This window comes from Psychrobacter pulmonis (genome assembly GCF_904846465.1).
GTDB classification, from domain to species: Bacteria; Pseudomonadota; Gammaproteobacteria; order Pseudomonadales; family Moraxellaceae; genus Psychrobacter; species Psychrobacter faecalis.
This window is the reverse complement of record NZ_CAJHAT010000001.1, coordinates 692,054-749,724: the sequence shown is the minus strand read 5'-3', so window position 1 is coordinate 749,724 and position 57,671 is coordinate 692,054. Positions and strand designations below refer to the sequence as shown.

The following is a 57,671-nucleotide window of genomic DNA, read 5'->3' as shown; positions in this document are numbered from 1 at the left end:
CTGCCAGCCATCTCCAACGGACGACACCGCCAATAATAACGATAATAAAGCCCAAGACAGTAGCTATTTGCAAAATATAACGCCTGAGCGTGCTCAAACGATTGAAGCGCTAGCGGGCGTGCCTATGCAGCAGCTTGCCAGATTTGATGCGCAAGAAATCAAACAAGGTGGCGATACAGGCATTAGTATCACCACGAGCGAAAGCTACTCTAAACCTTCTTCAAATATTACCGCTTCGCGTAAGGGGTCTTTCTTTATCGGCAATGCGTTTTTTAGGCAACCTTGGGTGGTCGCGCCGGCGAGTACCGATAGCCGTGATGGGCTTGGTGCATTATTTAACGTCGCTGCCTGTCAATCTTGCCATATCAAAGACGGTCGCGGTCATGCGCCGATGAGAAGTGATGACGATGCCGACAGCTTGCTGATTCGACTTGCGATGCCGGCGACTACCGATGTGCAGCGTCAAAAACTAAAAGATTCTTTGATTGAAAAAGTCGTCCATCCTATGTATGGCGGTCAGCTGCAAGATCGCGGTGTGCAAGGTGTTCCTGCTGAAGCTCGAATCGTAGTACAGTGGACTGATAAACCTGTTACCTTTGCTGATGGTCATGTCGAGACCTTGCGTGCGCCAACCTTTAATCTGACCAAACCCGGTTATGGTCCATTTGATGATGCGCTGATGGTATCGCCGCGGGTAGCCTTACCGATGATTGGGCTTGGACTACTCGAACAGATTCCAGACGACGACATTAAAAAGCAAGCAATCAATGCAAATGAAGCTAATAGCGATATTAGCGGTAAATTTAATATGGTCATGGACCCGCAAACGGGTAAAGTGGCATTAGGACGCTTTGGCTGGAAAGCGGGTCAGACCAAGCTGATTACTCAAAACCAAAGTGCGTTTAATGAAGATATGGGGCTGACTTCGAATATCCGTCCGCATGAATCGTGTATGCCAGCGCAGACCGCTTGTGTGAATGCCGCAACAGGGGCTGATGAGCAAGGTAATGGTAAGCCGCCTGTCGAAGTCAATGATGAGGTAGCAAAATTCGTCGAATTTTATACCCGTAATCTGGCGGTGCCGCATCGCCGCAATGCCGAAGACAAGCTGGTATTGGCAGGTAAAAAACGCTTTTATGATATGGGCTGTCAAAGCTGCCATACGCCGCGTTATCAGTTGCCAAAAACCGACGATGACCATCTTGAGCAGCACGGCCAAGTGATTTATCCTTATACCGATTTATTGTTGCATGACATGGGCGATGGCTTAGCTGATCGCACCATTGCGGGTAAGCTACCATCGAAAGATTTACAGGTTGAGTTTTTAGCCAACTCTTATGAGTGGCGTACGCCTGCTTTGTGGGGCATTGGTCTTGCGCAAACCGTCGATCCACAAGCGACGTTTTTACATGATGGGCGCGCGCGTACTTTGATGGAAGCGGTACTTTGGCATGGCGGCGAAGCGGAAAAGCAGAAGCAAAAAGTACTTAAGCTTGATAAACAAGGACGCAGTGAGTTGAATGCGTTCTTAAAGTCATTATAAAAATAAGCGTATGAGCGTTAAAAGCGATGGTTATTCAACGTAAGAAATACCAAATTAAATAATTACTTATAACAATATTCATCCAAATACTGAGAAATCTATGAAAATAAACCCTGCTTTAGCAATGGCATTATCAGCGCTAAGTGCTGGTATTCTAATTAGCTGTGTCAAACCTGCGGAAGAAAATAAAGTACCAGAGGTAGATAGCCAAGTCGCGCAAGAGGGTGCTACTTCTAAGGCTGCTGCTGAAAAAGACAGTAATGACGCTAAGGTTGCGGCAGTAGATATTAGTCCTGATACCGAAAAAACCTATCTGACCCACGTGGCAAATGACATTGTCATTCCAGCCTATGCAGATGCCGCGAAGCAGAGTGATTTATTGCATGATTTGGCAAAGAATTCTTGTCAGCAAGCGCCCGTGAGTGGTGATGCGCTAAAAGAATTGCGCGATCAATGGTTGGTGCTTGCACAAGCTTGGGCAAGCGCTGAGATGGTTAACTTTGGACCAGCGACGGCGAGCATGAGTAATTTATATATCAATTACTATCCTGATGAGCGCGGACTGGTACATAGCGGGGTCGCTGACTTGATTGCTGCCAATCCCAAGCTTACCGCCGAGCAGTTGGCGAATGAGAGCGCCATCGTTCAAGGCGTGCCAGGATTAGAAGAAGTGCTTTATGCCAATGATAGTTTGGATGCTGGGCAGTGCGCTTATGTGATGAGCGCGAGCAATGCTTTGAGCACACGTCTAAAAGATATCGAGAAAAACTGGCAGCAAAATGCCACTGATTTACTAGCAATTGATAAAACCGCCGAGAGCGATCAAGGTTTAAACCAATGGTTTAACTCGTTACTATCATTGGTTGAGACGATGAAATCTAACGCTATCGACCAGCCATTGGGTTTAACTGCTAAAGCAAAAGGTCATTTGCCAGCTGCAACCGCTGGACAAAGCCGCGCGATTATCACTGCGAAATTGGCAACCTTAAATCAAGCAATGACTGACCCTGTTTTGACTGCTATTCTTGGTGGCAATAATGAAAATGCAGTGGCGGATAGTCTATCGACCGCGCTTGCCGATACCACGACATTATTGGCACAAATGCCGGAGGATTTAGCGACTGCTGATAAAGCGACGCAGCAGGAACTACTTGATCATCTCACGAGCATTACGCGCATTATTAAGCGTCAATTGATTCCAACCCTTGGTCTGCGCGTTGGCTTTAACAGCACCGATGGCGATTAAAAAATGTACTCTCTCGATACTAAAACTGCAGGTAAATCACAAGAGCAGCCTAATAATGAGCTGCTAGTAACATCTGCATTGACCACGCTTTCTGCTGTCATGGGTACAGCCGCGCTTGTCGGTATCCATCATAGTTTTCGTAAGCACAAGCAACCAGATGCCAGCTTATGGGATTATGTGGCAGGTATGGGCGCGCAGTTGCAGTTGATAAACTTGACGCCTAAACGCGAGCTCGTGCAATTTCGCCACGCTTGTCAGCAAGCGGCAGTTGCATGGCAGCAAGCTTATCATTCACACAGAGGTGACGAGCAAAACACCAAGTCTTATAGCGTAAGCGACTTTAGCACAGCACATACGACCACAATACTACCGCGACCAGTCTGCTGGGTTAGCGGCGTGGCGTCTATGCCGAAAAACATCGCCTTAGCAAATAATGATAGCGCTGATGCCAGTCATAATGAGCACGACTTCGGCGTGGTTGGTATCGACGCCGATAGACAAATCGTTTGGCAAACGACTATGCCTGAACGCGTGCATGATATTGTCGTTCAACCTATTTCTGATAAGCAAAAGTTTTCTGCTAAGAATAACCAAGCACGCGATGTGGTGGTGATGGGTCGGCGCCCGAGCGAAAAGTTTTGGGTACTAGACACGGCAACTGGGCAAGTAAAGTTTGCTATTAAAGCGTCTACGCATCGTCATTTTTATGGCCATGCTTGTTATAGCTTAGATGGTAAACTGCTCTACGTGACCGAGAATGACACGTTAAGTTTAGACGGTAAAGTTGGCATTTATGATGCCTGTGATCATTATCAAAAGATAGCAGAGTATGACTCGCATGGTATCGGCCCGCATGAGCTGATTATGCATCCTGATGGCGAAACGTTGGTGATTGCCAATGGCGGTATCAAAACCGAGCAAGCGTCGCGTGAAGAGCTTAATTTAGACAGTATGCGACCGTCATTGGCTTACCTCAATCGTCATACTGGCGCGTTACTTGAGCAGATTATGCCTGAGCATAATCAGATGAGCGTGCGTCATCTCGCCATGCATGACGATGGTACGGTGATGATAGGTATTCAGTTTCAAGGCGAAAAGCATATCAATGTGCCGTTAGTATTGACCCATCAACGCGGTGAGCCTGATTTTAAACCTCTTATTATGCCTAATAATCAATGGCAGCGCTTTCATCAATATATCGCCAGTGTGGCGGTTGATAGTGAGCGTAACCTATTATGTGTGACCACGCCAATTGGCGGTTGTGCGGCGATTTATGACTTAAATACTCGTACATTGATTGATGATATTAGCTTACCAGATTGTGCCGGTGCAGCCGTATTAGCAAATCAGCATATTGATAAAGCAGGCGATAACAATGCCAATGTTAAGGCTAAGGCTAAGGCGCACTCAGGTTTTATCGTTAGTGATGGACAAGGTCAGTTAACCGCGTTAACTGTTAATCATTTAGCAACTGCTGAACTTGCTAGAGTAGATAATGTTGAGCGTATTTTTATCAACAGCAAATATCATCTGATGTCGTTTGACAATCACTTGCAAGCGCTGTGAGCATGAATGTGCCGTCACATTATGATTCGCCCTTATTAAATAGCGCTATACGTTGTTTGGCGCAAGCGGATATTGAGCTACACATCAGCAAAAAGCGCGTTAAAAATATCAATTTTCGCTTAAAACCGCATAAATTAATGGTCTCTGTACCCATATCTCTTAGCTCAGCGCAAACTGTTCAGGCGATAGAGAAACGCGTGCCTTGGGCAATCGCCAATCATGCGCACGTATTAGAACGCTATAAACGTCAGCAAATCCCATCACAGCAATCTATAAAAGAGACTTCAACTGCCGATCGCACACTGCTATTGTGGGGCGTAGAGCAATCATTCACCTTAAACCACGATAAAAAAATTGCCTACTATCGGCAACATCTCTCTGAAGTAATGCCTGCATTATTTAATAAATGGCAACCGATTGTCGGCGCTTATGCTAATGAAATACGTCTAAAGAAAATGCATACGCGCTGGGGCAGTTGCAATACCCGCGCCCGGCGAATTTGGTTGTCCGTCTATCTGCCAGCCTATCCTATCGAATGCACCGAATACGTCATCGTCCATGAGCTGTGTCATCTGCATCATGCCAATCATAGCCGTGCTTTTTGGCAAACGGTGGCAACGGCGATGCCCGATTATCGATACTGGCATAATATGTTGGCGGGTAAAACAGGGCAGCTAGACTAAAGTAGGAGCTACTGCTAAATAACCAGATGTCATGCCTTAATCTGCTAAGATAAGGTTTTTTTATCGAAACAAGGATGTGCTATGGAAAATGTCAATCAAGCGCAGTTTTGGCAGCAGCGTTATGAAGAGGACAGTATCGGCTGGGATATGGGGCAAGTGTCACCACCGCTCAAAGCTTATATTGACCAGTTGCCTGAATCTGCTAAAGAGCAAGCGATTTTAGTACCGGGCGCGGGCAATGCTTATGAGGTCGGTTACCTGCATGAGCAAGGGTTTACCAATGTCACCTTGGTTGATTTTGCCTCTACGCCGATTGAGGCTTTCGCAGAGCGCTATCCCAACTTTCCAGCAGAGCATTTGGTCGGTGCTGATTTTTTTGCGTTATCGCCAGCGCAATATCAGTTTGATTGGGTGCTTGAGCAGACGTTTTTTTGTGCCATAAATCCTGCGCGCCGTGATGAATATGTCAAGCAAATGGCCGCATTATTGAAACCGAATGGCAAGCTGGTTGGGCTGCTGTTTGATAAGGATTTTGGACGAGAGGAACCACCATTTGGCGGCACAAAAGCTGAATACCAGCAGCGTTTTGCACCCTATTTCGATATTGAGATTATGGAGACAAGCTATAACTCGCATCCCGCGCGGCAGGGCAGTGAGCTGTTTATTAAGATGCGTGTAAAATCTTAATCTCACGCTTGATGTTTTGCCGAGCCTGCTTTTCTAACCTGTCATAATAATAATCGGTTAGGTAAAGCTTCAGGTGCGCCAATAATCCTGTTAATACTGCTCTACGTCCAACGCTATAATCTGCGTTTGAGACATGCGCATATTCTTGCCGAACCGCTTGGGCATACTGCTCATACTCAAGCCAAGATGCTCCCAAAATACTCAAATCCATATCTAGTAAATAAGCGGCATCAAAGTTCTTTTGGGCGCTTGAGCACTCAGCGAGTCTATGATTGGCCGTCATTATAATGAGCGCATAAATATGTTGGCACTGCGCTGCCGATAAATAAGGGCGTAGCGTCTCTACGGCATATTCTGCACTTTTAAGCTCATTATCTGAGCGCGTTGGCGCATATATCACGTCGTGATAAAATAGTGCCAATGCGATAATATGCGGCTCATTTAAAACATGCTTAATCTGCTCAAACTGCCTAAATAACTGCTCAATATGCTGCAAGCTATGATAAGCACGTTGGTTTTCGCTATAACGTATAGCGATATCTTGCCAAAGATTGTTAACCTTTTCTGATTCTACAGCGCTATTAATAGCTGTAAAATGCTGCGCAAAAACCTTACCAAGCTCAGTCTCTATGTGCGCAAAAGCCTTTATCATTTAATTTCCTTATTCCTCATCCTTTTTAGCCAACTTCCATTCACCACCGGTCATTTATTTTTTATGATCTGCCTCTTCAAATGCTTGTTTAAATAATTGCCCAAGCAAATTAACATCATCAACGCGGGCATAGTTTAAGCGGGTGACAAAAGCGATATGACGATGTGGCCCTTTTTCTGCTAATGGCACTGCGACCGCATTTTGGTTTTGCAAATGCAGCTGATCGAGCGCCATCTCTGGCACCAAGGTCGTGCCCATATTGGCAAGCGCCATTTGTATTAGGGTGTTTAAGCTGGCATCAGAAAAGCTTGATTTCATTTGCGCGCGGTCGAAATGACAGACGGTTAAAGTTTGATCGGTCAGACAATGGCCTTCGCCAAGTAACATCAGATTGGCCGTTGCTAGCTCATCGGCATTAATTTTTTCAAGCTTGGCATGGACGTCATCCCGTGGAAAGACAGCAAAGAAATCTTCCGCCCAAAACTCAAAGGTATGCAAACCATCGACCGCATAAGGCAATGCAATAATGGCGGTATCAATATGACCATAGCGCACTTGCTCAAGCAAACGTTCGGTTTGCTGCTCGATAACGGTCATGCGAAATTCAGGGTAGTGTTTGCGCAGCGCAGGTAGGACTTTTGGCAGCAGATAAGGGGCAATCGTCGGAATGATACCAACCGTCATCGGGTACGCAAGCGGTGATTGATGGCTGTGCGCACGCGTAGTCAAATCATTGACTTCAGAAAATATACGCTGCGCCCGCGTCAAGATATCTTCACCGATAGGCGTAATCAAAACTTGCTTATTATTACGCTCAAAAATCTGCGTATCTAATTGTTTTTCTAACTCGGCGATACCTAAACTCAGTGCTGATTGTGAAATATTACAGTCTTCTGCTGCCCGTTTAAAATGACGATGTTTGGCAACTGCTAAGGCAAACTCAAGTTGACGTAAAGTAATCATAAAACCTCTCTATTAATGGGTTTTGGACGCCATTTGTTTTGGGCGTTTATCTTGTGTACTATAGCAATTTAATGCCGATGTTCGTATAAAAAAAGCCGTTAGAATAGTTTAACAAGTTTAATAAAACAAAACATCACATTAAAAACTTTTAACTGGATTAACCATAGAATTCGCGTATAGTTTGTCTTGTAACCCAGTTAATGAGTGGGTTAATCAAAACCTACAGCCATAAACACAATTAACTTAACAACAATCAATCAAAAAAGGAGCCAATCATGGCGTCAATTATCAATCAAGAAATTCCAGAGTTTTCAGCAGAAGCGTTTGTAAATGGTGAGTTCAAAACCATCACTTCAGAAGACGTAAAAGGCAGTTGGGCCATCTTCCTATTTTACCCAGCTGACTTTACCTTTGTTTGCCCAACTGAACTTGAAGACATGGCAGCCCATTACGAAGAGCTTAAAGGCCTAGGCGTAGAAGTGTACTCAGTATCAACTGACACACATTTCACTCACAAAGCATGGCATGATTCTTCAGACGCTATCGGCAAAGTCACTTATCCAATGATCGGTGACCCAACTGGCCGTATCACTCGTGGCTTTAATGTCATGATCGAAGAAGCCGGTTTGGCAGAGCGTGGTACTTTCTTAGTAGACCCAGACGGTAAAATCCAAGTCGCTGAAATCCATGCAGGTGGTATTGGCCGTAGTGCAAAAGACATGCTACGTAAAGTAAAAGCGGCACAGTACGTTCGTGATAACGACGGCGAAGTTTGCCCAGCAGCTTGGGAACAAGGTCAAGACACCCTTAAACCAAGCCTAGATCTAGTTGGTAAAATCTAAGGATATACTTAGATAACTGACTATTTAGACTAGCGAAAAGATAAGTATAAAATTTAATAGTAAGTTTTCGTTTTTAAAAGAAAACGCTATTAAATAATGACTTAAGAACGCCCCATTGGCTTTGATTGATGGGGCGTTTTTTTGTCTATTTTTTATAGGCAGATATTTAGAGATAGATAGTGTTAGGACAAGATTACAGGCTGTCTACAGATTGTCACCTAAGTTCATTCGATTTTTATCACAGAATGCTTATGATTTAAAGATATCTACTTCAACATCCATTTAAGTAGCATTATAAGCGTCATTAGTAAAAACGATACATCAATAATTTGATTACTTGCGATCAGGTTGAATGTTCTTTGCTTGCTGCCATCACAATAGAGGCGACGAAACACTCATCCCAGTCGCACAGAAATGGTTTTACATTTAACCTATTATATAAATCGGTAATGAAAAGAGGATATTATGAGTAACGATAAATCATCTGCTAAAGAATTTCCGAAACAAGAACAATCGCTACCAGGCTCGCAGCAAGAGCAGCACCCAAGCCCTAAGGTGCTGCCAAAAGAATATCCAAATGGCAAGCTTGCTGGGAAAGTTGCTATTATCACTGGCGCTGATAGCGGGATTGGGCAAGCAGTAGCAATATTATTTGCCAAAGAAGGCGCGGACGTAGTGGTCAGCTACCTATGTGAAGATGACGATGCCAAGATGACCAAAAAGCACGTAGAATCTTACCAGCAGCGCTGCTTACTGGTGGCGTCAGATTTATCAGAAGAAGCTAACTGTCAAAAGCTAATCGATACTGCCATCGCTGAGTTCGGCAAAATTGATATTTTAGTCAATAACGCTGGGATGCAGGTTGAGCAAGAATCGCTCACCGATATCAGTAGTGCGCAATTTGATAAAACCATTCATACCAATTTTTATCCGCACTTTTGGTTGAGTAAATTTGCCTTACCACATATGCCAGGGGGTAGCTCGATTATCAATACCACCTCTATCACCGCTTATCGCGGCAGTGACCATCTGATTGATTATGCCGCCACTAAGGGCGCGATTTTATCTTTCACCCGTGCTTTAGCCAATAATTTAATGAGTCAGGATAAAGGTATCCGCGTCAATGGCGTCGCACCCGGTCCTATTTGGACGCCGCTTATTGTGGCGTCATTTACCCCTGATGAGATAGAGAAGTTCGGTCAAAGCACGCCGATGGGCCGCGCCGGTCAGCCAAACGAGGTCGCGCCTGCTTATTTATACTTGGCCAGTGACGACGCAAGCTACGTTACAGGACAGGTTATCCATGTAAATGGCGGCGAGATTGTCGGTGGATAAAGTGAGTAGATGAGTGCTTCATTAAGTACATAGTTAATTTAGCCAATGCTCATCGAGCGTTTATTGACTTATATTGATTTAAGTCCAATAAAAGTCGCGGCAAAAAATAGCGGCTTGGTTCGATAAGCAAGTAAGCATCGCACCAAGCCGCTATTGAATCAGTTAGCGTTATAAACTAAAGCGTTTACACCGCAGAATTGAGTTTATTTTTATCGATTATTTTATAAATCTCATCTTTTAAGTGCAGCTTGCGCTTTTTCATTTTTTCTATTTCTTCGTCACAGCTGGCGTGCGTCACCAAATCCTTATCTAGCTGGTTGATTTGCTGATCAAGCTTGGTATGCTCATCAAAAATGGTCGCAAAGTAGCTGTCTTTTTGCTTAAGTTCGCAAATAATATCTCTGTTGTCTTGCCATGTATCAGTCTTTCTCATGTTGTCATCCTTGTTATGAAGCGCAGGCTTAGTAAAGCCATAGCGCATTTTAGTTAAGAGTGCTCTGATGAATTTATATGATTGTGAGACTTCAGTCTTACCAAGCCAAATCGCAATTCAGCTCAGTTTTGAACAGGCTTGTGCGCAGCAGAAAGGGCGTTTGTTAACGACAACTAGCAGTCAATCTGCCGACCGGTAAATAAGAGTGTTTCTTATTCGCCTCATCTGATTGTAGCGAAAAAATTTACCCGATACCATGACTGTCATGGATTTTCTTTGATTGGTGGTTTTAAAATTAAATAGTAATATCTATATATGATTTGTTTTATTAAACATAAAGTTTGAGTTTATCGGCTTGCGTGGTACGTCCAAAGCCTTGATAATAGACGTATCAAAGGTGGTAAGCCAAGTATTTATGGCTTTTTAAATCAGATACTTAGCTTGTCACCAAACCCTATTCAAATGTGCAGCGATATAGCTGACGTTACATATCTGATAATAATGAGGAACAAACATGATAGATCAAGGTTTATTAGACGCAGTCAAAAGCTATAGTGAAAACATGACCCGCCCCATTACCTTTGTATTGGGTAGCGGCGAACATAGCAAACGTGCTGAGCTGATTGATTTTTTGACTAAAATCGCTGGCACCACAGATAAGATCAATTTTGATGCAACAGCAACTGATAACAGCTTACCAAGTCCGATTAGCTTTAAAGTCGTCAGTCATATTGATAATGCATTGACCGATACGGGGATCGTTTTTAGCGGTATTCCGGGTGGCCATGAGTTTACCTCGTTGATTTTGGCGATTTTGCAAGCGGGCGGTCATACCTTAAAACTGGATGAAGGGATTCAAAAGCTGATTAAGCGCTTTAATAAGCCGCTACAGTTTCAGACTTATGTCTCTCTGTCTTGCCACAGCTGTCCGGATGTGGTGCAAGCGCTGAACCAATTTGCGCTGCTCAACGATGACATCAGTAATGAGATGATTGATGGTGCCTTGTTTCAAGAGCAAGTCGAAGCCAATAATATCCAAGGTGTACCAGCGGTATTTTTAAATGGTAAACCTTTTGCTAATGGTAAAATCGATACGGCTAAATTGATTGAGAAGTTACAAGAGCAGTTCCCTGATTTATTGAGCGAAGTGGCTGATGACGCTGAGCAGTTAGAGCAGCAAGACGTAACGATTATCGGTGCAGGCCCTGCTGGTGTGGCGGCGGCGATTTATACCGCGCGTAAAGGCCTAAAAGTTACTATGGTCGCCGACCGAATCGGTGGACAAGTGAAAGACACGCAAGATATCGAGAACTTAATTTCTGTGCCTTTAACAACCGGTAGTGAGCTGTCAGCGAACTTTGAAAAACATTTGCACGAATATGACATTACGCTCAAAGAGCATGTCAGCGTCAAAGAAATCAGTGAAACTGAAGAAGAAAACTACCGTATTCATCTCAATACTGGTGAGACGTTTGAGACGCGCAGTATCATCTTAGCGACCGGAGCCCAGTGGCGTAAGCTTGGTGTTCCCGGTGAAGATGAAAACGTGGGTCAAGGCGTAGCCTACTGTGCGCACTGTGATGGTCCATTCTTTAAAGGTAGGGATATTGCGGTCGTTGGCGGAGGTAACTCAGGTATCGAGGCAGCGCTAGACTTGGCAGGTATTGTTAAACACGTGACCGTCCTTGAATTTGCCGATGATTTAAAGGCGGACCAAGTACTGATTAATAAAGCCAAAGAGAAGAGTAATATTGATATTATTACTAGTGCTGCAACGCAAGAGATTAAAGCGCAAGATGGTAAAGTGACTTCGCTTGTTTATCAAGATCGTAGCAGCAGCGAAACCAAAGAGCTAGATACGTCAGCGGTGTTTGTGCAAATTGGTTTGGTACCAAATACTGAGTTTGTCAAAGGCTTTGTTGATTTAAACCGCTTTGGCGAGATTGAGATTGACGAGCGCTGTCGCACCGACCGCAAAGGTATCTTTGCTTGTGGTGACGTGACCACTGTACCATTTAAGCAAATTAACATTGCCATGGGCGAAGGTTCAAAAGCCGCATTATCAGCGTTTGAATACTTGGTGATGCAGTAAAGTTTTGCTTTAGCTTTTATTAAAGTTTTAAACCCCTAAAATCTACTAAGGTTTTAGGGGTTTTGTTTTTTTAAGCAACTACAATTTTATTCAGGACATCATTAATCGTCTAACAAATCCATACGCTTTGCTGCTTCATAGATACCCGTTGAGCGGTTACCGGTACGGCAAAAAATCAGTATAGGCTGCTCAGCTTGGTTAAAAAAGTCAGCAAATTCTTCAACATGGTTTTGATTGAGCTCGCTACCGGCGAAAGACACTTCTTTATAAGCAAGACCTGCTTTTTTAGCGGCAGCTTCAATCTCAGCACTGGTTGGTTGGTTTGGTTCTTCACCATCTGGACGATTGTTAATAATGGTCTTAAAACCATTTTCAGCAATCATAGGTACTTGATCAGGGGTGATTTGTCCGGTAAAACTTACTTCATGGCTCATAAGAGCTCCTTTTTATTTTTTAGCGTAAAAACGAAAATTTTGCGCTTGGATTAAAATATTTCAATAAAGCCTATCTGCTTTCTATAGTAAACCTTGCATCAGTGCACTTTGATAGAGCAATTTGGCGCGTGCACCCGTACCGCAAAACATCAGGATGGGTTTTGGCATGCTGCGATAAAAGGCGGCAAACTGCTCGACAGTCGCCATGCTTAAACGCTCATCATCGAACGGTAAATGCTGATAGTTAAGGTTGGCCTTTGCCGTTGCACTGGTAAAGTCACAGCTATTAGGCTGCGTCTCTGTCTCAGCATCAGGTCGAATATTGAGCACAGAGCGGTAGCCAAGCTCAGCAATCTTGACGCATTGGCTTGGGTAAATTTGCTTATAAATGGTTAAATCATCGGTCATAAGTTTTTCGGTCGCGTATATTAAATGGCGTAAGGTTTTGTCTATTTCTAGATTCTGTAAATTTTAATGGCTTATTACAATCTAGCATAACAAAGTGGTCATCATAGCTATATTTTGTCACTGATGTTTTCTCAAAAGCACTTTCTGTCAGGATTAAATTTAAGCGAAAAATTGATTAGCTATAAGCTAATTATCTTTTAGCGCATTGACCGCATCCATGGTGCTTAAATAAACCTGCCCTGATAGATGGGTTATGACTGGTGTATGCTCGATAATATCCATCACCGGTCCCTTAATAAAGCTAAAGCTTAAGTGCTTTTTTTGATTCAATAGCTCTTGATTGAGGCTGATAAGCATCTCTTGTCCGGTCAAGTCAATATGATTGACCGCTGACATAATCAGGATAACCTCATGCGCATCGGGGTACTGCCGCGTCGCTTGTATGACGCTGCGATGCACGGATTCACTATTGCCAAAAAACAAGCTCTCATCGATACGCAGCATCAATAAATTGCTAAAGGTCACCACATCATGACGATTGATATTACGAAAATGTCCTGTACCCGCTAGCTGACCGACGACTGCGACATGCGGTTTGCTTGATTGCCAAATAAGGCTAGCAAACGACACCATCAAACCGATGACTAAGCCAGTATTTAACCCAAATATCAGCACCCCGATAAATGCCGCCAAAAAGCTCGCCGCATCTAAGCGGTCGCGTTGCCATGCTGACCTTAAAGTCGCCATATCAATGAGACCGATAATTGACGTCATAATAGTCGCGCCCAAGAGGGCGTAGGGCAGAGGCGCTAATAAATGACCAAAAGCGATTAACGCCGCAATCATAACCAACACAGTGACCAGACTTGCGACTGGCGTTTTGGCGCCTGAGTCGGCATTAATCGCCGTACGTGAAAAGCCGCCAGCAATGGTAAAGCTCTGAAAAAAGCCTCCAGCCATATTGGCCAGACCCAGTCCGGTTAACTCACGATTGGCATCAAAGGTTTCACCGCGCAGGCGTGCATAGTTGCTGGCTACTGAGCTGCTTGAAACAAAGATAATCAACGCCATTAAACCGGCGCTCGGTAATAGATTGAGCGCTTCATGAAAATCTGGCAAGTACGGCAGGGTAAAGCTAGGCAGCCCTTGCGGAATAGTACCAATTGTCGCTACGCCGTGCGTTGTCCAATGCAAACTCATACTTAATATAATGGCAAGAGCAAGCAAAATAAGCGGAAATAGACGCTCAGCCCATTTTGCATAAGAGGCTGACAACCAAGAGCGCCAGACCCATTTACTCGCATAGCGATTAGCAAATAATAGCGTAAATGCAATCACGCCGATGATCAAGGTTAGCGGATGCAGCTGGTGGCCATACATCTGCATACTCGATAAATAACCGATAAGGCCATTACCTGCAATAGGAATCCCCGTCAGATACTTAAGCTGACTGACAAAAATCAATACCGCCGCGCCACTGATAAAGCCTGCCGATACGCCGCGACTGATAAACTGCATAATCCAGCCAAGCTTCAGCCTTCCCGCCAGCCATAACATCGTGCCAACCATCAAAGACAGTAAACTGGCCATTAATATATATTGCTGCGTGCCATCATTGGCATAAGGGTGCAAACTACTGGCTGTCATAATCGCTGTAATGGCGACAGGCCCTACGGCTTGGACATTGCTCGAGCCTATCCAAGCATATACCAGCACGGGTACAATGGCCGCATAGAGTCCATAGACCGGCGGCAACCCTGCTAGCACCGCATAGCCTAGGCTTTGCGGAATGACAAGCACGCCAACGACTAAGCCCGCGATGATGTCAGTCGGCAGGGCAGACAGCTGATACTGACGTAACCAAGTAGGAATCAGACGAGCAGCGATAGAAGGCATGGCGATATGTCATCACGATAAGAAAGTTAAAAATAGTTAAAAACCAAACGCGCAGTTAGGCGTCTGTTTTGGCACAAAAGCGCTCATATAATAACTGCAATACCGATAATGCGTCCTCACTTGCGATACTATAGTAGATTTGCTTACCTTCACGGCGAGTAGTGACCAGCTCGTCTTTACGCAAGATACCTAGCTGCTGCGATAAACTTGGCTGACCGACACCGACCAAGCCCTCAAGCTCACTGACACAGTATTCGCCTTGGGTCAACTGACATAAAAGTAATAAGCGATCAGGATGTGAGAGCGATTTTAATAACTGGCTGGCTTGCATGGAAGCTTGTTGCATTTGCTCAGCAAGGTCTTTGGGCGCAAAGTCTGCGACGCTGGCAGATGTAGGCGTGCTAGTGGTATTGGTAGTTGTGCTCAATGCTGAAGTTGAAGTAGTCAGAGCGAGCTCCTTATAAAAGATATAAATGGAAAAAGCAGAGTTTCTAGATAAGTTATGGATATATATAGTTAATTATCAATGATATTGCGATTTATAGCAAGTTATCATTATTTACATTATATAAATTGATAAAATGTATAATGATTGCTATAGTGCTGGTAGTGATAGGCAGAAGCATAGGAAATACAAGTCGCACTAGGGATAGATACTATAGATCAGCAGCAAATACCATAAATAAATGCCCATTATACGGAACAATATCTTAAAAACTAAAACATTCCTATACAAGTAAAGAGGTAGCCATGCAAGTTCATTCTTTCTTACATAGCGACACAGAGACTTACACTCACGTACTCGCGGATGTGCAACAGCAAGTGTGTGCCATCATCGATCCTGTACTGGATTTTGATGCCAAATCCGGACATACGGATACCGCGAGTGTAGATGAAGTGATAGCGTTCGTTCGAGAGCAGGGCTGGACGCTGGTTTATATTATAGAAACCCATGCTCATGCCGACCATATATCAGCTGCTATCCATGTAAAAGATGAGCTTGGCGGTAAACTGGTCATCGGGCAATATATCACCGAAGTGCAAAAAATATTTAAGCAAATGTTTAACTTTGATAGCAGTTTTCGTACCGATGCCAGTCAGTTTGATATCTTGACCGATGAAGGCGAGACCTTGAAGCTTGGCGGTATTACGATTACTGCTATGTATGTGCCTGGTCACACCCGCGCGGATATGGCGTATCTTGCCAATGATGATGAAAAAACCGTGGTCTTTGTCGGTGATACGCTATTTGCTCCCGATGTTGGTACAGCGCGCTGTGACTTCCCCGGAGGCGACGCCAAAACCCTGTATCAGTCTATCCAAAAATTGCTCGCACTGCCTGACGAAACCATCATATATCTGTGCCATGATTATCCGAGTCAAGGTCGCAAGCATTGTCCAACCACGACGGTAGCTGCGCAAAAGCTCGGTAATATCCATGTCAAAGAGGGCATCAATGAAGCCGAGTTTGTCGAGATGCGCGAGCGCCGCGATGCCACGCTAGAGATGCCGCGCTTGATTATCCCGTCAGTACAACTCAATATCGATGCCGGTCATTTTCCAGAACCCGAAGACAATGGCACCCGTTATCTAAAAGTGCCACTTAATGCGCTTTAAGCGTCAATTATATTTAGATAAACAAAAAAAACTGGCAAGAAGTAGATAAATACAATTAAGCAAAAAGTTACGCAAGCACAATACGTGCAACGGTTATCTTGATGCTAGTCTATTTATAAGAGCGTTACTAAGACGCCCGCCGCTGTTATTTCTAAAGGAGTTGTATCATGAGTGAGCAAAACTCTCATCTAGTCTGTCCGCATTGCAGTGTCACCAATCGGGTACCTGCAGCGCGCCTTAATGCCGCACCAAACTGTGGCAAATGTGGTCAGCCATTATTAACGGCCACTCCACATGAACTCAATGCGCAAACGGTTAGCAAAGTTATTCAAAAAAATGAGGTATTGACCATCGTTGATTTTTGGGCGAGCTGGTGTCAGCCGTGTCTAATGATGGCTCCGCAGTTTAAAGCCGCAGCCAGTCAGCTACCACAAGTGGTGTTTGCTAAAATACAAACCGATAAATATGAGCAAGCGGCGGCACCTTATAATATCCGTAGCTTGCCGACGATGGTGGCCTTCAAAAACGGCAAAGAAATTGCGCGCCAGTCTGGAGCCTTACCAAGCGCTCAAATCGTACAGTGGGTAAGAAGCTTAAATTCTTAATCTCAGACTGAGTTACTGCTCGTCATGATTACAAACCAAAAAGCCAATATGCTTATCGCGTATTGGCTTTTTTTGTAAGAGACTTTCAAAGCTATGAAACAGGTATGAATGATTACTCACCATAAATCTTAATACCATTGGCAAAGCTACAGCGCTGTATACGAGCCGATTGGATAATGGCATCACGCTCACCATAAAGTCGCGATAATTTGGCATCACGGGCTTTGGTATTATTACTTTTACCCACGCCAAAGCTGATATTAGGTGAGATACCCCAACGTCCAGCGGAAACCCCAACGCCGACACCTGAGGCGGCTATGGTAGATTGCTCATTGCGCGCTGCATTGACATAGCGATTAACACGGCTATATTCTTGGCTTAGTGCTTGGCAGTCATAACTTTGGTAGGTGCTTGGTGGTACGTATTGCGGAGTAATATTACCTGTTGAGGCGCAGCCTGAGAGAGCAAAAACGCCAGCTGTGGCGAGTAGTGTTGCTGCAGTAAGAGTTTTCATAATGGCTCCATAAGGCGACGTTGGGAGGTTGATATCTATTTAAGATAGCAAAAAAATAGCGATTAAGATATTGAAAAAATATGTCTTTTAGTCCCGACTAAAACAAATTACCCGGCTTGGTAAAGGCGAGTACCAAGATACCAACATAGGCAATACCCGCGATAAGAATGCCGGTTTTTCTTTGACTAGGCGTGGCTTTATCATTAAAGGCTTTAATACTGGCACTGAGTGCGGCAACCAATAAGATAACTTTAGCAAATACCCACTGTACTGGCGCATTGACACTCATAAGTTGTACCAGCATGCCAGCCCCTGAGATAATAATGACGGCATAGAGAATATGGGTCGATATTTTTACCGCAAATGGTGGCTTTTTGTTTGCGCTTAGTACCACATAGCTTTGGTATAAAAACAGCGCAATCAACAAGACGGCCATGAGCATATGTAGATGTTTCATTGGATAGGGTTTCCTTTAAAGGTGCCGTTTGCCAGCTTATCTATGTTATTTGGGAATAGCGTTAAGACTAATTTTTGAGACTAACTTTTATTTCGCCCTGCGCATAATGGGCTGTCAGGGCTTTGGCCTTGCCATTCTGTTGGCGTATAAGCATGGATAGCCAAAGCGTGGATTTGACCACCTTGTGAGGTCAAAAGTGGATTTGCTAGATTGTACACGAGCTGATGACGCGCCACCAAGCGTTTGCCTTCAAAGGCATCGCTGACAATCGTCAGTTTAAAGTGACTTTCTTTGCCGTCAAAATAACCGGCATGGTTCATTGATTCATTCACCAGTTCAATATGCTGTGCTTGCAGGGCTTGTAGTTCATTATTTAGGGCGTCTGCAGTCGGCGTATTTGTTGTCATAGTTATCCTCGTCATTTTAATACTTGGCCTTTTAATTGGCTGATGGTACTTATTATAGCAGACCCTGATATTTATACTGCAAGGCTCTACAAAGCCATCTATATCAGTAAAGAGCGGATTATTGATACGCATAAAAAAGCAGAGCGCAACCTTATTACGCTCTGCTTTTATCGTCCATTATTGTCGTCTATTGCTATTTACTATGAATACCATTTGCCATTAAATTTTAACGACGTGCTTTTTGATATAACGGCATTACCTTAGGCATCAATGATTGCAATTGCGCAATTCGGTTGCTGCTGGTTGGGTGAGTACTCAAAAATTGTGGTGGCTCACCTTGACTGGCGCGTTGCATTTTTTGCCACAAGGTAATCGCGGCTTGCGGGTTGTAACCTGCACGTGCCATCAGCTCAAGACCGATTTGGTCAGCTTCTGCTTCTTGCGTGCGGCTGTGCGGACGGCTTAAACCTAAGTCTCCTGCAACGTTAGCAAGCTCAGCCTGACCTTGCGATAGACCAAAAATACTGGCTGCGACACCGATACCCGTTTGCGTGGCATATTGACGCGATAAGCGCTCGCGTGAATGCTCACGTAGGGCATGAGACATCTCATGACCCATAATAGCGGCGATTTCGTCATCGCTAAGATTTAAGCGATCAATGATACCGGTGTAAAACATAATCTTACCACCTGGCATCACAAAGGCGTTCAAATCGTTAGACTTAATGGTGTGAACTTCCCACTTCCATTTCGCTGCGTCAGGACGATAAACGCCCACTTGGCCAATCAAACGGTTAGAGATATTTTTTAAACGATTGAGCTGGGCCTTATTGGTATCAAGCAAACCGCGTGCGCGTGCTTCTTGAATATTCTTATTGTAGCTTTGCGCTGATAGTTGCTGTACTTGCTCGCTAGAAACCAAAAGCAACTGCTGACGGTCAACGCCGACAGCGCCGGTACTGGTGGTACTTGAGCAACCAGTCAGGGTCAATGCCGACAAAGATGCCGCCATGATGGTGGTGGTAAATAGCTTCTTCATAAAACGTCCTCGCTGTAAATATATAAAAAAATTAAACAATATTGAAATTAAAAGGGTCGCGGTAAAGATGGTTTTTTATTAAAAAAGGTTAACTGATTAAAAACTTGTCATGCCTGCTGATCTACCGAAACGATAAAGCTCTACCGCAACTATCTATCGTTAGGCATAAGTATAATAATGTTGGCAAGTGAAAACCTAGACAGAAAAAGTAACAATAGGCAGTAGGATTGTAAATACGTTAAGTGCAAGTTTGCTACGCGTTTATAGTAGGCGTCATAAAATTTGCTACGATTTCTAAATATTTTAAATTTATAGCGTTATTATTAGGAATGAAAATAGTAATTGAAATCAATAATATATATGTTTTCTTGCCTTGAAAACCACTCAAAGCTTCAGTTACAGGCTAAAAAATTGAAAAAAGCTATTGACACCTACAGAATATTTGCTAAAATAGCCAGCCTATCGAGACGTAGTCGTTGTTAACAATATTACGATTTGATATTTAGCGGGATTAGCTCAGTGGTAGAGCACAACCTTGCCAAGGTTGGGGTCGAGAGTTCGAATCTCTTATCCCGCTCCAAATATAGCTTGCAAAAGCACTAAAGCCTTACTTCTTATAAGAAGTAAGGCTTTTTTTTATATTTTAAATTTAGCACTTAACATTTAAAAGGCACGTTTGCAGCGCTATTAAAAGCTTATAGATATACTAAAAACCCCTGCCTTATAAAACGATGGGATAGCCTTGCTGCTTAAAGTGCTCAAGCTTATTCTGATACGCCGCTCTTTTGATCGGACAGGCTTTTGGATGTTCTAAAGTCTTTTTTTTGACTGATGCCTAGGCGCTTTAGGGCATGATGAATGCCTGTTTTACTACAGTTCAAACGACGTGCTCGCTCGTACTGATAATCATCAGGATGTTCTTTGACATCATTGAGTAGCACGTCATCTGGTATTTTATAGGGTTTGGTTTGCCTGGTTGTTTTACTATGAACACGTCTCTTCCAGTTTTGTATGGTGGTTGGGCTGAGGTTATAGAATTTAGCTGCCTCGGCAAAGGTCATACCCTCGTCTAAGCTTTTTAGTACTTGTTTGCGGAAATCTAGTGAGTAAGTCATGGTCTTTATAATAACAATTGAATTTGTTAATTAGTTTATAACATTTTTAAGTAGGATTGACTATAAATCCATGTCGCATCTCCTTATGACTGATGGATAACTTAAAATCATACTAGCAGTGTAGTTTTAGAATTTATAGCGACTTAAAAAAACTGCTCAGTGTGCCAAATTGGTTTTATTAGAATTTATCCCAATAAGGGTCATCACCAAAACGCTCGGCAATAAAATCAATGAGATAGCGACAGCGCTGCGACAAAAAGCGATTTTTCGGGTAGACCGCATAAGCGTTTAAAGTGGGCAGTTGGTACTGCTGCATAATGGGCACCAGCTTACCACTGGCTAGGGTTTTATAAGTGATGAAATTGGGCAAAAAAGCAATACCGTGTCCCTTTACCGCCATATCGCGCAAAAAATCGCCGTTATTGACTTTTATTTTTGAATTGATAGCGACTTGATGTTTTTTGCCTTGCTCGTCTATCAGCTCTATCGTGCTAGATTTACTCAGACCGTATTGTAAAAACGCATGCTTGGCCAAATCTTCTATGGTTTTTGGCGTGCCTATTCTAGTCAGATATTCAGGACTTGCACATAAGGTATAACGAATCAGCGCCAGACGTTTGGCTTGATAACTTGAATCTTGCAGCTCTCTAATCCGAATCGCTAATTCAAAGCCTTCTTCGACCAAATCGGTATGGCGGTCAGAAAAGTTTAATTCAAAGTTCAGATTGGGGTGCTGATTGGCATATTCATCGATGACATCGTTTAAGTGCATCAAGCCAAATGACAAAGGTGCAGTCATTTTTAAGGTGCCCTCGATACGTGTCGGCGCGCCACTGGTTTCCTCGTTTAGCGCGTCCACTTCGCTGAGGATATTACTTACCTTTTGGTAATATTGCTCGCCAGCTTGGGTTAAGTTTGATTGGCGCGTGGTACGGCTAATCAGTTGACTGCCCAAACGCGTCTCTAAATCCTTGAGTCGGCGGCTTACTGCTGATTTAGCAATATTAAGTTGCTCGGCAGCCTTAGTAATGCTACCCGCCTCGACAATACGCACAAACATCGCCATATCTTCTAGTTGTCCCATCTTAGCTACCTCCTTACTGTTATTTGGCTGTTATTATTTAGCGGTTAATCATATAAAAAATAAAAGACCGAGTTAAAAACCCAGTCTTTTTATCAATAACGCCAAATAGTTTAGACTGTGTTCCGTATAAAATACGGTTCAAAGTCGTCAAGCCGTCTTATTTAAGATCGGCTTTTTTACTGCCTTCTACTTGAACGACCAGTTTAATGTCTTTCATCATACCGCCATCGGTAAAGGTATTGATACCCCATTTGGTTCTATCAATCGTGGTTTCAAAATCACCACCGCACGCTTCAGCTTTTAATAAAGGACTGTCATAACAGTTAAATTTAGTGGCCGTTAAAGTGATTGGATGCGTCTGACCTAGCAGGGTTAAATCGCCTTTGACCGCTTTGACTTTATCGCCGTCAAACTCCCATTTAGTCGATTTAAAATAAGCGGTTGGGTGTTCTTTTACATTGAAAAAATCGGCAGATTTAAGGTGACCATCAAACGCTTTAATACCTGTGCTCAAGCTGCCCATCGGGATGGTAATACCGACAAAGCCTTTTTTCTCTTTAGGCGCGTACTCAAGCGTACCCGATAGATTATAAAAGCCGCCAGCGTTGGTCGTGGTACCAAAGTGATCGACGAAGAAACGTACGGCGGTATGTTTGGAGTCAAGATCATAAGTTGCAGCGTGACTTAGTGTGCTAAGCAAACCAAGCGTACCGATAGCAGCAAAAGTAATTGCGCGGTTTGTTTTTTTAATAGAATTTATAGTGATCATAAATCATCCTTTTTAGGTAAGTAAGTAGAAGCTAGCGTTAAGTATGTCTTACATAATAACATAATGAGTGTAGCAAAAAATTAGGATATTAAACGCTAAATGGCATCGAAAAATGTTTCTTTCTGTGGCGCTTATCTCTAGCGTCTAATAGTATGGCTAAAATGCTAACTGTCTTAATAGTGAGCATAAATAGCACGTAACGCTATTGTCGTTTTTAATATTGTACCAGTAGAATTGCTATTTGACTGTTCTCTAAAAGAGAACTTATATTTGCGATTATCTTGGTTTATCTGCTATTAAGCAACGACTACAATAATGCCATCATTTAATCGAACAAAAGTCTTTTGGGTAAAATTTTTATAATGATGACTTTTATGTTATTGGAGAATACTTATGGATAAGCTGTAAGAGCTGAGCGCCCCAATTGGTCGCTTATTGTTATCGATGATCTTTATCTTTTCTGGCTTTACTAAAATTACTGGCTACGCGGCCACCCAAGGTTACATGGAATCGATGGGCGTACCTGGTATGCTATTGCCTTTGGTCATTGCTGTTGAGCTGCTTGGCGGTATCGCAATTTTATTAGGCTTCAAAGCGCGCTTGGTGGCGATTTTAATGGCTGGTTTTAGCATTGTGTCGGCGCTACTTTTCCATCAATTTTGGATTGATGAATCACAAATGAACCCGTTTATGAAAAATATTGCCATGGCAGGCGGTTTCTTGATGATTTTTGCTCATGGACCAGGCTCATATTCAATTGATAACAGTCATACGCGCAGAATCTAGTAGAGTAAATGGTTTAAACAATATCATCTTATGATCATAATCAAGGAGCCCCTATGAGCGCATCCATAAATATCGCATTAATTATCGGTAGTTTGCGAAAAGAATCCATCAATCGTAAATTTGCAAGCCAGTCGTCGTGTGCCTAATCCTATCTCTGCAGAGGCTGCCAAGCCGCCCAGTTTTTGGCAGCGACACCAAACGCCCGTATTATTAACCGTGGTCGGCGGTGCGATTGATACCATTGGTTTTATCACCTTGTTTGGTTTTTTTACTGCCCATGTCACGGGTAACTTGGTGATGGCTGGTAGTGGCTTGGTGAAAGGTGAGGCGGGTTTATGGATTAAACTTGCCGCTTTACCGTTGTTCATTTTAACGGTTATGGTCACCAAGATATTTATTGACCATAGTCAGAATAAACAACTGACCTTGAGCTATTTATTTTTAGCAGAAGCGGCTTTTTTGACCGCATTTATGGTGGCTGGGCTTTATTATCAGCCGTTTGTTGATGCCGGCGATATTACCGTAGCAATAACGGGTGGACTCGGTCTCATTGCACTGGCGATTCGTAATACCGCTAGCAAGACAGTGATTAAGCACATGAGCCCGACGGTATTGATGACTGGAAATACCACGCAACTGGGTATCAATTTGACTGATTATCTCCTTAACCGAAACGCCGATAATGGCAAAAAACTGGCACACAGCTCAGTATTGGTGTTTAGCTTTTTAGTTGGCGCGTTAGTCGGTGCGCTGCTATATACGCAGCTGAGTTTTTGGGCTGTAGGTTTGTTTGTATTGCCCGTGCTGTATTTATCAGTGATGGCACGCGATAAAGAATTCTTAGCGCATATCGCTTAAGGAATACTACCAATAATAAATCTCACCTAAACCATTGCCAATAAAAAACGCCCTAGCTTTATTGATAGGGCGTTTTTTTGCTTGCTGGTTAAGCACTTATGTATCGCTATTCAAGGCGTAGCGTTATGAAATACTGAATTGTCTTGGTACTCTGGATGCTTGTCAATATAAGACTTTACATAAGAACAAGTTGGTTTCACTCGCAGGTTTTTCGCCACTGCATCATCCAAAATATATTTGACCAGATAGCTTGCAATGCCTTGACCACCTAACTCTGCTGGCACTTCGGTATGTTTGTATTCAATACCTTTTTCGCCGGCGCGCGTGGTGAAAAATTCATAATCCTCTAAAGCGATTTTGTCATCGATATGAATCTCAAAACGCTTCTTCTCGGAATTATTAATAACTTCATAATGTAATGGTTGTTTATTCCCCACATCTGTCTTTGCCATATCTGACATGGTTAAATTTCCTTATATCGTATGATTAACATTTTCTAGACTTAATTTACACCTGCTCGCGTTACTTTTTTCATCACACTTTTATCGTAACTTTGGTCATAGTAACAGCTCATGCTAGTTGTACTGTTATGAGTATACAGAGTTCTGTTATAAATATATTACCTTAACTTTATGATGATATTGTTCTAAAAATAAGAATAGTCAATTGCGAATATCGTTGTTTATCTGTTAGTAGACAACAATTATAATAGTTTCATTGTTTAAACGAGTTAATGAATGTCAAATTCTAAAACCGTTTAACTTACTAATAATTAAGGATACATTATGAGAACCATCTATCATGCAGCGGATTCTCGTGGCGATGCCAACCATGGTTGGTTAAAAAGCAAGCATACCTTTAGCTTTGCCAATTATCACAATCCAGAACGTATGGGCTTTGGGGCGCTACGTGTTATTAATGATGATTTTGTCATCGCAGGTCAGGGTTTTGGTAAACATTCACATCGCGATATGGAAATTATCAGCATTCCTTTATCAGGCAAGCTCGGTCACGGCGATAACATCGGTAATAATGGCATCATTGAAACCGGTGAAATCCAAGTCATGTCGGCGGGCACGGGTATCACCCACAGTGAAATGAACGCCGATGACCATGAAGCGGTGAGTTTTTTACAGATTTGGGTCATTCCAAACAAAATGAACGCTGAGCCTCGTTATCAGCAAATCCGTATGGATGAATTGATGAAGCCAAATGCGTTTAACCAAATTTTATCGCCTAATAGCGATGATGCAGGCGTGTGGATTCATCAAGATGCTTGGTTTAGCATGGGTGATTTTGATAAAGGCGTGACAGAGACATATCAGCTTAAAAATCCTAACAATGGCGTCTATATTTTTGTCATTAGCGGTAAAGTCGTTATAAACGGTAACACTTTGGATACCCGCGATGGTCTAGGTGTTTGGGATACCAAGAACTTTACGATGGATGTCCTCGATGGTGCTAAAGTATTACTAATGGAAGTACCTATAAACTTTTAAGACTAAATGAGCTTTTAATGCCAAATAATAGACATTAATTTTTATCTTTTGGTCACACTAGATTCTATATCACATCATAAGAGGTAAATTATGAGTATTGAAACCCTAGAGCCGCGCTTAGCAGATGTGGGCGGCATTCCCATTGCTCGTCTGTTACCCAATAAAGGTAAGCAGCCAATTGGTGCTTGGTGCTTTCTAGACCATGCAGGTCCTGCTGAATTTAGCGAAGATGAAAGCGGTATGCAAGTCGGTCGTCATCCGCACACCAACCTGCAAACCTTTAGCTGGATGCTAAATGGTGAAGTACTGCACAAAGACAGCTTGGGTAATAAGCAAGTGATTACCAAAAACCAAGTCAACGTCATGACAGCAGGTACTGGCCTTACCCAAGGTATCAGTCATACAGAGCAGAGCGTTTTTCCTGATACCGGTGGTTCGGCAGATGCCGCTCGTGGTCTAAGTATGGTACAACTGTGGATTGCGCTACCGACCGATCAACAAATCGAACGCAGTTTCCACCATTATCCAGAGCTACCGACATGGCGTGAAGATAACGTCGAGATGGTATTGACGACGGGCAGCTATGACAGCGTCACAGGTAAGCGCTATGAAGCGCCAACCATTCAGTACTCAAAAATGGTCGGTATCGACGTTTACTTTTTAGAGGATGGTGAAGTTACGCTTAACCTAGAACCGGGTTTTGAATATGGTATCTTGGTGACAGAAGGACAGATTGAGTCTGAAGGCAAAATTTGTGAGCAAGATCAATTGTTCCGCTTCCACGATAGCGACGTTGCCAATAATAAAAGCATCAAGCTAGTCGCCAAAAAAGGCACCCGTGTGATGTTTATCGGCGGTGAGCCATTAAACAATCAAGTGCTGCTGTGGTGGAACTTTGTCGCCGACAACAAAGAAGAGATTGAGCAATCTATCATCGACTGGAACAACGGTCATGAGCGTTTTGGTAATATCGACTCAGACATGAAACGCTTGCCAGCACCAGAATTACCGCAAGGCTTTAAAGGTTAGTTTGTTTAGTTTATTTTGGTTTTCATAAACTATTAATAAGATATAATTACAAAAAGGAAGTATTGATTAAGGTCAATCTTTCTTATAATACAGCAGATTTGTTGATAGTACGGTTGCTTGGTATTACCCATTAATCGTACTCGTATTCATTAGCTTCTAATCACTAATATTCCTAATAAATAATATGGAGAAAACTATGTCAGACCTAAAAACATTAGAGAAATTGGCAGAAAAACGTCGTTCAGTTTATGCTTTGAGCGATCAATTACCCGTTTCAAATGATGAAATCGTCAAGTTGGTTGAACATGCGGTTTTACATACGCCATCGTCATTTAACTCGCAATCAACGCGTATCGCTGTTTTGTTTGGTGACGACCATAACAAGCTTTGGCAATTAACCGAAGATACCCTACACGATATCGTCGATAACGAAGAGCAATTTGCGGCGACCAAGCAAAAAATGGATGGCTTTAAAGCAGGTGCTGGTACTATCTTGTTTTTTGAAGATCATAGCGTCGTCAGAGACATGCAAGCTGCTGCGCCTTTGTATGCAGACAAATTTCCAATTTGGGCGCACCAAACCAATGCGATGCACCAGTACATTATTTGGACGGCGTTAGCCAGTATTGATGTCGGCGCCAACTTACAGCATTACAATCCTATTATCGACAAAAAAGTCGCTGAAGAGTGGAATATCGATGAGCATTGGGAGATGAACGCGCAATTGGTATTTGGCGCTATCGAACAACCCGCAGGCGACAAGGAATTTAAGCCTCTCGAAGAGCGTATGAAAGTATTTGGTAAATAAGCTATTTTTTAAAATAGCTAGCAATTAGAAAGAGCGCCACTCAATGGATTATTGGGTGGCGCTCTTTTGTTTGTATTAAACGGGAAAGTTAAAATAGTAACAGTATTAAATACCGTTTATTGAGCTTTTTTACGGCGCATCAAGCTATTAGCTACCCATGCTGGACCAATCAGCAAGAACTGCAAATCTTCAAAGAAAGACGGTTTTTTGCCTTCAATTTTATGGCCAACAAATTGTCCAACCCAAGCAACCACAAAGATAGCTGCCCAAACCTTAAAGCCCCACGGCAGTAGCGTCATCACTGATAAGCAAATGAGAATAAATATGCCCATTGCCAAAAACAGCGGCGTCGATAAACGCATATAAAATATTAAAACTAAGGCGCTCATCACCAAGGTGAACCAGACCGATAGCGACATGCCCATGCCTAAGATACTGACAAAAATGGTTGGAACACAGAGCCAATGGATTTTTTTATTGACTAGGTTTTGATGGCTGACAGAATATTCACTGAGCCATTGCTCAAGTGTGCGTTTTGACATACGGCCTTGACGGGTACGAGACATACTAACCTCCTTGTTAGCAAATAAATTTATTCTTACCAGTTGTAGCACTAATTGGCACAACCTGCCATTTTATCTGGTAAACCGCACAGTCAAAACATACTATCTTATTAACCTCATTCGTCTGTTTTTCAACTTTTTATGTTTTACCAAAATTATCCCTTAACGTACTGGTTGGGTTGACTCTCTAGAGTCTTGCTCGCTGCGATACCATTCATACAGTCCGACAAATGAATTAACTTGGTAAACCATGGTTTGAATGGCAAAGATATAATTGCCCGACATTAGGTTAACGGTTAGCCAAACGAAATTGGATAAAATCCATAACCACCAGTTAAATGAATAACGCAGAATCATCGCTGCCTGCGCAGTGATAGACAGCACAAAAGCGATAACATTAATCCAAAAGAAAGAGATAAAGCCCAAAAACTTACTATTATCATCTTCAACGACGGCGTAACCATAGCTGGCAAGTAAGTTATTTACTGTAGGAAACAGCGCCAAACCGATGACCATAAAAGCGATGGTTAATAGCCAAATCCAGCGACTGGCAGATTTGGGCACCATATCGCCGTCTGCATCGGTGTGCTTTGACCAATAAAAAATGCCATAAACGTGACTAAAAAAGTTAAATAGCGGCGCTAGCATCAAACCAACTGCGCCCGCGGTTGCTTGTACCACAAACTCCCCAGCGGTTGCCGCCATCCCAAAGCCATTACCCAAGATGTTTTTGCGAAACGATAACGACACCACGCACACCAAACCAATAAAGGAGACCGCTAAGTAAAACCAATCAAGGGTATTGTGTTCGGTGGTCAGCCAAAAGCCTGCTGACAAGGCGATAACGCCGCAAATAAACCATAGGACAATCCATTGTAGCGCCCATTTTCCGGTAATATTGTCTAGTAGTTGAATACGCATAATGTCTTTTTCCCCAAAGTATGAAAACTATCATCGATTTTTCTTATTTTAGAATTTTTTTTTAACAGCATTTTTTTATGGTTTTTTTAAATTTATTATTTACCATAGATAAGCTTATCAATAATTAATAAAGCTTGCTGATAGCGGGCATCGTAATCGGCTTTATCAATCATATATGGCTTAATACTATGACGGGCGAAAATATCCAATAAGCGCTGCTCAAAGCGTCCGCGAGCCTCAGGCGTGCCCAATGAGCGCATACCATCGTCAACCCATGGCGTATTGTTATCAAGCATAATGGTATGGTCTAAGCGAAACTCATCGATACACGCGGCTACAAAGGGATGGGTACGACCTTCGTACTCTTCACAAAAAGCTTGGGTGGTCACAAAATCCGTATCTATAATGGTGACAGGCGCCGTTGACATAGCGGTAGCTTCACGAATAGCCTGAGCGTGATTGAGGGCAATCGGTCCATAATCGCTATACTGAAGCCCAATCTCGCTACCACCCAAATCCGTGCCGACATACAGCCGTCCCATCTCAAGGGCAAAGCTGGCCCCATAGTAGTTGGCAAGTTTATGTACCAATGTCGTCTTGCCAGAGCTTTCCCCGCCCACAATCGCTACCGTTTTGGTATAGTCGCCGCGCACTTGTGGATGCAGCGCCGACCAGTGCGCGACTGGATTGCGTGCAATCGCGTAAGAATCAAATTCAGGCTGCAGTGGCGTGGTGACCACCTGCATAATTAGCTGCCCAGAAACGTCCGTCTGCGCTAGCGGATGGTTTTCTGCGACAAACAATACCGTGTCTGCTGGCAGCGTTAACGCCTCTATTAAGCGCTGCAATTTGGCATTACTGGTAGCAATGTCAATGGTGACGTCAGCAAAATTCTCATGCAGCGGCAGCTCAATCTCATCAGTGGTATAAATATGGATAAAGGGCAAATCTGCACACGCCATCTGTAACCAGCGCGCCTTATCTTGCAAGGTAATATTAAAATCTGGATGCGGGTCAGGGTGCGCCGTAATAACGATATGCAGGGTTTTCGCTTGTCCTGCTGCGTCTAATATACTGCGCATTTGTCCTAAATGGAGCGGTTCAAAATGTCCAATCATTAGTCCTGATTCGTACATAGCTTTCCTTATGTGCTGTTTTTATTTTAGTTATGATTCATCGTGGCAATTCATATTTCCTAAGCCTTGATGATTTAATAGCATGGTATAAAGGTTTGGATAGATTTACAGGTAGGTTATTGTAAATAGGCATTATTTTATAAAGGACTTTTAATATTAAATTATCAATAGATAATAAAGTTTTTCCACCTAAACAGATTTAAAGTGATTGCTTGAACTTTTTAGAGTTGTAACAGAATATGTAATATAAGCGAAACAAAGTGAATAATGAAACATTTTGAAATAGTTATTTAAAATCAGGAGTTTAGGCGCAATTATGAGAGCTTAGAGTAAGCTTAAGTAGCATAAACTCACAAAGCACGTCTATATCATCAACAGATAAAAAGTCAATAGTTGCTATACTCATTCATAAGTTCAAAAGAGCTATGAATTTTTATAACGTTTTAAAATAAATGATAAGAATAACGTTAAATAATACATTCAAAATAAGTAGAAATAATAAGAGAGGTATTTGATTTGGCTAAGTTAGCAAAATTACATCGCTCAAGAAATAATCGTATGATCGCAGGTGTGATGGGCGGTATTGCAGAATATGTCGGCTGGTCGCCAACATGGGTTAGATTGTTATTTGTGATTGTCTCCACCATGAGCGCCGCTGTTCCAGGCATCTTAATTTATATTATCTTATGGATAATCATGCCTAAAGCAAATAATCAGTCTTATCAGTAAAAGCAAAGTTATAAAGTTAAGATGAATATTGATTGTTAATATTAATGTTATCTAAATCTAAAGTCATCTAAATAAAGACAACATTAAGAACGTAAAATACAAGGCTAGAATAAAAATAATAGCCCATGAAAAAACAAAAAGCCTGACTCATCAGGATGCCTGCGACACACTTTTCCTCCTGCCCGAATGCTCACGCATTTGGGTATTTTTTTATCTTGTTTTTATATCTATCGGCTTAACAATGCTTATAGGTAGATTTTGACGATGAACATAGCCAATAACTGGATATTTGAGCGATTTAGACAAATTTAATTGTGCTAAATATAGATAAAATGGTCAATTTTTAGTAAGGTGAGCAGGCAAATAGCGTCGTTGCCAAATAGGCCATACGCGCGCTATCAATATCTTATTTTATAATACCCATTCCACCGCGGCGTTATGACATGCCCCAAACTATGACAATCCAAACTATGACATCTCAAGCGACAACTTCGATGACACAAGAAAAACACGCTCAGCCGATGACTTTTCAAGATTTAATTCTCACCTTACAGAACTACTGGGCGGATAAGGGCTGTGTGGTCTTGCAGCCTTATGATATGGAAGTCGGCGCTGGTACCTTTCATACCGCGACATTTTTGCGCTCGCTAGGTCCTGAACGTTGGAATGCGGCTTATGTGCAGCCATCGCGCCGTCCAACCGATGGCCGCTACGGTGATAACCCGAACCGTTTGCAGCATTATTATCAATTTCAGGTGGTTTTAAAGCCCAATCCACCCAATATCCAAGAGCTGTATTTGGATTCACTACGCGCTATCGGTATTGATCCATTGGTACATGATGTGCGTTTTGTCGAAGACAACTGGGAGTCGCCAACGCTTGGAGCGTGGGGGCTTGGTTGGGAGATTTGGCTCAACGGTATGGAAGTGACGCAGTTTACGTATTTCCAGCAAGTGGGCGGTATCGAGTGTTTCCCTGTTACAGGCGAGATTACTTATGGTCTTGAGCGCTTGGCGATGTATGTACAAGGCGTCGATAGCGTCTATGATTTGGTCTGGGCAGATGGCGAATTTGGCCGCGTAACCTATGGCGATGTTTTCCATCAAAACGAAGTTGAGCAATCAACCTATAACTTTGAGCATGCTGATGTGCCAATGATGGGTCAGATGTTTGATTTTTATGAGCAGCAGGCCGATAAGTTGGTTGCTGAAGGGTTGCCATTACCTGCCTATGAGATGGTGCTAAAAGCCTCGCATGCCTTTAACTTGCTTGATGCGCGCGGTGCGATTTCAGTGACAGAGCGTCAACGTTTTATTCTACGTGTACGTACGCTGGCGCGTAAAGTTGCCTTTGGTTACGTCGAAGCACGCGCCAAATTGGGCTTCCCATTGGCAGATGAAGCGCATCGTCAAGCGGCGCTCGATAAGTATTTGCCAAAAGAAGATGTGCTAACTGAAAATACAGATGATAATCAAACTACTAACAATAATAAATAGGAGCATCCCATGAGTACTATTTTATTTGAACTGGGGTGTGAAGAGCTACCTCCAAAAAGCCTAAAACCTTTACGTGATGCGCTACAAGCCAGTGTCACCGAGCAGTTAAATGAAGCTGAAATTGGCTTCGATAGTATTAAAGTCTTTGCTGCGCCGCGTCGTTTGGCGATTCAAATTGAGGGTATCAGTGATAAGCAGCCTGATCGTAGCGAGCAAAAACGTGGTCCGGCGATTAAAGCGGCGTTTGATAGCGATGGTAATCCAACGCGCGCAGCGATGGGTTTTGCTAAGGGTTTAGGTATCGACGCCAGCGAGCTGATCACTATTAACACCGATAAAGGTGATTATGTCGGCTATGAGCAGATTATTCAGGGTCAAGCGACGATTGAGTTACTACCTACTATTTTCCAAACCGCGCTTGATAATTTGCCGATTGCTAAGCGTATGCGTTCTGGCGCGAGCCGCAATGAGTTTGTACGTCCGGTACAATGGGCGGTATTGATGCAAGATGATGCGGTCATTGATGCGACTATCCAAGGACATCAAACAGGCAAGCAAACGCGCGGTCATCGCTTCCACAGTCCTGACTATCACGAGATTACGCACGCCAATGATTATGAGCAATTGCTCGATGGTTTAAAAGTCGTGGCGGATTTTGATAAGCGTCAAACGTTGATTAAAAACCAAGTCAAAACGCTAGCCGATGAAGTTAATGCCGATCCTATCGTGCCGCAAGATTTGTTAGATGAAGTGACCGCATTGGTTGATTTCCCGATTGCGCTGCGAGCAAACTTTGAAGCGCGCTTTTTACAAGTGCCGCAAGAGGCGCTTATCTCGACCATGCAAGCGGATCAAAAGTATTTTTGCTTGACCGATAAGGAAGGCAAATTGCAGCCTTACTTTATTTTTATCACCAATATTGAGTCAAAAGATCCGAATCAAATCATCGAAGGTAATGAGAAAGTCGTGCGTCCGCGTTTAGCTGATGCCGAGTTTTTCTTCTTGCAAGACCAAAAGCAGCCTTTATTTGCTTTGACTGAAAGCCTAAAAACGCGTGTCTTCCAAGATAAGCTCGGTACGATTTGGGAAAAGTCTGAACGTATTGCTAAGCTTGCTGCTTTTATTGCGACATTGATGCAGCAGCAAGGTCGCGATATTAATGTTGATGAAACGGTACGAGCCGCAATATTATCCAAAGCGGATTTGGCCAGCTCATTGGTCGGTGAATATCCTGAGCTACAAGGTATCGCGGGTACGTATTATGCGCGCTTAAATAATGAACCTGAAGCCGTCGCGGCCAGCCTGCAAGAGCAATATTTGCCTAAGTTCAGCGGTGATGTATTACCGCAGACACCGATTGGTATTTGCTTAGCGTTGGCTGATCGTTTAGATACGTTGGTTGGTATTTTCGCCATTGACCAAGCACCGACTGGCTCAAAAGACCCATTTAGCTTACGTCGTTCAGCCATTGGAATTTTGCGTATTTTGATTGAAAAGCAATTACCAATTAATTTGGTGGCGCTCGTTGAGCAAGCGATTAAAGGTTATAGCACCACTGAAGGCAGTAAAATTGCTAAAATGGGCGATACCTTTACCCAAGTGATGGCGTTCTTAAACTCGCGCTATCGGGCGATGTATACCGAGCAGGGCGTCAGCGTCGATACCATTCAGGCAGTACAGGCAATCAATCCGCATATGCCGCTTGATTTTGATCAGCGTATTCGCGCTGTGCAAACCTTTAGTGAATTGCCACAAGCCGAAGAGCTTGCCGATTCAAACAAACGTGTTGCCAACATTTTAGCGAAATCAGAAGTAAGTGTCGCTGACACTGTGGATGAAGCGCTATTATCTGAAGCTGCTGAGCAAACGTTATATCAAGCGGTTCAGCAAGCGCAGATGGCGGTCAAACCTTTGCTAGAAACCGCTGACTATACGCAAGTATTGCAAACGCTGGTCAGTTTAGATGCGCCATTGACCCAGTTTTTCGCTGACGTCATGGTCAATAGTGAAGATGCGGCGCTGAAAAACAATCGCTTAGCACTGCTCAAGCAAGTGCGCGCCTTATTCTTAACCGTGGCTGACATCAGTGAGCTGCAGCTGTAGTTTGTTCATTATAGTTCGACAGTGATAGACCTCTGTTAGTTTAAGCATCTATGAGGTTAATTTATTAACGACTTAAAAAACTGGCTGTATATGGCCAGTTTTTTATACGTTTATTCTACAGCGTTGGGTTTATAATGTCTTAGAACGTATCCAAAGGAGCATTGCCGTGTTGGCCGTTATCATTGTAATTCTTATTATCTGGGCTGTGATGTGGGGCTTTTATAAGTTTATGTACCCGCGTGCGCCAAAAAGCATGATGCCAAAAAAGGGCGATGTGACCACGCCGCGCCAGTGTGATTTTTGTGGCAACAGTTTGGCTGAGTATCGCGGTGTGCTGGAATCTACACCTACTTTAAATAGTAATAATGATATGGCCGCTAATAAAGCATTGTTCTTTTGCAATTATGAGCATCAAGCAGACTTTCATGCTGGTAAGACTTATCAAGCAGATGCCTAACTTGTAAGCCATAAGTTGTTAATCACAAGTCGATAAGCTTTTATCACCATTTAAAAAAGCGCTTAGCTCTGATGAGTTAAGCGCTTATCTTTTTAGAATACCTATTTAATATTGAGGCAAATTTATAAAATGGAATGCGCATCTTTCATAATTTTGTTGAGCAGTGCTTCAGACTGTTTGCTTTGTTGGAGACGATCTTCTTCGTTTCTTTCATGAGTTTGGATTTTTTCATATAAATTTAAGCAGGTTAATACCAGTAGGTTTTCTTGGCTAAGACTTGGTGCATCTCTTCTTAACTTTAGAGCAAAGTCGTTGATATAGGAAACTGCTGCACGCAATTCTTCTTGCTCGTGTACAGGACAAAAAATAGGGTAGGTTACGCCAGCAATCGCCACATCGACCTTTTTAATTTGTGGTTCAGGAGCGCTTGCAGGTTTAGCAGCGCTATTTACCGTATTACTATTTGTCTTATTGTTATTTGCATTATTGTTTACATTGCTATTTGCATTGTTATTTTGCGGGTTCGAATTATTTGGCATGGCTTTTTGTGGTTGCGTGGTTTGTGTTTGATTGTCTTTTGCTGGAATGGCTGTTGATTGAGTGTTTTTGGATTGAATGTTATGGGTCTGACTGCTTTGCAGTTGACGCTCTACAGGGTTTGCGCGGTCATCGGTCATGATAAATCCTACAATATGTGTCATTAAAGTGAATAAATAGCTGTCACTGCTCTAAATAGGGTGCTGATAAACCTAATAAACTTAAATGCTGAATAGATAAAGTTAATCAGCAAAATTGCTCAAGTTAAGCATAATGAATATCAACGTCTGCTTAACTTTCGGCTTGGTCAATGCGTGTCAAACGTTGTAAGACCACTTGGGTACGCTCAGCGGCCAATTCATTTTTTTTCTTCAAGTCACTATTTTGCTGCTTAATATCGCTATACTGCTGTTTTAATTCATTATTACGCTGCTGCAAGGCATGGTTTTGATGCTGTAATTGCTCGATTTGCTTGTGCAATTTGTCTTGTTCTTCACCAATCATATGATGGGCTTCGGCAAGGCTTTGATAGCGTTTATCAAGATCGTTTAATTGTTTTTTGGCACCGTCACGCTCGCTATAGCTGCTATCAAGCTTGGTTTTAAGAGCGGTAAGCTCTTTTGGGTCAGTCACTGGTTGTTGTTTGAGGCTGCTAAGTTCAGCACTGACAAGCTGATACTGTTTTTTGATGTCGAGTACCATTTTTTCTAATATTCTAAGTTGGTCATACATAGTCAGTTTTTATCCTTAACAAGTAAGCGTAAATGAATTTTGTTCTCTGCGTTTAATAATGCCATAGGTGACCGCATAATATCTATATCAACAAAGTAATTGTATGGCGCTTTGCTTTGTGACTTTTATAACTTGCCGCTTTATGAGTAATATTGGGCGGCGTCTGTTGGTATTTACCATTATTAATCAATCACTAGGACATCTATTATGAATGACAATATCTCTGGCTGGAATACTTGGCTGGCTGCGTTTGATGACTGGACGGACGTTTCTATCAGCGAGGTACACGGCTTGATGACGGGGCTGATGACCGCCTGTAATGCACCTGACGAGCCAGTTTGGGCAAAGGTGTTTGAGGAGTTGAGCTTTGCGCCGTTACCTGATGCCGCATTAACTTTGCTCACCGAAGAGGCAGAAGACATTGTTTTTCAGTTAAAAGACAAAGACGATGCTTATGCGTATATGCCACTGGTGCCAGATGATGAACATGACCTGTACGAGCGCGTGATGGCGCTGAAACAGTGGGCAAATGGCTTTATGACCGGTTTTGGTATTACCGATTGTGGTCTAAGCGCTGAAGAAAATGAGATGCTGTCGGATTTGGCAAAAATTGGTGCGATTCGATTAGAAGATGATGAAGACTTTGAAGGTGGCGAAGAATCTTATCTGCATATTTTTGAATTTGCACGCATGGTACCGGTCAGTTTTGCTACGCGTCAACGCAAGCCGGTGAAAGATATCGCTCTGATTGCTGGACTGGCTATCGATGCCAAAACCACCAAAGAGCTACAAGCAGAAGGTAAGTTACCAAAACCGATGCCGCCGGTCGTTGATGTGATGAATCAGAAACGCCCATCATAATTAACATGATAGGATAAAGGGCATGAGAAATAGCTGAGATTGATGCCAGAGAAATGGTACTTGGCTATTGGATAGCTGTCCAAAATAATAAAAGGGATATGATGATGACTACTGATAATGAGATGGTTTATTTACGCCGCTGCGTAGAGCTTGCTGCTGAAGCGTTAGAGGCGGGCGATGCGCCGTTTGGTAGCGTGTTGGTCGATGGCAATGGCAAAGTATTACAAGAAGATCGTAATCGTGCCAATACGGTTGATGCGACTTACCATCCTGAAATTGCCGTCACTAAATGGGCCGCGCAAAATATGACCCCTGAGGCGCGGGCAAAAGCCGTGGTATATACCTCGGGTGAGCATTGCGCCATGTGCTCCGCGGCACATGCGTGGGCGGGGCTTGGTCGTATTGTCTATATCAGCTCATCAAAACAGCTCGGTAAATGGATGGACGAGATGGGTGTGAGCTCAACATCGCCCATCCATTCATTAAGTATCCAAGAAGTCGCGCCGAATGTGCCCATCGAAGGTCCGATTGCCGGTTTAGATGAAGAAATCAGAGCCCTACAGCAGCGTTCATTTCAAAAAAATAAGTAAAAAACTTAAATAAAAAATCTGCTTAAAAAGGCTAGGGCGTGTCTTCATTATTACGCTTATTAAAAAAGCTGTGCCTTTTTATCTTAGTACGATAAGGAAGTCTTATGACGCTAAAAAATTACGATAACGTTGCAGAACGAGAAACGTCCAATACTCATTATTCTACTGGCAATTATCCAAATGACAGTATTGACTGGCTGACAAGATTAATTGCGTTTGATACGGTCAGTCGCCATTCAAACTTAGCGTTGATTGACGATGTGAAAGCGTATTGCGAGCAATTAGGCCTGACGGTAGATTTAACCTTTAATGATGCTAAAAATAAAGCCAATTTATTCGTTACGGTGCCAGCAAGAAAAGATGCCGATGAAATCAATCATGGTCTGGTGTTATCAGGTCATACCGATGTCGTGCCTGTCGATGGGCAAGACTGGACGTCGGAGCCGTTTACCGCGACCATTCGTGGTGACAAGCTATACGGTCGCGGTGCTTGCGATATGAAGGGTTTTATTGCTTGTGCGCTAACACTATTGCCGCAAGCGGTAAAACTCTCTAACGCAGGCCAGCTGCGTCGCCCATTGCATTTGGCATTGTCGTTTGATGAAGAGGTCGGCTGTTTGGGCGCACCGCTGCTATTAGCGGATTTGAAAGCGCGCGGTATTACGCCTGATTACTGTATCGTTGGCGAGCCGACCAATATGGCGATGGTGGTAGCGCATAAAGGCATCGCGGTTTACCGTTGCCGCGTCCATGGCAAGTCAGCGCATTCATCATTGACTGCCCAAGGTGTTAACGCTATTAGCTATGCCAGTCGTTTGATTGGTTATGTTGATACTTTAGCAGAAGAAATCAGCCAGCGCGACGATAACGACGCCATGTTTGATGTGCCTTATTCGACATTATCTGTTGGCACCATACAAGGCGGTACCGCGACCAATATCGTCCCCAATCTGTGTGAATTTACCTTTGATTATCGTAATCTGCCGCATATGACACAAGACGATATCCTCGCACCGATTGCGGCAAAAGTTGCAGAGCTCAGCGCTCAAATGCAAGCACGTGCTACCGATACCGGCATTGAGCTGCTACAAGAAGAGAGTGTGCCAGCGATGACTGATAGCGACAGCACTGAGCTACAAGCATTAATTGTCGCTCTGACCGGTGACGATACACGTCATAAAGTCGCTTATGCAACTGAAGGTGGTCAGTTTACTAATAGCGGCATCCCAACGATTATTTGCGGTCCTGGTAGCATTGAGCAGGCGCATAAAGCCGATGAATATGTCGCGCTAAGTGAAATGGCACGTTGTGATGAGTTTTTACAGAAGCTGCTAAACAGTTGCGCTATCAGCTGATAAAATAGTCAATAAGCAATTTTATGGCAATATAGATGCGCATGACATACACCGTCTTTATGGCGGTGTTTATTTTTTCAACATGACGCATGCTTTTCAACATGGCGCATGTATTATTTAAATTTTTATAAAGAAGTAGGGGTTCGTTGATGTCTTGGCATCTGTTTGCGGTATTTTTTGCAAGTACGTTTTTTATCTCAGCGACTCCCGGTCCAAACATGCTATTGGCCTTTCAGTACGGCCTTAATTATGGCGTCAAGCGTACATTATGGACGCTAGCAGGTTTAAGCCTTGGGCTGTTTATTTTGCTGCTGTCAACGCTCCTTGGACTTGATGTTATCAGCCGTCAATCGCCATGGTTATTAACAGTGATTAAGACCGTTGGTGCGATTTACCTTATTTATTTGGGTGTTGCATCGTGGCGGGATAGTGGCAGTAGCAGCTTGATGAGTGATGCCAGCGAGCTGAGTACAGAAGTTAATAAAGAGCTAAATACGACTACAGAAATGGCAGATAAGCCTATGCCACGCTCGCTTTCGAGCGCTGCTGTCAAAGCACCGCCTAGCGATTGGTTATTGTTTCGAACGGGCATGTGGGTATCACTGTCTAATCCAAAGGCGATTTTATTCTTTGCCGCCTTTTTTCCCAAGTTTATCAATTTTAGCGCGCCGCTGTGGCCGCAGTATATTATGCTGACTTGTGGGCTGTTTTTGAGCGAGACGATTTGGCAGCTGATTTATACCATTGGCGGTAAAAAGCTGGCTGGTTGGCTTGATGTTGGTGAGCGTTTGGCATGGCTCAATCGCGGTTGCGGGGTTATATTTATTTTAATTGCCGCGGCGTTATTGGCTGAGGTTGTTAAAGGCTTTGTCAGTTAAACCATTATCAATAAACTATAGTTTATAGTAAGATACGCTTCATTTAATTTTTTATAGTCAAGTGCGCTAAACATATTTCTTTCAAATCTAATATTTATTAGCAAATTGCGTTTTAAATATATCTTGTTTCGTTGTTTTTACTGCACTAGTTTTTCAAATTACTCCTACCTAAAAGGGAACTTGCCATATCACGTTTGATGCCAATAATGTCATCAACTAAACGTACTAGTAGGGACCAAGAACTCTACAGGTTTGGATTATCTTAAATTTATTGCGATTTAATCATATTATGACTTCTACATCCAAATTAAAGACCTATGGATATTTTATCCTTATCAATTCTTTTCTCGCTATTCTAATTTCTTTACGATACTTAAAATTCTTGCCTGAAGTGCCAAGTGACATATTAGGATTTTTATTTTTGGTGCTTTCGACATTCTCACACATGGCTTTTTTAACAGCTATTGTCAGTCTTGTTTTGCTTCCCTTTTTCTTTTTACCTTATGACTGGATACGACGGATAAGCGTCGCTGCTTTAGCGTCATTGATATTAGTGCTTTTATTTATCGATACTTTTGTATTTGCAAATTATCGCTTTCATATAAATGTTGCTATGGTAGATCTGTTGCTTGCTGGACAAATTGTTAGCTTTTCTTTCTTTACGTTGTTAATGGTTATAGGCGTGGTAACGGTAGTTTTCGCTATAGAGTTAGGTATTTTATATGGGCTTGAAGGCAGAAAAATTAAATTGCCATCAAAGATAGGGCGTATTTTTAGTATAGCAGTAGTGCTAACTTTATTAATGAGTAATGGCATCCATGTTTGGGCTGCAGCGCACGCTTATCAATCAGTGACTCAGCTAAAACGTTATCTGCCCTTGTTCTATCCATTGACATCTAATACTTTAATGCAAAAATATGGCTGGATTGATGAAGAGGCATTAGAAAAGCAAAAATTGATGACGATGCAAAAACAAGGGGATTTCAAATATCCATTACAACCCCTGCAGACGCAAGCTATAGAGAATCCACCAAATATTGTATTTCTAGTGATAGATTCTTGGCGCGAAGATACTTTTAATGCCGAAAATACACCAAATATTTGGAATTTCGCCCAGAGCGGCACAATATTTCAAGAACATCTGTCAACTGGAAATGCAACTCGAGCTGGAATTTTTGGTTTTTTTTATGGCATTCCTTCCACATACTGGCATAGCGCCATAAATAATAAAACAAGTCCTGTTTTTATCGATCGTATGCAAGAATTAGACTACCAACTGGGTATTTTTGCATCCGCCCAACTCTACAATCCAGAATTTGATCAAACTGTTTTTTTGAAAGTCCCTGATCTTAGAAAAGAGACTAAGGGAAAAACAATGGTCGAGCGCGACCAAAATATTACTAAAGAATGGGTAGGCTGGTTTGCAAAAAGAGACCGATCAAAACCGTCATTTTCATTTTTATTTTACGACTCACCGCATGGGTATGAATTTCCTAAAGACTATCCTCATCGCTATGAGCCAATGTTGTCCGAAGTTAATTACTTAAAGTTAAATAATAAAACCGATCCGCAACCATTAATGAATCGTTATAAAACCAGTGTACATTTCGTTGATAGTTTGGCTAAACAAGTACTGGATGAATTGAATGCTTCAGGAGAAATAGAGAACACAATCGTAGTCATTACGGGCGATCATGGTGAAGAGCTAAATGATAATAAACAGAACTATTGGGGACATAATGGTAACTTCTCAAACCCTCAAGTACACGTTCCTTTTGTAATGGTTGGTAAAAATATACCTAAAAACCTTAGCGGTTGGAATAAGTACTTTACAAGCCATGAAGATGTTGTACCGACATTAATGCAAAACTATCTTGGGGTAGAAAACCCACTACAAGAATATTCTATGGGAGTAGACTTATTAGGCAAACCGATTGACCGTGATTGGTTGCTTGTGTCTAGTTATAGCAAATATGCGATAGTGACCCATCAAGATATTATGGAAGTAGGCTCTGTCGGACAGTTTTCATATGTTGATAAAAAGTACCAGCCATTAAAAGAACAACCAAATTACGAACTATTACAACAGGCTATGGAGCAAATTAGTCGCTTTAGTAAATAAGCTAAGCAAATAGAAATTACTTACTTTATTTTCTTTGATTAAAAAAGCCGCTCTCTACTTAAATAGAGAGCGGCTTTTTCATTTATACAGCTTTTTATAAAGGGTTAAGCCAATACTTCAACCAGCTCGCCTTTTACCATATGCGGACTGACAAAATCCGTCACACGTACACTGACGATTTTACCCAGTAGTTCATCTACTTTATCAACGTCAAAAGGGAACATCACGGTACGGGTATTATCCGCTGTACCGATTAAGCAATCAGGATGACGATTGGCCACTTGCTCGACCAAGACGCGAGTGGTAGTGCCGACCATTTCATGGGTTTTGGCAAGGGTTGAATCGATAATAACCTGTTGAAATTCTGCCAAGCGTGCTTTTTTGGTTGCGAAACTCACATCGTCAGGCAATTCTGCGGCTGGTGTGCCCGGACGCTTAGAATAGATAAAGCTATAAGAGTGATCGAAGTTCAATTCTTTTGCCAAGTTTAAGGTATCTTGAAAGTCCTCATCAGTCTCGCCAGGGAAGCCAATGATAAAGTCACTCGATAGGTGAATGTCAGGGCGTATGGCTTTGAGCTTATTAATCTGATTGATATAAACATCGATGGTATGGTTGCGTTTCATCGCCGCCAAAATAGCATTTGAGCCACTTTGAACCGGTAGATGCAGGTGTGATACCAGCTCTGGCAACTTGGCATAAGCATCGATAATATCATCGGTGAACTCTAGCGGATGGCTGGTGGTATAGCGAATGCGCTCGACACCATCGACGTGCGATACGTAATGCAAGAGCTCGGCGAAACGGCAAATACTGCCGTCGTCTTTTTCGCCGCGATAGCCATTGACGTTTTGACCCAGTAAATTAATTTCACGAACACCTTGGGCAGCAAGGCTATCAATCTCTGCCAAGACATCATCGAGCGGACGCGACAATTCTTCTCCGCGCGTATAAGGCACCACGCAAAATGAGCAATATTTTGAGCAGCCTTCCATGATGGATACAAAGGCCTTAAACCCTTCTACTCTTGGCTCTGGTAAAAAATCAAACTTTTCGATACTTGGGAATGACACATCCACCGTACCGATACGGTTTTTAGGCGAGATAGAGCGCTGCTCATGCGACTGGTCATACAGCTCTGGCAGACGGTGTAAGGTTTGTGGCCCAAAGACCATATCAACGTAAGGCGCGCGTTTTTGGATATTGTCGCCTTCTTGCGAGGCCACGCAGCCGCCAACACCGATAACCAAATCAGGGCGTTTTTCTTTTAATTTGCGCCAGCGACCCAATTCTGAAAACACCTTTTCTTGCGCTTTTTCGCGAATCGAGCAGGTATTCATTAATAGCACATCGGCTTCGTCGATATTGTGGGTAACTTCCATCCCGTGTGAATCGCCCAATACATCAAGCATTTTGCCAGAATCATAGACGTTCATCTGACAGCCTTGAGTGGTAACAAAGACTTTTTTCGGCGCGCCACTTTCATTGACACTGACTGGGGTTTGGGCAGTAGACCCTTGAACAGAGTTTGACGCTTCGAGTGCCGTAACGGCAGGCGCAGTAACCCTGCTCTCAACAGCAGCGTCATCGATGCGGGGATTAAATACAGTAACACTCATAAGCGAAGTCCATGATTGACTAAAAATATAGCGGGGTAGGCGATTAACCGGTGGCGTATTTTATCATAATCTGCCATCAATGTGAAAAGTTAGCATGGCCTTAAACTGTTGACGGCATTTGATTATTTATAATAGTATCAATTGCTTATCTATTACCATAGCTCAGATAATGGCTTTTAGCACAATTAAGCCTAGTAAAAGTGCCGTAACACCTTTGTGTTACGCATGGCTATCCAATTTATTAACGAAAAGTAAAGCTGATGGTTGAATGTGCAACGAGTATAGTATGATGCAGACAACCATATCCGCACTATTGTTTAAATGAGCGTTCTAAGCAGGGTGAAAAATACCATTTCAAGCCTAGATTTAAGCTGTTTATTTAGCCAAATTATTTAGACTTATTATAAAGAGAGTCCGTATGTCAAAGCCGCAAGTTGCCCCGAGTATCAAGGATAAAGATGCCAATTATCAAAATCATATGCCTAAAAATCATAAAACAACGATGCTAAAAACCAGTGTGCTGAGTGTGGCAACGGCGATGGGCGCGCTGGCATTGTCACAAGGAGCTTATGCTGAGCTTACTTGGGGCAATAATACCAGTAGTAATGTCAATAGTTATCAGCCACAAGGTAGCTACCAACCGGACAACTATCAACCGCAAAGCTATCAACCTGATAACTATAAAGCGCCAAGCTCGCAGCCAAACAGCAATTATCAAGCAAACAGCGGTTACCAAGCGGATAGTGGCGCAAGCTCATTTACAGCAGCAGCTATCGCCGCAGATCGCGGTGATGTCAACGCCCTTTATAATTATGAGCAGGAGATGAATGGCGGTTTGTTTGCCATGTATCCGCCTTATTGGCGTATGAATTTGGACCTAAACTCACAAAGCCCAGCGGCGGTTACACAGTTTGTCCGCCAGTATCCAGAGACGGTAATGGCAGAAAAGCTGGTTGCCGATTTTGCAGAAACCAAAGCGGGTTCCAATGATTATGCCGCCGTACGCCAAGTGGCAAATCTCATTACCAATGCCGATGACAGTGAAAAGTGCGCCGTTGCCCTTGGGTTTAATAACGGCGGCGATAGCATGCGCGCGATGGCGGCCAAGTCCGATGTCTGGCTGACCACCAAAAAACAGCCAGCGCTGTGTGATCAATTGGCGTTAGAGATGAATAATAATGCGCTGATTAGCAATCAAGATAGGGTATCGCGTCTCAAACGTATGCTGCGTAAAGGTAAGACTGGCGATATTATGGCTTTGTCATCAAAGTTGGGTACACCGATTCCTTACTCGTCGTTAAGTGAAATTCAGCTCAATCCCTCAGCATTTTTTAGCCGTTTTGCTCGCGAGCCAAACAGCCAGATGAATCAATATCTGTATTTGTATGCCATGGGGCGCTTGGCAGAAAAGTCCTACCGTGAGGCAGCGCTACAATTAGATTTTGATGTGAAACAAGACAATCAGCGCGCAGCGAAGTTATTAAACGATGACACCCGTCGCTATGCTTATCGCATTCTTGGCGTTCAGCGTATGAACCACAATACTGACGATGGTTTTAATGTGGAAGCGGTCGATTGGTTCCGTAATAGCTTAGATAATGATTTTAGCTTTGAAGAAGCCGAATATTATGCCATGGCGGCGATTCGTTTTAGTCGTTGGGATGATGTGGTCGAAGCCATCTCAAAAATGGACGCTGAAACGCAAAAAACCAATCAATGGCAATATTGGTTGGCGCGTGCTTATGAGCAATCAAGTGATGCCAACAAACGCAACACTGCCAAAAAAATGTATCAAAATCTTGCGAAAAGCAATGAATACTATGGTTTGATGGCCAAGGATAAAGTCGGTCAACGTTTTGATGCCAGCCGCTTAGGTGGCAGTAATTTGCCTAACGTTAGTAGCGCCGACCGTGCTCGCGTCATGCAAAACCCGCACTTTGCACGGGCCTTTGCTCTATATAACGCCGATGCTAGCCGCGCTTATGCCAATCGCGAGTGGAACTGGGCAGTGAAAAAAGCGCGTGACAATCGCGATAATAATTTGATTATTGCGGCCGCGCGTCAAGCCTATGATATCGGTTGGCTCGATCGAGCAATTTATGCCATTGATAATACTGATACGGTAAATAACTTGGCTCTATCACATCCGATGCCGCACCAATCGGCGGTCATGCGCCATAGTCAATCGGCTGGTATCGATCCGGCATGGGCGTATGGCATCATGCGTCAAGAGAGTCGTTTTGTCTCGTCGGCGCGCTCAAACGTTGGCGCGAGCGGGCTAATGCAAGTCATGCCTGATACCGCTAAATATATCGCACGTAATTTGGGCGAAACTTATAGCGCCAGCCGTGCCAATAGTGGTGATACCAATATTCGTTATGGCACCTGGTATATGGGCGATATCTTTGGTAAATTGAATAGCCAGCCAGTTTTGGCCACAGCGGGTTACAATGCTGGACCCAACAATGCCAAACGTTGGCAGCCAGTTTATGGCTCACTTGCGGCCGACCAATATGTCGAGTCGATTGCCTTTCCTGAAACGCGCAATTACGTCAAGCATGTAATGGAAAACGCCACCATCTATAGCAGTTTGCTGGGTCGCGGTCAGCCTATTAGTCAGCGCATGGGAACCATTCCCGCCGCCTTCTAATTCTCTTTGTTTTCTAAAAAAGCCATTAATCGCTCGCTGTTAATGGCTTTTTTTTATATCGTTCATTTAAAAGCAGTATACAATCTATAGTCAAAATATCCTAAAAACGCGACGGTATTGCTGATATCAATTTTTTGTAGCCTCTGTCTGCGTAGACACAGCAAGCAAGAAAAATTGATATCAGCAGTGCGTGATGTATTGATATGACTTTTCACTCACTACATTACACGATGCATCAGCCATGTTTACGTTTCTGCTATAGATTAAAAAAAGCAATTTGCTACCATTGTTTGAGTTTCCGTCTGAATTTCCTGTTGGCTCACTCCCAGCCTGCGGACTTACTCCCAGAAGGCTAAATACTTTCAAGCGACCTAATGTGATCAGTGTCTTAGTTTGGATTGTGGAAATTAATGAATCCTAAAAGCTCCTATTCGTCATTGCTAGATGCTCTAACTTCTTATGATTAAAAAATATTTCAAGTTGCCCATATCGTCGCAAGCTAAGCGTCAATTAACTCTTCAGACAAAGGTGGGCTCGATGTCAAAGACAGCGCTATCAGAGCATTTTCATAAATATTGGTTACGTACAAAGTATGACAATAAAGGTAATGCTGCACTTGGTATAAGCGCTTTGCTATTGTTGCAGGGTGCAATAACGCTGCCAGCCCAAGCGGCGAATGCCAGTAAACCGGGTCAGCGGGTGTTGATGATTGAGATGACGCCAGCGTTATGTAGCTTACAGCCAACGCGCGCGCGTATGCGTCAGTGCTTAGAAGGCTATTCGCTTACCGTTTCAGGTCTCGATATGGGCTATGGCGAGCGCTGCGGCCGCGGCAGTGAGCCACGCTTGACGCCCTTACAGTTAAAAGTTGTCAACCGTATCATGCCTGATACCACGGTGCGCACCCAAGCATGGCAACGCTATGGCGCTTGTAGCCCTCTCAGCGCCAGTAGTTATTTTCGCCAAATTACCAATTATGCCGGCGACTTAAAGCTACCGAATGAGTTAAATACAGGCAACAGCTATACGGTGTTAAAATCGCGTTTTGTCGGTCAGATGACCCGCTTGAATAATGGTATGTCAGCGAATAGCGTTGATTTGATTTGTCAGGTAGGCACGCGGCGGCAAATGGTATTGACTGATGTGCATGTGTGTTATGAGGGCAGCTCATTCGGCACTTGTAGCAATATCGTCGACAACTGCGGTAGTAAGTTTATTATTTCAGGCGGCAAATAATTCTATTTTGACATTGAGTTATTGCGCATTAATCACCTTCTTTCTGCCTTTAATGAATAAAACAGTGAAGTACAAATGGCAAAAATATAGGCAATTTTTCTTATAACTCTCCTAAAATATTAGCCATTATTCTATCTAAAACACTTTTTCGCCGTCTTTTAATACTTCTTTTGCACCTTTCTTGAAGTTCCTCTAACGCCTTACTCCTCTAATGTTGTGCCAAAAATTTCATTATCTATCTGTATAAAATGTAACAATATAATTTGTATTGTCCGCAAACGCGTTCGCGCTTTCTCTAGACGGTTAATAGGCTGAGGTGCTACACTAGTGAACGGTTTATGACTGCTATATTCAGCGAGCAGGTCGCTATCTCAAACGATATTCATCAATCAAAACCATCTATTACAACCATCCATTAGAATCGTAAATTATCTAATCTATAATTAGGGAGTATTCAATGTCAATGAAACAGCCTTTACGTGTTGCCGTCACTGGTGCCGCTGGTAATATCAGCTATGCTATGTTATTTCGTATTGCATCTGGTGAGATGCTAGGTAAAGATCAGCCAGTTATTCTGCAATTACTTGAAATCGCCCCAGCACTTGACGCCCTAAAGGGTGTGGTCATGGAGTTAGAAGACTGTGCATTCCCATTATTGGCCGGTATCGTTCAAACTGATGATGCGACCGTTGCATTCAAAGATGTAGACTATGCTTTGCTAGTCGGTTCACGTCCTCGTGGCCCAGGTATGGAACGTAAAGATTTGCTAGAAGCCAACGCTGCGATTTTCTCAGCCCAAGGTAAAGCATTGAACGACGTTGCAAGCCGTGATGTAAAAGTATTGGTCGTCGGTAACCCTGCCAACACCAACGCGCTTATCGCTCAGCGTAATGCACCAGATTTAGATCCACGTAACTTTACTGCTATGACTCGCCTAGATCATAACCGTGCCATGGCACAGTTGGCTGAGAAAACAGACAGCACTGTTAACGACATCAAAAACATGACTATCTGGGGCAACCATTCATCTACTCAGTATCCAGATCTAACGTCTGCAACTGTAAACGGTAAGCCAGCGTTAGATTTGGTTGACCGTGATTGGTACGAAAACACCTATATCCCAGAAGTACAACAACGTGGCGCTGCTATCATCAAAGCGCGCGGTGCATCATCTGCCGCTTCTGCTGCCAACGCTGCCATTGCACACGTACGTACATGGGCACTAGGTACTGATGAGAATGATTGGGTATCTATGGGCGTTTACTCAAACGGCGAATACGGTATTGCTGAAGGCTTAATCTACTCATTCCCAGTAACCTGCGCTAACGGCGACTGGTCTATCGTAGAGGGCGTTGACGTGTCGTCAGGTTTCTCAAAAGAGAAAATGGCCGCAACTGAGCAAGAGCTTAGCGAAGAGCGTGATGCAGTAGCACACTTGCTTCCATAAGTAGGCAATCTACTCAAGCTGTTATATAGAATTTAATCTGAAAAGCCCTCTACGATAGAGGGCTTTTTTGTGCCTTGCGTAACCATCAATACAATTGCTAACGTTAGCTAAACGTTGATTAACAGCTATTAGCAGCAAGCTTGCTACAATAAAGTGGTAAATCCAAACAATAAACACAATTAAATCTGTATCATTTAAGGAGAAAAGGTATGTTGGGTGAACCGGAATATAGTATGAATGAACTTTTTGCGCAATTGGGGCTAGATAGCTCGGATGAAGCGATTGACAGTTTTGTCGAAAATAATAAACTGGCAAAAGAAGAGAAGTTAATCGAAGCGGCGGTATGGAATGACAACCAGCGTGCCTTTTTGCAAGAAGAGTGGAATAAAGATGCCGCATGGGTAGAAGTTATCGATGACTTAAACGTGCGTATGCATCCTGATGCTTAAAAGATAATAAAATATTAGACTAAATAAAAACCCACAAACGTTATTCACGCTGTGGGTTTTTTTATACATTACGCTTTTATAGGCTCATAACTACTATTTTAATTCGACTGCTTAGCACGCCATTCGAGTAAATCTATAACATCATTATGAATACCTGCTTTTAAGGCTTCTAAACTCTCGTAATGGCGCTCGCCATGTAAATAATGCAAGAAGCGTACTTGTAAGGTTAAACCGTATAAATCTGCTTGTAGCTTAGGGAAATGTACCTCTAAGCGCCAATCATGCTCTTTATCTACTGACGGCCTAATACCAATATTGGCAGTACCAAATAAACTATGCGGGCGTAAACCTGCAACCCCTAGGTTTTCGCTATCTGTCAGTGCGGTCAAGCCGTTCGGTATGACATTACCATTATCATCAAGGCTGACGACATCGACAGCAAAGATGCCATGTAGAGCAGGTTTTATGCGTTTTAAATCAACGTTTGCAGTAGGGAAGTCCATGGTACGACCGATTTTATCACCACCAACGACGACGCCTGTCATCGCATAATCGCGACCCAATAAGGCATTAGCCGCATCGATGTCACCGGCCAACAATAGGTTACGTATACGCGTAGAGCTAATGCGCGCGCCTTTGCCTTTATCATCGACCACGGTATGCAGATTGGTCACATCTAAGCCGTAATCACGCAAAAACTGACTGTCACCGGTACGATCATGACCAAATTTAAAATCATCACCCAATACCAATGCTTGTACATTCAAACGCTGCGCTAAGATATCGGCAAATGCATTTGCTGATAGCGAGCGAAACTCCGCCTCAAAGCTTGCGACAATCAAAGTCTCAATGCCATACTCTGCCAGCAAAGCCTGCTTTTCGGTAAGATTGGTGAGGCGGGCAGGCGCGGTAGCTGGCGCAAAAAACTCACGCGGCTGCGGTTCAAATATCATGACTGCCGAGCCAATATTTTGCGCCTTGGCAATATCACGCACGTGCGCAAGCATCGCTTGATGACCCAAATGTACGCCATCAAAATTACCGATAGTCAGCACGCAGGGCGCTAAATCTACTGGGCTAGTATTGGCAGACAAAGCGCTTGGCGATGCCATCAGTTGCTCAAGAAAATAGGTGTTCATAAATTTTCAGCTATGATAGATAAGACCGGATAAAAAAGAAAAAACACACCTCTACCAAAGATTGATGTGTCTAAAATCAGTCATTATAAAGTAAAATAGCCATACTAACATCCTATAGTCTGTTGTTAATCAAACAACCATGCTAACAGCTAAACGTCTACTTATCACTTATCCCTATTTTTATTATTATCTATGAATATTTATGATGGAAACGCTATGCCTGCTGCTGTCTCTACGACTGATTATGATAATGGCTATGACTCTATACAGCCTACATCAGCCGTCTATAAACTTAACGAGCGCTTTATAGTACAGCTCGCCAGTCAAGACGACTTACCCGCAATTTTAACCATTTATAACCAAAGTATCGCCGGCAAGCAAGCAACCGCCAATCTCACACCCGTGACTTGCGCAGAGCGGCAAGATTGGTTTGATGAACATCTAAATAGTGCCACGCGGCCGATTTACATTGTTAGAGCTGTGGTTGAAGATGCAGAGGTAAGTGTCGAAGAAACAGTATCGCCAATCGTCGCTTGGGGCAGCTTTAGCGATTTATATACACGGCCCGCTTATCATATCAGCACGGAGATTAGTATCTACTTACATCAAGAGTATCATGGTCAAAAATTGGGCAGCTTATTGACCCGCTGGATGCTGACGCAAGCGCCGAGCTTAGGTATCCATAACGTGGTTGCGCTTATCTTTGCCCATAATCAGCCAAGCTTAGGATTGTTCCGTAAACTTGGCTTTGAGCAGTGGGGCTATATGCCAAAGGTTTGTGATATGGAGGGTTTCATCGCCGATGTCGTGATGCTTGGTAAAGCGGTCATTGCCGATAGTAATGATCAATGAAGATAGCGATGACTAATGAAGATAGCAGTGACCAGTAACCATGCCAGATAAAGGCTATTTAACGAAGAGCAGTCAGATACCTTATCCTAAAATCTTCCATTTGCCGTCGATTTTTTGTAGCTCATAAGTCAAAGGTGCAGGCTCACTTTGCCCTCTTAGCATAATCTCACCCATGATGGTGGCACGGGTTTTATCATCGTTGTATTTAGTATCAGTAAAAGTCACCCCATCAACGGTTTGCTGAAACGCGGATTGCGTTTTGGTAAGCTCTTCCTCAAAGTTTGTCATATCAACTTTATAGTACGTTGCAGCTTGTTTGGCGTCGCCATAATACAAACTGTCTAACGCTTTTTTAACCGTATCTTCTGGCGTGCCATTTTGAGTTGGATTGGTCACCAAGCTTTTTTGCTTACTATCAGCAGTTACTGGATTGATATTATCACTCGTGATGATGGTTTTATCTTGAGTGCTATCTGTTACTTGCGCATCTTCACTCATATTATCCGTACCCACTGATTTTGCTTCATCAGTCACAGTGTCATCAGATGTTTCAGCGATTGCTGTAGTGTCTTCATTATTATTAACAGCAGTCTCATTGTCGCCCTTATCATTATTGCTACAACCACTTAAAAGGAGTCCAGTAGACAGGATGCCAGCAGTCAATATGCTTGGTAAGCGTGACAAGGTTGTTGATAAAGCTGTCTGTGAAGCTGATGATTTGTTCGTCATGTTAGTCCCCAAAATTATGTATTTAGTAGTAATTATGGCAACTATCAGCCGCATTCACTGTCAATTCTCATATCTAGCTTGTTTTGGTTTGGTAAATTAAAGCCTTACTCAGGGCTTAACAATAATTGCTTAATAATAAGTGCTTAACCATGCTTTAGCTGGCGCGGACGGAAACCTGTTGCTAGTAGCACGATGCCATAAACCACCGCACCAACGACGCACATAATCAGCAGCGCAACGATACGTTTCCACTGCGCATCATCGGTTGGGAAATAGGGCAGTATGACATAAAGCACCGCAACCATAGAGGCGGTAGAAAGCCCAAACTGGCCAAACAGCTTTTTCCAATGACTGCCAAAGCGGAAAATCTCGCGCTTATGCAAGAAGTAATATAACAAGCCTGCGTTCACAAATGCCGCACCCGTCGTTGCCAATGCCAAACCACCATGTAGCGGCATATCTAAGAAATAAAAGATACCGATAAAAATCACACTAAAAACCATATTGGCAAAGACGGAGATAATACCGATTCTGACTGGCGTTCTGGTGTCTTGACGGGCAAAAAAGGCGGGCGCGAAGATTTTAATTAACATAAAACCTAAGATGCCGCCTGCCATGCTTTTTAGCGCCAGTGAGCTCATTTGCGCATCGCGTAGGGTAAATTCGCCACGTAAAAACAGCGCTTGCATGAGTACGTCAGAGAGTATAAATAATGCTGCCGATGCTGGTACGCCGACCAAAATAATTAAGCGCGCTGCCCAGTCGATGGTCTTTTTAAAGCTGACGTCGTCTTTTTGCGCTTCACTTTTCGATAGACTTGGTAAAATAACTGTACCGATAGCCACCCCAATTAAGCCAAGTGGCAACTCGCTCATACGCTCAGCAGCATAAAGCCAAGAAACCGAACCGCCAATCATTAACGAGGCAAATACGGTGTTGAGCAGCAAATTAATCTGGGTGACAGAAACGCCAAAAATGGCTGGCAGCATCAGCTTTAAAATACGGCGCACGCCTTCGTGTTGAAAGTCTATTTTTGGGGCGACCAGTAGTTTTTGTTGCGAGAGCTGTGGTAGTTGTATCAATAACTGCAGTAAACCTGCGATAGCGACGGAATAACCCAGCGCCATAATAGGCACATCAAACATCGGCGCAAACACTAGGGCGCCACCAATCATACATAGATTTAGCAAAACAGGCGCAAAGGCGGGCGCGGCAAAACGCCCGTAGCTTTGTAAAATACCGCTGGCAAAAGCGGTCATAGAAATAAACAATAAATAAGGGAAGGTTAGGCGCAGCAATTCAGCAGTGATAGCAAATTTATCGGGCTGATCAGCAAAGCCTGGGGCAAATAAGGTCACCACCCAAGGGGCGATTAATATCACCACGACCGTCAGCATTGATAATACTAGCAATAGCGCCCCTGACGTGCGACTGACTAAAATCTGTACCTGCTCTAGGCTGTATTTTTCTTTATATTCAGACAGTACAGGAACAAACGCTTGGCTAAAGGCGCCTTCGGCAAATAGGCGGCGTAAAAAGTTGGGAATCTTAAAGGCGACCAAAAAGGCGTCCATCAGACCGCCGGCGCCAAAGACGCCTAACAAGACGACATCACGCACCAAACCTAAAATACGCGACAGCATGGTCATGCTACTGACCACCATGGTTGAACGAAACAATCGACTTTTTGCCATGAGAACCTATTTTGCTAATTTATTTACTGAAGGTTGTGTTGTTAAAAAACTGACGGATTATAGCACTTTCACTGTCCTGATAAATGGATCCAATAAAGAATAAAACCTGTCATTTACAGAAATTTTAATAAGAGTGTTTACTCAATCTTGGTTGTAAAGTGATGACTGACTTGCAATATGGCGGGTAACCATCTCTCGCAACTTTGTCCATTCAAAATAATCACCGGGGTCAGTTTTGCGACCGGGCGCGATATCACTATGACCAGTAAGATGCCTACGAGTTTTTGGATAAGCGTCATAGATAGCGACGATAACTTTGGCAAGTGTTTCGTATTGAGCCGCGCTAAAGGACACAAAATCTGAACCTTCAAGCTCAATGCCAATGCTATAATCATTACATTCAGGGCGACCCAAGTAGCTGGAGCGCCCAGCATGCCACGCGCGTTCGTTAAAATCGACAAACTGGGTAATCGCGCCATCTCGCTCTATAAATAAATGTGCTGAGACTTCTGCACCTTTAATGGTTTGAAAATATGGATGCGCCTCCCAGTCTAATTGATTGGTAAACAAGGCTTTGACGTAGTGTAGACCGTCAGTATCGCAAGCGCCAAACTCATTGGGCGGCAAGCTGATATTGTGAATAACGATAGCATCAATCGCGATATTTTCAGGACGTTTATTAAAGTTGGGCGAGGCAAGCCAAGTCGCAGCGGATAATCGACCGGTATGAATAGTCATTGGCGATGCTATGGACATAATACTCTCTTTTATAATGTGATAATAAGTGCGCAGTAAATACTATTAGTTATATTTTATTATCAATAAATGGCGCATTTAACTAAAAATAACCTTTAAAAAAAGTTGTTTAAAATGTTTTAAGACAGTGATACATCATATCACTCTAATAATTCGATAGAATTCTAACGCGTTACGCGTCTGACCCCGCAGTGCGAGATGTTACTCATGTCCTTATATTCAAAATATTCAAACCTTTTGGCGCTAGATTGTACGCCAACGAACACGCTAACAAACATTGGCAGGCGAGCACGTTTGTCGCTTACCATAGCTGGACTGCTACTGAGCGCGCAAGCACAGGCGTTTTTGCCAACGCCTGCAGCGCTTGTGATGACAGGGGAGTTAGCGCTGGATGCCAATGAAACTATGGATAGCAGTTTGGTCACCAAATCACAAAATGCTGAGCCAATATTAACGGCTTATACGAAGCCCATTGTTGCCAAAGCAAATACCGAATCAAATAATACCATCAAGGCAAGTAACGCCCCAAATATAGAATTAGCTTCTTCTGCATCCAATACTAAAAATATTAATGACGCCGATACACAGCAGCTACTAGCCTCATGGCGCACGCAAGCAAAAGCAAAAAATCTCGCTCAGCATACGACATGGCGACGATTGTTATATTTCTTTGATGATCAAAAGAATTTAATCGGCAAGAAAAAAGACAGCAGTATCGTTGATGATGCTGCATTTTACTTAAGCAAAAATGGACAGCATGATTCAGCGGCCGAGCTTGATGCCTTGCTCGTTGCCCTTGCTGACGAAATGGCTACGACTTCGGATAACGGCACTGCTAATAATAATACATCCAATCGTGCGACTAAAAATTTAGAACAAAATTCAGTACTATGCCGTTTTCCCGCGCGCGTCCAATGGCTGACTGATACACTCAATATCGACAAAAGCGGCTTGCAAACCGACTGTCCAGAGCTGAATGACTGGATGCAAAAGCTGGCGCCCGAGCAGCTGTCTATTATGTTTGCGCAAGAGTATTTAGACAATCCTATTTCAGCTTTTGCTCATACATTATTGCGTATTGACTCTAAAGCCAGCGTTGCCGATCCAAGTCAGATTCATCATGCAGTGGCGCTAAATTATACGGTAGGTGGCGACTCAAGCGATAACTTTTTGGTCTATGCCATCAAGTCGATGAGCGGTGGCTACGATAATCTGATTGAAATTGACCCATATCCGAAGAAGCTGGCGAAGTATCTGCAAGAAGATGAGCGCGATGCGTGGACCTATCAATTGGCTTTGACCCCAGTGGAAGTGCAGCAGATTATGCTGCATGTCTGGGAGACCAAGGGTTTGAAGTTACCGTATTACTTTACTACTGATAACTGTGCGTCTGAGATTTTACGCTTGATTGACGTGGTACGCCCGCAGCAGCATTTATTAAGCCGCCTGCCTTATGCCGTGATTCCGTCAGATGTGGTGCAATTGCTCGATAGCGAAAATCTACTTGCCAGCACCAATTATACGCCTGCCGATAGCACCTTACGTCAAGCGCAGTTAAACAAGGTTAAAGAGCAGCGTGCGCAATTGGGCTATCATAATAGTGCTAAGCAGACGCTCAATGAGATTAAGTCTGCTCAGTTAAATCCGATTTCTAGCATTTCAGACGACGGACAAACGTTATTACCACGCCGTATTGCAGTAGCGGATAACAATCCGATAGACAGACATCCGCTGCAGCTAGGTTTTATTGGGCTAGGGCAGCGTGGTGATAATAATTATATGGATTTAGGTGTGCGCGCAGGTTATCACGATACCCTTGACCGTCCGTCAGGTTTCCCGCAGTTCTTTGATTTAGAAGGCGCGGCTGCAACCTTGCGTCTGTATGACACCGATAATGATAAGGCCCATCAGCCAAGTAGTGTGGTCTTGCAAAATGTGACTTTGGTGCGCGGGCGCTCATTTAATCCGGTAAATTCTGCCAAAAAAGGTAAAACCTGGGGCGCAAGTATCGAAGCGACACGCGTAAATGACGGCTCACAGCAGGATGGTAATGATCATTTAGTCGGCAGTTTAGGCTATGAAACGGGTTGGTCGTGGGCCTTTGGCACCCCTAGCGCGGGCACAGGCGAGATGCCGCCGCAGCTATGCTATACGTTCTTAGCAGGTACGGCGCAAGCAGGCCGCGGTATTAATAAAGGCTATCGTGTCGGCGCAGGCGTCAATGTTGGTTGCCGTTATCAGATTAACAATCAGTTACGTGCGCAGGCTGAATTGCAACTGCCATATTGGTATCATGGCAGCAGCGATGAGTCTAATGCCCGTGGTCATTATTGGCAGCCGATATCGACATTAGGGCTACAGTACGATATTGATAAAAAACAAGCGTTACGTATCAATGCCAACTACGAATGGCAAGATCGTATCGATGCCAAAGAAGACATACAGCTGTCGTATAGACGCTATTTTTAGTATCTTTTATGAAAAGCCCTTTTATTAATAAAGGTTTTAATAGACAGTCCTCACAAGTAGTTATCGAACAAAGGATAAATGATGAGTACGCAAAATTTACTGATTATTGGTCAAGGTGATATCGGCTTACCAGTCACCAATAAGCTCGCTCAAGACGGTTTTAACGTCACGGGGCTGGCACGTCGTGAGCGTCATCATTATGCTTTAGATGCTAACGCTAAGTTTTTGCAAGCCGATGCGTTAACGCTCAGCGCTGAGCAGCTGCAAGACTTTACTGCGATAGCAATTATCGTCACCCCTGATGAGTATTCGACCAGCGGTTATCATGACAGTTATTTGGCCATCACTCAGCATCTGGCAACATTGGCGGATAAACTAACCAACCTTACGCGCGTTGTTTTTATCTCATCAACGGGTGTCTATGGGCAGGATAATGGCGCATGGATTGATGAAAACATAGCCCCTGTAACGCCAGAGCGTGAAGCTTCGCAAGTGATATTACAAGCGGAACAAGTATTGCAACAAGGTTTTGGTAATAGGGCGATTATCATTCGCCCAAGTGGTATTTATGGTCGCGAGCGCCTGATGCGGCTGCGTAAAGCCCGCGAGGAACAAAAAGAGCCAGTGGCAGCAGCGCATTGGAGCAATCGCATTATGGATCGTGATTTGGTTACTATTATTGCCAATGTCATGACCATAGACGCGCCAAAACCACTTTATATCGCTACTGATTATGCACCAGTCACCACTTTTGAGCTGAGCACTTGGTTAAGTGAGCAAATAG

56 protein-coding genes and 1 tRNA gene (2 of these 57 running past the window's edge) are annotated in these 57,671 nt (G+C 43.2%); 32 read left to right on the top strand and 25 right to left on the bottom strand.

Translation table 11 applies throughout. The features are described 5' to 3' along the window. From JMX70_RS03230 to JMX70_RS03210, 5 genes are all read left to right on the top strand, one after another. On the top strand, positions 1-1,543 hold the 3' portion of the coding sequence (locus JMX70_RS03230; protein ID WP_201589465.1) for a di-heme oxidoreductase family protein. It extends 119 nt beyond the left edge of the window; only the last 1,543 of its 1,662 coding nucleotides appear in the window; its start codon lies off the left edge, out of view; the stop codon is at positions 1,541-1,543. Between the two features lie 100 nt (positions 1,544-1,643). Further along, complete coding sequence (locus tag JMX70_RS03225) at positions 1,644-2,789, top strand: imelysin family protein (RefSeq protein WP_201589462.1); 1,146 nt, start codon at positions 1,644-1,646, stop codon at positions 2,787-2,789. A gap of 3 nt (positions 2,790-2,792) precedes the next feature. After that, the gene (locus JMX70_RS03220; protein WP_201589460.1) at positions 2,793-4,355 is read left to right on the top strand and encodes a DUF1513 domain-containing protein; all 1,563 of its coding nucleotides are present in this window, start codon (positions 2,793-2,795) and stop codon (positions 4,353-4,355) included. A 2-nt stretch (positions 4,356-4,357) separates the two neighbouring features. Further along, a complete protein-coding gene (locus tag JMX70_RS03215; RefSeq protein WP_201589457.1) occupies positions 4,358-5,038 on the top strand; it encodes a M48 family metallopeptidase in 681 nt (226 codons plus the stop codon). A gap of 81 nt (positions 5,039-5,119) precedes the next feature. Beyond that, positions 5,120-5,725, top strand: a complete 606-nt coding sequence (locus JMX70_RS03210; protein ID WP_201589455.1) for a methyltransferase domain-containing protein — start codon at positions 5,120-5,122, stop codon at positions 5,723-5,725. On the opposite strand, the gene JMX70_RS03205 is transcribed toward JMX70_RS03210, so the two are convergent. Then, the gene (locus JMX70_RS03205; RefSeq protein ID WP_227671146.1) at positions 5,703-6,377 is read right to left on the bottom strand and encodes an HD domain-containing protein; all 675 of its coding nucleotides are present in this window, start codon (positions 6,375-6,377) and stop codon (positions 5,703-5,705) included. The two genes, JMX70_RS03210 and JMX70_RS03205, sit on opposite strands and share 23 nt — an antisense overlap. Positions 6,378-6,431: 54 nt before the next feature. Next, a complete protein-coding gene (locus JMX70_RS03200; RefSeq protein ID WP_201589453.1) occupies positions 6,432-7,340 on the bottom strand; it encodes a hydrogen peroxide-inducible genes activator in 909 nt (302 codons plus the stop codon). A 275-nt stretch (positions 7,341-7,615) separates the two neighbouring features. On the opposite strand from JMX70_RS03200, the gene ahpC reads away from it, so the two are divergent. After that, positions 7,616-8,182, top strand: a complete 567-nt coding sequence (gene ahpC, locus JMX70_RS03195; protein WP_201589451.1) for an alkyl hydroperoxide reductase subunit C — start codon at positions 7,616-7,618, stop codon at positions 8,180-8,182. A 465-nt stretch (positions 8,183-8,647) separates the two neighbouring features. Continuing rightward, positions 8,648-9,517, top strand: coding sequence for a glucose 1-dehydrogenase (locus tag JMX70_RS03190; RefSeq protein WP_191690340.1), 870 nt, complete (start codon positions 8,648-8,650; stop codon positions 9,515-9,517). 184 nt (positions 9,518-9,701) lie between these two features. Here JMX70_RS03190 and JMX70_RS03185 read toward each other — a convergent pair whose 3' ends face one another. Beyond that, on the bottom strand, positions 9,702-9,950 hold the full coding sequence (locus JMX70_RS03185; RefSeq protein WP_144296708.1) for a YdcH family protein: 249 nt from the start codon (positions 9,948-9,950) through the stop codon (positions 9,702-9,704). A gap of 514 nt (positions 9,951-10,464) precedes the next feature. Between JMX70_RS03185 and ahpF the strand changes: the two genes are divergently transcribed. After that, on the top strand, positions 10,465-12,042 hold the full coding sequence (gene ahpF, locus JMX70_RS03180; RefSeq protein WP_201589449.1) for an alkyl hydroperoxide reductase subunit F: 1,578 nt from the start codon (positions 10,465-10,467) through the stop codon (positions 12,040-12,042). Positions 12,043-12,143: 101 nt separating this feature from the next. On the opposite strand, the gene JMX70_RS03175 is transcribed toward ahpF, so the two are convergent. The 4 genes from JMX70_RS03175 to JMX70_RS03160 all read right to left on the bottom strand — a co-directional run bounded on the left by JMX70_RS03175 (position 12,144) and on the right by JMX70_RS03160 (position 15,207). Beyond that, positions 12,144-12,476, bottom strand: coding sequence for a TIGR01244 family sulfur transferase (locus tag JMX70_RS03175; RefSeq protein WP_201589447.1), 333 nt, complete (start codon positions 12,474-12,476; stop codon positions 12,144-12,146). 81 nt (positions 12,477-12,557) lie between these two features. Continuing rightward, complete coding sequence (locus JMX70_RS03170) at positions 12,558-12,884, bottom strand: beta-lactamase hydrolase domain-containing protein (protein ID WP_200661803.1); 327 nt, start codon at positions 12,882-12,884, stop codon at positions 12,558-12,560. A gap of 186 nt (positions 12,885-13,070) precedes the next feature. Continuing rightward, a complete protein-coding gene (locus tag JMX70_RS03165; protein ID WP_144296705.1) occupies positions 13,071-14,780 on the bottom strand; it encodes a SulP family inorganic anion transporter in 1,710 nt (569 codons plus the stop codon). A 55-nt stretch (positions 14,781-14,835) separates the two neighbouring features. Next, positions 14,836-15,207 carry an ArsR/SmtB family transcription factor gene (locus JMX70_RS03160; protein WP_320158245.1) on the bottom strand — a complete coding sequence of 124 codons (372 nt, stop codon included), beginning with the start codon at positions 15,205-15,207 and terminating at the stop codon, positions 14,836-14,838. 323 nt (positions 15,208-15,530) lie between these two features. Between JMX70_RS03160 and JMX70_RS03155 the strand changes: the two genes are divergently transcribed. Together JMX70_RS03155 and trxA are read left to right on the top strand one after the other, a co-directional pair. Then, complete coding sequence (locus tag JMX70_RS03155; RefSeq protein ID WP_201589445.1) at positions 15,531-16,397, top strand: MBL fold metallo-hydrolase; 867 nt, start codon at positions 15,531-15,533, stop codon at positions 16,395-16,397. A gap of 167 nt (positions 16,398-16,564) precedes the next feature. Next, positions 16,565-17,002 (top strand): thioredoxin, encoded by a 438-nt coding sequence (trxA, locus tag JMX70_RS03150; protein ID WP_201589442.1) that lies wholly within the window; start codon positions 16,565-16,567, stop codon positions 17,000-17,002. 112 nt (positions 17,003-17,114) lie between these two features. Here the strand turns inward: trxA and JMX70_RS03145 are convergent, their stop codons facing one another. The 4 genes from JMX70_RS03145 to JMX70_RS03130 all read right to left on the bottom strand — a co-directional run bounded on the left by JMX70_RS03145 (position 17,115) and on the right by JMX70_RS03130 (position 19,419). After that, entirely contained in the window at positions 17,115-17,516 is a 402-nt protein-coding gene (locus JMX70_RS03145; protein WP_144296702.1) for a hypothetical protein, read from the bottom strand. Between the two features lie 97 nt (positions 17,517-17,613). Further along, positions 17,614-17,973: a SirB2 family protein gene (locus JMX70_RS03140; protein ID WP_068407573.1), complete on the bottom strand. Its 360-nt coding sequence runs from the start codon at positions 17,971-17,973 to the stop codon at positions 17,614-17,616. An 80-nt stretch (positions 17,974-18,053) separates the two neighbouring features. Next, positions 18,054-18,380: a BolA family protein gene (locus JMX70_RS03135; RefSeq protein ID WP_404814800.1), complete on the bottom strand. Its 327-nt coding sequence runs from the start codon at positions 18,378-18,380 to the stop codon at positions 18,054-18,056. 226 nt (positions 18,381-18,606) lie between these two features. Beyond that, entirely contained in the window at positions 18,607-19,419 is an 813-nt protein-coding gene (locus JMX70_RS03130) for a M48 family metallopeptidase (protein ID WP_068407582.1), read from the bottom strand. A 505-nt stretch (positions 19,420-19,924) separates the two neighbouring features. Here JMX70_RS03130 and JMX70_RS03125 point away from each other — a divergent pair. Then, positions 19,925-19,999 (top strand) — tRNA-Gly (locus JMX70_RS03125). Positions 20,000-20,183: 184 nt separating this feature from the next. On the opposite strand, the gene JMX70_RS03120 is transcribed toward JMX70_RS03125, so the two are convergent. The 3 genes from JMX70_RS03120 to JMX70_RS03110 form a co-directional block, all read right to left on the bottom strand. Further along, the gene (locus JMX70_RS03120; RefSeq protein ID WP_192529622.1) at positions 20,184-20,534 is read right to left on the bottom strand and encodes an IS630 transposase-related protein; all 351 of its coding nucleotides are present in this window, start codon (positions 20,532-20,534) and stop codon (positions 20,184-20,186) included. 178 nt (positions 20,535-20,712) lie between these two features. Next, entirely contained in the window at positions 20,713-21,618 is a 906-nt protein-coding gene (locus tag JMX70_RS03115; RefSeq protein ID WP_144296697.1) for a LysR family transcriptional regulator, read from the bottom strand. A gap of 157 nt (positions 21,619-21,775) precedes the next feature. Beyond that, positions 21,776-22,387 (bottom strand): YceI family protein, encoded by a 612-nt coding sequence (locus JMX70_RS03110; protein WP_200661809.1) that lies wholly within the window; start codon positions 22,385-22,387, stop codon positions 21,776-21,778. Between the two features lie 435 nt (positions 22,388-22,822). On the opposite strand from JMX70_RS03110, the gene JMX70_RS03105 reads away from it, so the two are divergent. Together JMX70_RS03105 and JMX70_RS03100 are read left to right on the top strand one after the other, a co-directional pair. Beyond that, positions 22,823-23,173: a DoxX family protein gene (locus tag JMX70_RS03105; RefSeq protein ID WP_227671145.1), complete on the top strand. Its 351-nt coding sequence runs from the start codon at positions 22,823-22,825 to the stop codon at positions 23,171-23,173. Positions 23,174-23,311: 138 nt separating this feature from the next. Next, complete coding sequence (locus JMX70_RS03100) at positions 23,312-24,031, top strand: YoaK family protein (RefSeq protein ID WP_406947861.1); 720 nt, start codon at positions 23,312-23,314, stop codon at positions 24,029-24,031. A gap of 110 nt (positions 24,032-24,141) precedes the next feature. Here JMX70_RS03100 and JMX70_RS03095 read toward each other — a convergent pair whose 3' ends face one another. Further along, positions 24,142-24,492 carry a GNAT family N-acetyltransferase gene (locus JMX70_RS03095; RefSeq protein ID WP_227671144.1) on the bottom strand — a complete coding sequence of 117 codons (351 nt, stop codon included), beginning with the start codon at positions 24,490-24,492 and terminating at the stop codon, positions 24,142-24,144. Between the two features lie 324 nt (positions 24,493-24,816). Between JMX70_RS03095 and JMX70_RS03090 the strand changes: the two genes are divergently transcribed. The 3 genes from JMX70_RS03090 to JMX70_RS03080 all read left to right on the top strand — a co-directional run bounded on the left by JMX70_RS03090 (position 24,817) and on the right by JMX70_RS03080 (position 27,367). Next, positions 24,817-25,530, top strand: coding sequence for a pirin family protein (locus tag JMX70_RS03090; RefSeq protein WP_191692533.1), 714 nt, complete (start codon positions 24,817-24,819; stop codon positions 25,528-25,530). Between the two features lie 90 nt (positions 25,531-25,620). Then, positions 25,621-26,559, top strand: a complete 939-nt coding sequence (locus JMX70_RS03085; RefSeq protein ID WP_191692534.1) for a pirin family protein — start codon at positions 25,621-25,623, stop codon at positions 26,557-26,559. Positions 26,560-26,755: 196 nt separating this feature from the next. Next, complete coding sequence (locus tag JMX70_RS03080) at positions 26,756-27,367, top strand: nitroreductase family protein (RefSeq protein ID WP_068407496.1); 612 nt, start codon at positions 26,756-26,758, stop codon at positions 27,365-27,367. A gap of 116 nt (positions 27,368-27,483) precedes the next feature. Here the strand turns inward: JMX70_RS03080 and JMX70_RS03075 are convergent, their stop codons facing one another. The 3 genes from JMX70_RS03075 to nadR all read right to left on the bottom strand — a co-directional run bounded on the left by JMX70_RS03075 (position 27,484) and on the right by nadR (position 29,987). Further along, entirely contained in the window at positions 27,484-27,933 is a 450-nt protein-coding gene (locus tag JMX70_RS03075) for an Mpo1 family 2-hydroxy fatty acid dioxygenase (protein ID WP_201589440.1), read from the bottom strand. 159 nt (positions 27,934-28,092) lie between these two features. Beyond that, a complete protein-coding gene (gene pnuC / locus JMX70_RS03070) occupies positions 28,093-28,851 on the bottom strand; it encodes a nicotinamide riboside transporter PnuC (RefSeq protein WP_201589438.1) in 759 nt (252 codons plus the stop codon). A gap of 95 nt (positions 28,852-28,946) precedes the next feature. Beyond that, positions 28,947-29,987 carry a multifunctional transcriptional regulator/nicotinamide-nucleotide adenylyltransferase/ribosylnicotinamide kinase NadR gene (gene nadR / locus JMX70_RS03065; protein ID WP_201589436.1) on the bottom strand — a complete coding sequence of 347 codons (1,041 nt, stop codon included), beginning with the start codon at positions 29,985-29,987 and terminating at the stop codon, positions 28,947-28,949. A 516-nt stretch (positions 29,988-30,503) separates the two neighbouring features. Here nadR and JMX70_RS03060 point away from each other — a divergent pair. The 4 genes from JMX70_RS03060 (at position 30,504) to JMX70_RS03045 (ending at position 34,772) form a co-directional block, all read left to right on the top strand. Then, positions 30,504-30,716: a PspC domain-containing protein gene (locus JMX70_RS03060; RefSeq protein ID WP_068407485.1), complete on the top strand. Its 213-nt coding sequence runs from the start codon at positions 30,504-30,506 to the stop codon at positions 30,714-30,716. Between the two features lie 470 nt (positions 30,717-31,186). Beyond that, a complete protein-coding gene (gene glyQ / locus JMX70_RS03055) occupies positions 31,187-32,212 on the top strand; it encodes a glycine--tRNA ligase subunit alpha (RefSeq protein WP_376779313.1) in 1,026 nt (341 codons plus the stop codon). 9 nt (positions 32,213-32,221) lie between these two features. Beyond that, positions 32,222-34,315, top strand: a complete 2,094-nt coding sequence (glyS, locus tag JMX70_RS03050; protein WP_201589434.1) for a glycine--tRNA ligase subunit beta — start codon at positions 32,222-32,224, stop codon at positions 34,313-34,315. A gap of 166 nt (positions 34,316-34,481) precedes the next feature. Continuing rightward, positions 34,482-34,772, top strand: a complete 291-nt coding sequence (locus tag JMX70_RS03045) for a hypothetical protein (protein ID WP_369957748.1) — start codon at positions 34,482-34,484, stop codon at positions 34,770-34,772. A gap of 122 nt (positions 34,773-34,894) precedes the next feature. On the opposite strand, the gene JMX70_RS03040 is transcribed toward JMX70_RS03045, so the two are convergent. Both JMX70_RS03040 and JMX70_RS03035 read right to left on the bottom strand, forming a co-directional pair. Then, entirely contained in the window at positions 34,895-35,449 is a 555-nt protein-coding gene (locus JMX70_RS03040; RefSeq protein ID WP_227671143.1) for a cell division protein ZapA, read from the bottom strand. A gap of 151 nt (positions 35,450-35,600) precedes the next feature. Further along, a complete protein-coding gene (locus JMX70_RS03035; protein ID WP_102077499.1) occupies positions 35,601-36,041 on the bottom strand; it encodes a hypothetical protein in 441 nt (146 codons plus the stop codon). Between the two features lie 207 nt (positions 36,042-36,248). Here JMX70_RS03035 and JMX70_RS03030 point away from each other — a divergent pair, with 207 nt between their 5' ends. The 5 genes from JMX70_RS03030 to JMX70_RS03010 all read left to right on the top strand — a co-directional run bounded on the left by JMX70_RS03030 (position 36,249) and on the right by JMX70_RS03010 (position 41,847). Continuing rightward, positions 36,249-36,902 carry a UPF0149 family protein gene (locus JMX70_RS03030; protein ID WP_201589432.1) on the top strand — a complete coding sequence of 218 codons (654 nt, stop codon included), beginning with the start codon at positions 36,249-36,251 and terminating at the stop codon, positions 36,900-36,902. A 104-nt stretch (positions 36,903-37,006) separates the two neighbouring features. Then, positions 37,007-37,492 (top strand): nucleoside deaminase, encoded by a 486-nt coding sequence (locus JMX70_RS03025; protein WP_201589430.1) that lies wholly within the window; start codon positions 37,007-37,009, stop codon positions 37,490-37,492. A gap of 104 nt (positions 37,493-37,596) precedes the next feature. Continuing rightward, positions 37,597-38,847: an acetylornithine deacetylase gene (gene argE, locus JMX70_RS03020; RefSeq protein WP_201589428.1), complete on the top strand. Its 1,251-nt coding sequence runs from the start codon at positions 37,597-37,599 to the stop codon at positions 38,845-38,847. Between the two features lie 149 nt (positions 38,848-38,996). Further along, positions 38,997-39,725 (top strand): LysE family translocator, encoded by a 729-nt coding sequence (locus JMX70_RS03015; RefSeq protein WP_201589426.1) that lies wholly within the window; start codon positions 38,997-38,999, stop codon positions 39,723-39,725. A 289-nt stretch (positions 39,726-40,014) separates the two neighbouring features. Beyond that, a complete protein-coding gene (locus JMX70_RS03010) occupies positions 40,015-41,847 on the top strand; it encodes a DUF3413 domain-containing protein (protein ID WP_201589423.1) in 1,833 nt (610 codons plus the stop codon). Between the two features lie 104 nt (positions 41,848-41,951). Here JMX70_RS03010 and miaB read toward each other — a convergent pair whose 3' ends face one another. Further along, positions 41,952-43,466 carry a tRNA (N6-isopentenyl adenosine(37)-C2)-methylthiotransferase MiaB gene (miaB, locus tag JMX70_RS03005; RefSeq protein ID WP_191690984.1) on the bottom strand — a complete coding sequence of 505 codons (1,515 nt, stop codon included), beginning with the start codon at positions 43,464-43,466 and terminating at the stop codon, positions 41,952-41,954. Positions 43,467-43,884: 418 nt separating this feature from the next. On the opposite strand from miaB, the gene JMX70_RS03000 reads away from it, so the two are divergent. The 4 genes from JMX70_RS03000 (at position 43,885) to JMX70_RS02985 (ending at position 49,248) form a co-directional block, all read left to right on the top strand. After that, positions 43,885-46,116 carry a lytic transglycosylase domain-containing protein gene (locus JMX70_RS03000; RefSeq protein WP_201589421.1) on the top strand — a complete coding sequence of 744 codons (2,232 nt, stop codon included), beginning with the start codon at positions 43,885-43,887 and terminating at the stop codon, positions 46,114-46,116. 537 nt (positions 46,117-46,653) lie between these two features. After that, on the top strand, positions 46,654-47,352 hold the full coding sequence (locus JMX70_RS02995) for a T2 family ribonuclease (protein ID WP_227671142.1): 699 nt from the start codon (positions 46,654-46,656) through the stop codon (positions 47,350-47,352). Positions 47,353-47,809: 457 nt separating this feature from the next. Then, a complete protein-coding gene (locus tag JMX70_RS02990; protein ID WP_191690986.1) occupies positions 47,810-48,799 on the top strand; it encodes a malate dehydrogenase in 990 nt (329 codons plus the stop codon). Positions 48,800-49,008: 209 nt separating this feature from the next. Further along, positions 49,009-49,248 (top strand): DUF2789 family protein, encoded by a 240-nt coding sequence (locus JMX70_RS02985; protein WP_191690988.1) that lies wholly within the window; start codon positions 49,009-49,011, stop codon positions 49,246-49,248. Positions 49,249-49,346: 98 nt separating this feature from the next. Here the strand turns inward: JMX70_RS02985 and ribF are convergent, their stop codons facing one another. Further along, entirely contained in the window at positions 49,347-50,387 is a 1,041-nt protein-coding gene (gene ribF / locus JMX70_RS02980; RefSeq protein ID WP_201589419.1) for a riboflavin biosynthesis protein RibF, read from the bottom strand. Positions 50,388-50,603: 216 nt separating this feature from the next. Here ribF and JMX70_RS02975 point away from each other — a divergent pair, with 216 nt between their 5' ends. Next, complete coding sequence (locus JMX70_RS02975) at positions 50,604-51,239, top strand: GNAT family N-acetyltransferase (protein WP_201589417.1); 636 nt, start codon at positions 50,604-50,606, stop codon at positions 51,237-51,239. An 81-nt stretch (positions 51,240-51,320) separates the two neighbouring features. Here the strand turns inward: JMX70_RS02975 and JMX70_RS02970 are convergent, their stop codons facing one another. The 3 genes from JMX70_RS02970 to ampD all read right to left on the bottom strand — a co-directional run bounded on the left by JMX70_RS02970 (position 51,321) and on the right by ampD (position 54,418). After that, positions 51,321-51,968 (bottom strand): hypothetical protein, encoded by a 648-nt coding sequence (locus tag JMX70_RS02970; protein WP_201589415.1) that lies wholly within the window; start codon positions 51,966-51,968, stop codon positions 51,321-51,323. A 143-nt stretch (positions 51,969-52,111) separates the two neighbouring features. After that, entirely contained in the window at positions 52,112-53,662 is a 1,551-nt protein-coding gene (murJ, locus tag JMX70_RS02965; RefSeq protein ID WP_201589413.1) for a murein biosynthesis integral membrane protein MurJ, read from the bottom strand. 141 nt (positions 53,663-53,803) lie between these two features. Next, complete coding sequence (gene ampD / locus JMX70_RS02960; RefSeq protein WP_191690996.1) at positions 53,804-54,418, bottom strand: 1,6-anhydro-N-acetylmuramyl-L-alanine amidase AmpD; 615 nt, start codon at positions 54,416-54,418, stop codon at positions 53,804-53,806. 198 nt (positions 54,419-54,616) lie between these two features. Between ampD and JMX70_RS02955 the strand changes: the two genes are divergently transcribed. Together JMX70_RS02955 and JMX70_RS02950 are read left to right on the top strand one after the other, a co-directional pair. Continuing rightward, positions 54,617-56,887 (top strand): Lnb N-terminal periplasmic domain-containing protein, encoded by a 2,271-nt coding sequence (locus JMX70_RS02955; protein ID WP_406947860.1) that lies wholly within the window; start codon positions 54,617-54,619, stop codon positions 56,885-56,887. A gap of 81 nt (positions 56,888-56,968) precedes the next feature. Next, on the top strand, positions 56,969-57,671 hold the 5' portion of the coding sequence (locus JMX70_RS02950; protein ID WP_200661828.1) for an SDR family oxidoreductase. It continues 155 nt past the right edge of the window; 703 of the gene's 858 nt are visible here — the first part of the coding sequence; the start codon lies at positions 56,969-56,971; its stop codon lies off the right edge, out of view.

Excerpts from the sequence above, each read along its gene's own strand:
- JMX70_RS03225 (WP_201589462.1), top strand. The coding sequence starts at position 1,644 with ATGAAAATAAACCCTGCTTTAGCAATGGCATTATCAGCGCTAAGTGCT.
- JMX70_RS03220 (WP_201589460.1), top strand. The coding sequence starts at position 2,793 with ATGTACTCTCTCGATACTAAAACTGCAGGTAAATCACAAGAGCAGCCT.
- JMX70_RS03215 (WP_201589457.1), top strand. The coding sequence starts at position 4,358 with ATGAATGTGCCGTCACATTATGATTCGCCCTTATTAAATAGCGCTATA.
- JMX70_RS03210 (WP_201589455.1), top strand. The coding sequence starts at position 5,120 with ATGGAAAATGTCAATCAAGCGCAGTTTTGGCAGCAGCGTTATGAAGAG.
- JMX70_RS03205 (WP_227671146.1), bottom strand. The coding sequence starts at position 6,377 with ATGATAAAGGCTTTTGCGCACATAGAGACTGAGCTTGGTAAGGTTTTT.
- JMX70_RS03200 (WP_201589453.1), bottom strand. The coding sequence starts at position 7,340 with ATGATTACTTTACGTCAACTTGAGTTTGCCTTAGCAGTTGCCAAACAT.
- ahpC (WP_201589451.1), top strand. The coding sequence starts at position 7,616 with ATGGCGTCAATTATCAATCAAGAAATTCCAGAGTTTTCAGCAGAAGCG.
- JMX70_RS03190 (WP_191690340.1), top strand. The coding sequence starts at position 8,648 with ATGAGTAACGATAAATCATCTGCTAAAGAATTTCCGAAACAAGAACAA.
- JMX70_RS03185 (WP_144296708.1), bottom strand. The coding sequence starts at position 9,950 with ATGAGAAAGACTGATACATGGCAAGACAACAGAGATATTATTTGCGAA.
- ahpF (WP_201589449.1), top strand. The coding sequence starts at position 10,465 with ATGATAGATCAAGGTTTATTAGACGCAGTCAAAAGCTATAGTGAAAAC.
- JMX70_RS03175 (WP_201589447.1), bottom strand. The coding sequence starts at position 12,476 with ATGAGCCATGAAGTAAGTTTTACCGGACAAATCACCCCTGATCAAGTA.
- JMX70_RS03170 (WP_200661803.1), bottom strand. The coding sequence starts at position 12,884 with ATGACCGATGATTTAACCATTTATAAGCAAATTTACCCAAGCCAATGC.
- JMX70_RS03165 (WP_144296705.1), bottom strand. The coding sequence starts at position 14,780 with ATGCCTTCTATCGCTGCTCGTCTGATTCCTACTTGGTTACGTCAGTAT.
- JMX70_RS03155 (WP_201589445.1), top strand. The coding sequence starts at position 15,531 with ATGCAAGTTCATTCTTTCTTACATAGCGACACAGAGACTTACACTCAC.
- trxA (WP_201589442.1), top strand. The coding sequence starts at position 16,565 with ATGAGTGAGCAAAACTCTCATCTAGTCTGTCCGCATTGCAGTGTCACC.
- JMX70_RS03145 (WP_144296702.1), bottom strand. The coding sequence starts at position 17,516 with ATGAAAACTCTTACTGCAGCAACACTACTCGCCACAGCTGGCGTTTTT.
- JMX70_RS03140 (WP_068407573.1), bottom strand. The coding sequence starts at position 17,973 with ATGAAACATCTACATATGCTCATGGCCGTCTTGTTGATTGCGCTGTTT.
- JMX70_RS03135 (WP_404814800.1), bottom strand. The coding sequence starts at position 18,380 with ATGACAACAAATACGCCGACTGCAGACGCCCTAAATAATGAACTACAA.
- JMX70_RS03130 (WP_068407582.1), bottom strand. The coding sequence starts at position 19,419 with ATGAAGAAGCTATTTACCACCACCATCATGGCGGCATCTTTGTCGGCA.
- JMX70_RS03120 (WP_192529622.1), bottom strand. The coding sequence starts at position 20,534 with ATGACTTACTCACTAGATTTCCGCAAACAAGTACTAAAAAGCTTAGAC.
- JMX70_RS03115 (WP_144296697.1), bottom strand. The coding sequence starts at position 21,618 with ATGGGACAACTAGAAGATATGGCGATGTTTGTGCGTATTGTCGAGGCG.
- JMX70_RS03110 (WP_200661809.1), bottom strand. The coding sequence starts at position 22,387 with ATGATCACTATAAATTCTATTAAAAAAACAAACCGCGCAATTACTTTT.
- JMX70_RS03095 (WP_227671144.1), bottom strand. The coding sequence starts at position 24,492 with ATGTCAGATATGGCAAAGACAGATGTGGGGAATAAACAACCATTACAT.
- JMX70_RS03090 (WP_191692533.1), top strand. The coding sequence starts at position 24,817 with ATGAGAACCATCTATCATGCAGCGGATTCTCGTGGCGATGCCAACCAT.
- JMX70_RS03085 (WP_191692534.1), top strand. The coding sequence starts at position 25,621 with ATGAGTATTGAAACCCTAGAGCCGCGCTTAGCAGATGTGGGCGGCATT.
- JMX70_RS03080 (WP_068407496.1), top strand. The coding sequence starts at position 26,756 with ATGTCAGACCTAAAAACATTAGAGAAATTGGCAGAAAAACGTCGTTCA.
- JMX70_RS03075 (WP_201589440.1), bottom strand. The coding sequence starts at position 27,933 with ATGTCTCGTACCCGTCAAGGCCGTATGTCAAAACGCACACTTGAGCAA.
- pnuC (WP_201589438.1), bottom strand. The coding sequence starts at position 28,851 with ATGCGTATTCAACTACTAGACAATATTACCGGAAAATGGGCGCTACAA.
- nadR (WP_201589436.1), bottom strand. The coding sequence starts at position 29,987 with ATGTACGAATCAGGACTAATGATTGGACATTTTGAACCGCTCCATTTA.
- glyQ (WP_376779313.1), top strand. The coding sequence starts at position 31,187 with ATGACATCTCAAGCGACAACTTCGATGACACAAGAAAAACACGCTCAG.
- glyS (WP_201589434.1), top strand. The coding sequence starts at position 32,222 with ATGAGTACTATTTTATTTGAACTGGGGTGTGAAGAGCTACCTCCAAAA.
- JMX70_RS03040 (WP_227671143.1), bottom strand. The coding sequence starts at position 35,449 with ATGACCGATGACCGCGCAAACCCTGTAGAGCGTCAACTGCAAAGCAGT.
- JMX70_RS03035 (WP_102077499.1), bottom strand. The coding sequence starts at position 36,041 with ATGTATGACCAACTTAGAATATTAGAAAAAATGGTACTCGACATCAAA.
- JMX70_RS03030 (WP_201589432.1), top strand. The coding sequence starts at position 36,249 with ATGAATGACAATATCTCTGGCTGGAATACTTGGCTGGCTGCGTTTGAT.
- JMX70_RS03025 (WP_201589430.1), top strand. The coding sequence starts at position 37,007 with ATGACTACTGATAATGAGATGGTTTATTTACGCCGCTGCGTAGAGCTT.
- argE (WP_201589428.1), top strand. The coding sequence starts at position 37,597 with ATGACGCTAAAAAATTACGATAACGTTGCAGAACGAGAAACGTCCAAT.
- JMX70_RS03015 (WP_201589426.1), top strand. The coding sequence starts at position 38,997 with ATGTCTTGGCATCTGTTTGCGGTATTTTTTGCAAGTACGTTTTTTATC.
- JMX70_RS03010 (WP_201589423.1), top strand. The coding sequence starts at position 40,015 with ATGACTTCTACATCCAAATTAAAGACCTATGGATATTTTATCCTTATC.
- miaB (WP_191690984.1), bottom strand. The coding sequence starts at position 43,466 with ATGAGTGTTACTGTATTTAATCCCCGCATCGATGACGCTGCTGTTGAG.
- JMX70_RS03000 (WP_201589421.1), top strand. The coding sequence starts at position 43,885 with ATGTCAAAGCCGCAAGTTGCCCCGAGTATCAAGGATAAAGATGCCAAT.
- JMX70_RS02995 (WP_227671142.1), top strand. The coding sequence starts at position 46,654 with ATGTCAAAGACAGCGCTATCAGAGCATTTTCATAAATATTGGTTACGT.
- JMX70_RS02990 (WP_191690986.1), top strand. The coding sequence starts at position 47,810 with ATGTCAATGAAACAGCCTTTACGTGTTGCCGTCACTGGTGCCGCTGGT.
- JMX70_RS02985 (WP_191690988.1), top strand. The coding sequence starts at position 49,009 with ATGTTGGGTGAACCGGAATATAGTATGAATGAACTTTTTGCGCAATTG.
- ribF (WP_201589419.1), bottom strand. The coding sequence starts at position 50,387 with ATGAACACCTATTTTCTTGAGCAACTGATGGCATCGCCAAGCGCTTTG.
- JMX70_RS02975 (WP_201589417.1), top strand. The coding sequence starts at position 50,604 with ATGCCTGCTGCTGTCTCTACGACTGATTATGATAATGGCTATGACTCT.
- JMX70_RS02970 (WP_201589415.1), bottom strand. The coding sequence starts at position 51,968 with ATGACGAACAAATCATCAGCTTCACAGACAGCTTTATCAACAACCTTG.
- murJ (WP_201589413.1), bottom strand. The coding sequence starts at position 53,662 with ATGGCAAAAAGTCGATTGTTTCGTTCAACCATGGTGGTCAGTAGCATG.
- ampD (WP_191690996.1), bottom strand. The coding sequence starts at position 54,418 with ATGTCCATAGCATCGCCAATGACTATTCATACCGGTCGATTATCCGCT.
- JMX70_RS02955 (WP_406947860.1), top strand. The coding sequence starts at position 54,617 with ATGTTACTCATGTCCTTATATTCAAAATATTCAAACCTTTTGGCGCTA.